47 protein-coding genes, 9 pseudogenes and 1 riboswitch (1 of these 57 running past the window's edge) are annotated in these 57671 nt (G+C 58.1%); of the genes and pseudogenes, 44 read left to right on the top strand and 12 right to left on the bottom strand.

Features of this window, described 5'->3' with window-relative positions; genetic code table 11:
• Positions 1–123: pseudogene (locus E1N52_RS34260) on the top strand (MFS transporter) (its annotated part extends 216 nt beyond the left edge of the window); the annotation flags it as partial.
• A 153-nt stretch (positions 124–276) separates the two neighbouring features.
• Here the strand turns inward: E1N52_RS34260 and E1N52_RS34255 are convergent.
• Positions 277–480: pseudogene (locus tag E1N52_RS34255) on the bottom strand (transposase domain-containing protein); the annotation flags it as partial.
• Positions 481–619: 139 nt separating this feature from the next.
• On the opposite strand from E1N52_RS34255, the pseudogene istA reads away from it, so the two are divergent.
• The 5 genes and pseudogenes from istA (at position 620) to E1N52_RS34230 (ending at position 6434) form a co-directional block, all read left to right on the top strand.
• Positions 620–2196 (top strand): annotated as a pseudogene (gene istA, locus E1N52_RS34250) (IS21 family transposase).
• A gap of 2 nt (positions 2197–2198) precedes the next feature.
• Complete coding sequence (gene istB, locus E1N52_RS34245; RefSeq protein ID WP_042293351.1) at positions 2199–2966, top strand: IS21-like element helper ATPase IstB; 768 nt, start codon at positions 2199–2201, stop codon at positions 2964–2966.
• Positions 2967–3232: 266 nt separating this feature from the next.
• Positions 3233–4492 (top strand): tyrosine-type recombinase/integrase, encoded by a 1260-nt coding sequence (locus tag E1N52_RS34240; RefSeq protein ID WP_133188206.1) that lies wholly within the window; start codon positions 3233–3235, stop codon positions 4490–4492.
• The gene (locus E1N52_RS34235; protein WP_133188204.1) at positions 4489–5433 is read left to right on the top strand and encodes a tyrosine-type recombinase/integrase; all 945 of its coding nucleotides are present in this window, start codon (positions 4489–4491) and stop codon (positions 5431–5433) included. The genes E1N52_RS34240 and E1N52_RS34235 overlap by 4 nt, the downstream gene beginning before the upstream one ends.
• Positions 5430–6434, top strand: coding sequence for a tyrosine-type recombinase/integrase (locus tag E1N52_RS34230; RefSeq protein ID WP_133188202.1), 1005 nt, complete (start codon positions 5430–5432; stop codon positions 6432–6434). The genes E1N52_RS34235 and E1N52_RS34230 overlap by 4 nt, the downstream gene beginning before the upstream one ends.
• A 97-nt stretch (positions 6435–6531) precedes the next feature.
• Here the strand turns inward: E1N52_RS34230 and tnpC are convergent.
• From tnpC to tnpA, 3 genes and pseudogenes are all read right to left on the bottom strand, one after another.
• Positions 6532–8013, bottom strand: a pseudogene (gene tnpC / locus E1N52_RS34225) (IS66 family transposase); the annotation flags it as partial.
• Between the two features lie 99 nt (positions 8014–8112).
• Positions 8113–8466 (bottom strand): IS66 family insertion sequence element accessory protein TnpB, encoded by a 354-nt coding sequence (gene tnpB, locus E1N52_RS34220; RefSeq protein ID WP_133188200.1) that lies wholly within the window; start codon positions 8464–8466, stop codon positions 8113–8115.
• The gene (gene tnpA, locus E1N52_RS34215; protein WP_133188198.1) at positions 8466–8945 is read right to left on the bottom strand and encodes an IS66-like element accessory protein TnpA; all 480 of its coding nucleotides are present in this window, start codon (positions 8943–8945) and stop codon (positions 8466–8468) included. The genes tnpB and tnpA overlap by 1 nt, the downstream gene beginning before the upstream one ends.
• 102 nt (positions 8946–9047) lie before the next feature.
• Here tnpA and E1N52_RS34210 point away from each other — a divergent pair, with 102 nt between their 5' ends.
• Positions 9048–10034: an MFS transporter gene (locus E1N52_RS34210; protein ID WP_246089328.1), complete on the top strand. Its 987-nt coding sequence runs from the start codon at positions 9048–9050 to the stop codon at positions 10032–10034.
• 269 nt (positions 10035–10303) lie between these two features.
• Here E1N52_RS34210 and E1N52_RS34205 read toward each other — a convergent pair.
• Positions 10304–10414: pseudogene (locus tag E1N52_RS34205) on the bottom strand (IS5/IS1182 family transposase); the annotation flags it as partial.
• Here E1N52_RS34205 and E1N52_RS34200 point away from each other — a divergent pair.
• The 4 genes and pseudogenes from E1N52_RS34200 to E1N52_RS34185 all read left to right on the top strand — a co-directional run.
• A pseudogene (locus E1N52_RS34200) lies at positions 10410–11219 on the top strand (IS630 family transposase); the annotation flags it as partial. The pseudogenes E1N52_RS34205 and E1N52_RS34200 overlap by 5 nt on opposite strands.
• 5 nt (positions 11220–11224) lie before the next feature.
• Positions 11225–11467, top strand: a complete 243-nt coding sequence (locus E1N52_RS34195) for a DUF6429 family protein (protein ID WP_133188196.1) — start codon at positions 11225–11227, stop codon at positions 11465–11467.
• Positions 11468–11550: 83 nt separating this feature from the next.
• Positions 11551–12633 (top strand): IS630 family transposase, encoded by a 1083-nt coding sequence (locus E1N52_RS34190; protein ID WP_133188194.1) that lies wholly within the window; start codon positions 11551–11553, stop codon positions 12631–12633.
• A 13-nt stretch (positions 12634–12646) separates the two neighbouring features.
• The gene (locus E1N52_RS34185; RefSeq protein ID WP_133188192.1) at positions 12647–12946 is read left to right on the top strand and encodes a hypothetical protein; all 300 of its coding nucleotides are present in this window, start codon (positions 12647–12649) and stop codon (positions 12944–12946) included.
• A gap of 49 nt (positions 12947–12995) precedes the next feature.
• Here E1N52_RS34185 and E1N52_RS34180 read toward each other — a convergent pair whose 3' ends face one another.
• The gene (locus E1N52_RS34180) at positions 12996–13574 is read right to left on the bottom strand and encodes a cupin domain-containing protein (protein ID WP_133188190.1); all 579 of its coding nucleotides are present in this window, start codon (positions 13572–13574) and stop codon (positions 12996–12998) included.
• Between the two features lie 688 nt (positions 13575–14262).
• Here E1N52_RS34180 and E1N52_RS34175 point away from each other — a divergent pair.
• From E1N52_RS34175 to E1N52_RS45365, 16 genes are all read left to right on the top strand, one after another.
• Positions 14263–15504, top strand: a complete 1242-nt coding sequence (locus E1N52_RS34175) for a cysteine desulfurase-like protein (RefSeq protein WP_133188188.1) — start codon at positions 14263–14265, stop codon at positions 15502–15504.
• Between the two features lie 74 nt (positions 15505–15578).
• Positions 15579–17087, top strand: a complete 1509-nt coding sequence (locus E1N52_RS34170) for an aldehyde dehydrogenase (protein ID WP_133188186.1) — start codon at positions 15579–15581, stop codon at positions 17085–17087.
• 72 nt (positions 17088–17159) lie between these two features.
• Positions 17160–18464, top strand: coding sequence for a M20 family metallo-hydrolase (locus E1N52_RS34165; RefSeq protein ID WP_133188184.1), 1305 nt, complete (start codon positions 17160–17162; stop codon positions 18462–18464).
• Between the two features lie 326 nt (positions 18465–18790).
• The gene (locus E1N52_RS34160; protein WP_165979505.1) at positions 18791–19936 is read left to right on the top strand and encodes a branched-chain amino acid ABC transporter substrate-binding protein; all 1146 of its coding nucleotides are present in this window, start codon (positions 18791–18793) and stop codon (positions 19934–19936) included.
• Positions 19937–20280: 344 nt separating this feature from the next.
• Positions 20281–21231 carry a branched-chain amino acid ABC transporter permease gene (locus E1N52_RS34155; RefSeq protein WP_133188232.1) on the top strand — a complete coding sequence of 317 codons (951 nt, stop codon included), beginning with the start codon at positions 20281–20283 and terminating at the stop codon, positions 21229–21231.
• 422 nt (positions 21232–21653) lie between these two features.
• Positions 21654–22814 carry an ABC transporter permease subunit gene (locus E1N52_RS34145; RefSeq protein ID WP_133188180.1) on the top strand — a complete coding sequence of 387 codons (1161 nt, stop codon included), beginning with the start codon at positions 21654–21656 and terminating at the stop codon, positions 22812–22814.
• Between the two features lie 19 nt (positions 22815–22833).
• Positions 22834–23610, top strand: coding sequence for an ABC transporter ATP-binding protein (locus E1N52_RS34140; RefSeq protein WP_133188178.1), 777 nt, complete (start codon positions 22834–22836; stop codon positions 23608–23610).
• Positions 23610–24326, top strand: a complete 717-nt coding sequence (locus tag E1N52_RS34135; protein ID WP_133188176.1) for an ABC transporter ATP-binding protein — start codon at positions 23610–23612, stop codon at positions 24324–24326. The genes E1N52_RS34140 and E1N52_RS34135 overlap by 1 nt, the downstream gene beginning before the upstream one ends.
• Before the next feature lie 156 nt (positions 24327–24482).
• A complete protein-coding gene (locus E1N52_RS34130) occupies positions 24483–25748 on the top strand; it encodes an IS256 family transposase (RefSeq protein WP_133188230.1) in 1266 nt (421 codons plus the stop codon).
• Between the two features lie 254 nt (positions 25749–26002).
• On the top strand, positions 26003–27163 hold the full coding sequence (locus tag E1N52_RS34125; RefSeq protein WP_133188174.1) for a porin: 1161 nt from the start codon (positions 26003–26005) through the stop codon (positions 27161–27163).
• Between the two features lie 332 nt (positions 27164–27495).
• The gene (locus E1N52_RS34120) at positions 27496–28047 is read left to right on the top strand and encodes a hypothetical protein (RefSeq protein ID WP_246089326.1); all 552 of its coding nucleotides are present in this window, start codon (positions 27496–27498) and stop codon (positions 28045–28047) included.
• A gap of 243 nt (positions 28048–28290) precedes the next feature.
• Positions 28291–28388: riboswitch (glycine riboswitch) on the top strand.
• Positions 28389–28530: 142 nt separating this feature from the next.
• On the top strand, positions 28531–29796 hold the full coding sequence (locus E1N52_RS34115) for a D-amino acid dehydrogenase (protein ID WP_133188172.1): 1266 nt from the start codon (positions 28531–28533) through the stop codon (positions 29794–29796).
• 623 nt (positions 29797–30419) lie between these two features.
• Entirely contained in the window at positions 30420–31814 is a 1395-nt protein-coding gene (locus E1N52_RS34110) for an amino acid permease (RefSeq protein ID WP_133188170.1), read from the top strand.
• Positions 31815–32038: 224 nt separating this feature from the next.
• Positions 32039–33235, top strand: coding sequence for a M20 aminoacylase family protein (locus E1N52_RS34105; protein WP_133188168.1), 1197 nt, complete (start codon positions 32039–32041; stop codon positions 33233–33235).
• 165 nt (positions 33236–33400) lie between these two features.
• Complete coding sequence (locus E1N52_RS45370; RefSeq protein ID WP_205965708.1) at positions 33401–33925, top strand: SDR family NAD(P)-dependent oxidoreductase; 525 nt, start codon at positions 33401–33403, stop codon at positions 33923–33925.
• Complete coding sequence (locus tag E1N52_RS45365) at positions 33825–34223, top strand: SDR family oxidoreductase (RefSeq protein ID WP_281282798.1); 399 nt, start codon at positions 33825–33827, stop codon at positions 34221–34223. Before E1N52_RS45370 ends, E1N52_RS45365 begins: the two co-directional genes overlap by 101 nt.
• A gap of 25 nt (positions 34224–34248) precedes the next feature.
• Here the strand turns inward: E1N52_RS45365 and E1N52_RS34095 are convergent.
• A pseudogene (locus tag E1N52_RS34095) lies at positions 34249–35032 on the bottom strand (IS6 family transposase).
• A 316-nt stretch (positions 35033–35348) separates the two neighbouring features.
• On the opposite strand from E1N52_RS34095, the gene E1N52_RS34090 reads away from it, so the two are divergent.
• Positions 35349–36797 carry a methyl-accepting chemotaxis protein gene (locus tag E1N52_RS34090; RefSeq protein ID WP_342777926.1) on the top strand — a complete coding sequence of 483 codons (1449 nt, stop codon included), beginning with the start codon at positions 35349–35351 and terminating at the stop codon, positions 36795–36797.
• 831 nt (positions 36798–37628) lie between these two features.
• Here the strand turns inward: E1N52_RS34090 and E1N52_RS34085 are convergent.
• From E1N52_RS34085 to E1N52_RS34075, 3 genes and pseudogenes are all read right to left on the bottom strand, one after another.
• Positions 37629–39428: a methyl-accepting chemotaxis protein gene (locus E1N52_RS34085; protein WP_133188166.1), complete on the bottom strand. Its 1800-nt coding sequence runs from the start codon at positions 39426–39428 to the stop codon at positions 37629–37631.
• Positions 39429–39878: 450 nt separating this feature from the next.
• Positions 39879–40943, bottom strand: a complete 1065-nt coding sequence (locus tag E1N52_RS34080) for an ornithine cyclodeaminase (RefSeq protein WP_133188164.1) — start codon at positions 40941–40943, stop codon at positions 39879–39881.
• A gap of 207 nt (positions 40944–41150) precedes the next feature.
• Positions 41151–42185, bottom strand: a pseudogene (locus tag E1N52_RS34075) (histone deacetylase family protein).
• Between the two features lie 560 nt (positions 42186–42745).
• On the opposite strand from E1N52_RS34075, the gene pruA reads away from it, so the two are divergent.
• The 15 genes and pseudogenes from pruA to E1N52_RS34000 all read left to right on the top strand — a co-directional run bounded on the left by pruA (position 42746) and on the right by E1N52_RS34000 (position 56706).
• Positions 42746–44356, top strand: a complete 1611-nt coding sequence (gene pruA, locus E1N52_RS34070; RefSeq protein WP_133188162.1) for an L-glutamate gamma-semialdehyde dehydrogenase — start codon at positions 42746–42748, stop codon at positions 44354–44356.
• Positions 44357–44645: 289 nt separating this feature from the next.
• A complete protein-coding gene (locus E1N52_RS34065) occupies positions 44646–45761 on the top strand; it encodes an aminotransferase class I/II-fold pyridoxal phosphate-dependent enzyme (protein ID WP_133188160.1) in 1116 nt (371 codons plus the stop codon).
• A 235-nt stretch (positions 45762–45996) separates the two neighbouring features.
• Positions 45997–46440, top strand: a complete 444-nt coding sequence (locus E1N52_RS45585) for a GNAT family N-acetyltransferase (protein ID WP_133188158.1) — start codon at positions 45997–45999, stop codon at positions 46438–46440.
• Between the two features lie 97 nt (positions 46441–46537).
• A complete protein-coding gene (locus E1N52_RS34055; RefSeq protein ID WP_133188156.1) occupies positions 46538–47323 on the top strand; it encodes an ABC transporter substrate-binding protein in 786 nt (261 codons plus the stop codon).
• A gap of 98 nt (positions 47324–47421) precedes the next feature.
• Positions 47422–48111, top strand: coding sequence for an ABC transporter permease (locus tag E1N52_RS34050; RefSeq protein ID WP_133188154.1), 690 nt, complete (start codon positions 47422–47424; stop codon positions 48109–48111).
• A complete protein-coding gene (locus E1N52_RS34045) occupies positions 48108–48884 on the top strand; it encodes an ABC transporter permease (protein ID WP_133188152.1) in 777 nt (258 codons plus the stop codon). The genes E1N52_RS34050 and E1N52_RS34045 overlap by 4 nt, the downstream gene beginning before the upstream one ends.
• A 20-nt stretch (positions 48885–48904) precedes the next feature.
• Positions 48905–49672: an ABC transporter ATP-binding protein gene (locus E1N52_RS34040; RefSeq protein WP_133188150.1), complete on the top strand. Its 768-nt coding sequence runs from the start codon at positions 48905–48907 to the stop codon at positions 49670–49672.
• 55 nt (positions 49673–49727) lie between these two features.
• A complete protein-coding gene (locus E1N52_RS34035; protein WP_133188148.1) occupies positions 49728–50081 on the top strand; it encodes a RidA family protein in 354 nt (117 codons plus the stop codon).
• A 111-nt stretch (positions 50082–50192) separates the two neighbouring features.
• A complete protein-coding gene (locus tag E1N52_RS34030) occupies positions 50193–51032 on the top strand; it encodes a response regulator transcription factor (RefSeq protein WP_133188146.1) in 840 nt (279 codons plus the stop codon).
• 339 nt (positions 51033–51371) lie between these two features.
• Positions 51372–52129 (top strand): annotated as a pseudogene (locus tag E1N52_RS34025) (inositol monophosphatase family protein).
• 234 nt (positions 52130–52363) lie between these two features.
• Positions 52364–52585 carry a 4-oxalocrotonate tautomerase gene (locus E1N52_RS34020; RefSeq protein ID WP_133188144.1) on the top strand — a complete coding sequence of 74 codons (222 nt, stop codon included), beginning with the start codon at positions 52364–52366 and terminating at the stop codon, positions 52583–52585.
• A gap of 34 nt (positions 52586–52619) precedes the next feature.
• Positions 52620–53417, top strand: a complete 798-nt coding sequence (locus E1N52_RS34015) for a phytanoyl-CoA dioxygenase family protein (RefSeq protein WP_133188142.1) — start codon at positions 52620–52622, stop codon at positions 53415–53417.
• Between the two features lie 658 nt (positions 53418–54075).
• Positions 54076–54999 carry an EamA family transporter gene (locus E1N52_RS34010; RefSeq protein WP_133188140.1) on the top strand — a complete coding sequence of 308 codons (924 nt, stop codon included), beginning with the start codon at positions 54076–54078 and terminating at the stop codon, positions 54997–54999.
• 97 nt (positions 55000–55096) lie between these two features.
• The gene (locus E1N52_RS34005) at positions 55097–55756 is read left to right on the top strand and encodes a GntR family transcriptional regulator (RefSeq protein WP_133188138.1); all 660 of its coding nucleotides are present in this window, start codon (positions 55097–55099) and stop codon (positions 55754–55756) included.
• Positions 55757–56214: 458 nt separating this feature from the next.
• Positions 56215–56706, top strand: coding sequence for an Lrp/AsnC family transcriptional regulator (locus E1N52_RS34000; RefSeq protein WP_133188136.1), 492 nt, complete (start codon positions 56215–56217; stop codon positions 56704–56706).
• 148 nt (positions 56707–56854) lie between these two features.
• Here the strand turns inward: E1N52_RS34000 and E1N52_RS33995 are convergent, their stop codons facing one another.
• Complete coding sequence (locus E1N52_RS33995; protein WP_133188134.1) at positions 56855–57133, bottom strand: thioredoxin domain-containing protein; 279 nt, start codon at positions 57131–57133, stop codon at positions 56855–56857.
• 26 nt (positions 57134–57159) lie between these two features.
• On the opposite strand from E1N52_RS33995, the gene E1N52_RS33990 reads away from it, so the two are divergent.
• Positions 57160–57420 carry a helix-turn-helix domain-containing protein gene (locus E1N52_RS33990; protein ID WP_133188132.1) on the top strand — a complete coding sequence of 87 codons (261 nt, stop codon included), beginning with the start codon at positions 57160–57162 and terminating at the stop codon, positions 57418–57420.
• A gap of 18 nt (positions 57421–57438) precedes the next feature.
• Here E1N52_RS33990 and E1N52_RS33985 read toward each other — a convergent pair.
• The coding region (locus E1N52_RS33985; RefSeq protein WP_133188130.1) for an integrase core domain-containing protein at positions 57439–57671 on the bottom strand (233 nt) is incomplete at its 5' end.

The raw sequence follows: 57671 nt of genomic DNA, 5'->3' as shown, positions 1-57671 counted from the left end.
CTTTTGTTCGGTCACCTTGGTGACCGCGTAGGCCGCAAGCAAACGCTGGTCATAACCTTGCTGCTCATGGGCATTGCGACTACCGCGATCGGTTTGATCCCAGGTTATCAGTCCATTGGTATTTCGTAAGCGGTGATTTCAGCACACCGAATAAAGAATCGTTTGCGACAGACGGGCAAGCGCAGCCGTACCGCGATGGTCGGGGTCAACCGGCGATATTCGCGTCGAGGTGATGAGCCTGCGCGTGGGCCAGCACGCCGACGCGCATTCAGTTCGTCAGCCGGTCTCTTCCTTTTCCTTTTGTTGCCGGGCGTAATTGAACGGCAGAAGGTCGGTTACATCTGCGTCCGGCGCACGCTGCGGCAACTCGGTGAGTATGTGTAGCAGGTAGTCGTATGGCTCGACGCCGCAGGCTCTGCACGTCAACATCAGGCTGTACACCGTGGCGCTCGCTTTTGCGCCATCAACTGTGTCGCTAAACCCCCGATGGGCGGGCAAATTCCCCCACCTGTGGGCACCTAAAATCCCCCACCTAGAGACACGCGGAGCATGACGCTGGCGCGGTCTGGCAGGACGTTACCTTACACCCCTCGAATGAAGAAAAAGAGGGGTTGTTGGAGTGAATGTCTTGAAGCCGCATCTGCAAACAACCATCGCCACGCTCRTCGCMGCGGGCAAACGTCAGCGGGAGATYGCSCGGATTACGGGMGTYGACCGKAAGACGATCCGYAAGTACCAGGAGCAATTCGCGGCGGCGCAGGCAAATTCCCCCACGGTGCCCACCGGCKCCGRGCTGCAAATTYCCCCACCCTGCCCACCGGCAAAGRGCARCCAGGTATCGGCCTGCGAGCCGCACCGGGAGTTCATAGAGGCCCAGTTGCGATTGCGGCGCAACGCCATGGCCATCTACCAGGATCTGGTGGACCGGTTTGGCTTYGCYGCCGGATACGACAGCGTCAAGCGGTTCGTGCGGACATTGCGCCAGCATGARCCGGCSCAGTTTGACCGGCTGGAYTTCCWGCCTGGCGARGAAGCSCAGGTTGAYTATGGCGARGGGGCCCTGACCAGGGTRCCGGGCACWAACCGYTACCGCAAGCCGCGGTTGTTCGTCATGACGCTTCGGTACTCGCGACGCAGCTTCCGCCGCGTTGTGTGGAAGTCCAGCAAACAGGTCTGGGCCGAGTTGCACGAGCAGGCCTGGCGCCAGCTGGGTGGTGTAACGCAATACGTCGTCCTCGACAATCTGAAGGAAGGCGTGATCAAACCGGACCTGTACGAGCCGGAGCTCAATCCGGTGTATGCAGCCATGCTCGCTCACTACGGCGTGGTGGCGGACCCAGCCCGCGTACGAGATCCGAATCGCAAGGGCACCGTCGAGAACGCTATCCAGCATACCCAAGGCACGGCCCTGAAGGGGCGCCGGTTCGAGTCGATCGAGGAGCAAAACGCCTTCCTTGATCAATGGGAATCGAACTGGCGGCCAGAAGGATCCACGGCAGTACCCGTCGCCAGGTTCAGGCGATGTTCGAGGAAGAGCGCCCCCATCTGCGTGCCTTGCCGGCGCGCAACTTCGAATACTTCACCGACAAGGTCTACACGGTCTGCGACGACACGTGCGTACGGGTCGACCACAGCAGTTACGCTGCCCAACCGGCTCCCATTGGCAGCAAGGTGCTGGTGCGTAAATTTGCCCGTCACCTGGAAATCCGCAACCTCCAGACACAGACATTGCTGCGCACCCACATTCTGGCCGACAGGCCGGGAACAGTGATCCTGCCGCACGACGAGCGACCGTTCAATCCCTCCCGGGAAACGCGCCGCATCCTCGCGCAGGCCAGGACGATCGGGCCATCGGCCGAACGCCTGTGCCAGCATCTGTTCGACACCGAAGGGCGAGTCGGTCAGCGCAAGCTCTGGGGCATCGTCGGCCTGGTCCGGCGCTATCCCCGCCGCCTGATCGAATCGGCCTGCGAGATCGCAATGAGAGAAGGCGTGCCCAGCTACAAACAGGTCAAGGCGCTGACCGAGCGTCTGCTGGAGCAGGCGCTGGCCGAACTGGACGCGCCCGTCCAGGGCGAACTGCCCTTGACTCAGGAACATCACCTCATCCGGGACGGCGACGACTACGCCGACCTGTTCACCCTCGGCGCCAAGCATAGCGCCGCCATGCCATCACCCAACGGAGATCTCTCTTGAGCATGAGCCTTGCCGAAATCGACCGCGCCCTGCGCGAACTGCGCCTGTCCGGCATCAGCGCGACACTGGAAACCCGGGTGCTGCAAGCCCAGGCCAGCCAGCAGCCATTCCTTGAAACCTTCTCCATGATTCTGCAGGACGAGCTCGATCGACGACAGTCCCGGCTTCTCGAACGACGCTTCCAGCAGTCCGGCCTGGACGAGCGCAAAACCCTGAGCGACTTCGACTGGTCCTTCAATCCGAAAGTCCCCCGGCAGGCCTGCTTCGAGCTACACACGCTGAAGTTCGTCGCCGACAGCGACAACGCGCTGCTGATCGGCAAACCCGGCACCGGCAAAAGTCATATCGCCAAGGCTATCGCCTACAACGCCACCCTGCAGGGAATGAAGGTGCGATACGTCGAGTCCGACACCGTGTTCGCCGGCTATGCCGTGGAAACACGTGCCGATCAGGACCGGCTGCTCAAGGCCCTGGTCGAGCCCGAACTCCTCGTGCTTGACGATCTGTTCCTCGCCAAACGCATTCCCGATGCCGCGGCCGAATTGCTGCAGACACTGGTCCATCAACGCTACAAGCAACGTCGCAGCATCCTCGTCACGTCCAACCGTGTCGTCCAGGACTGGGGGCGCTACCTTCGCGACAGCACCATGGCCTCGACGATCCTTGATCGTCTGCTGCATCGCTCCAAACTCCTCGAGTTTGAAGGCAAGAGCTATCGACTCCGGGAAGCTGCTGCCAGGCTTGCCGTCACTGAGGAATCCGACGCATAATCCGCTCGTCCTGCCTGGGGGAATTTAGCCGCCCACAAGTGGAGGAGTTTGAACTGCCCATCGGGGGCTAAACAGCCATGACTTTCTCTTAGGGAAACACTTCCCTAAGAGAAATTATCGACACCCGATAGTTATTGAAGGTTCGCCTCCGACGTGCAAGCAATAGTCCCTGTTTCCACGGTTAGAATCCGTGGAGCGCGTCCCGCAACCTTCCATAATTTGGAGTACTTTCCTCTTGCTGTTTTGTCGTTTTGAGGAGAGTCATCATGCCAACGCACTCACGCGTCAGACCCGGCCACATCCTTGCGCAACGGTGGTTTTCCAATGCAGGCTTGGGGGCGTATGCGGATTCATACTGCCGATATCTGACCGAACGTGGATATCGGCAGGTAACTGTCGAGAGCTATTTCCGGAGTGTCGCGCACTTCGTGCACTGGATATCGCGTCAGGGAATTGGCCTGCGTGAACTCAGCGGACCATTGATTGATCGATTTCTCTACGACCATCTTCCGCACTGCCATTGCGCGGGCAAATGCAAAAGAACGGGAGCCGACATGCATGCCGCATTGATGCGTTTCTTGGAGATGCCGGATGTCACCCATGCACAGCCAGTTTCGAATGCGTCGGTGTTCATCGCACAAGAGCTTGCCGATTTCGATCACCACTTGATGGAAGTTTGCGGGCTCGCCGATAGCACCCGAAGTGCACGGAAGCTACATGTCGGAGAATTTCTCGTTGATCGGTTTGGTACCCGCAAGGTCGACATTTCCAGGCTCAAGCCGGATGATGTCTCCCGCTTTGTCCTGCACCGCACACGTGGCCTCGCACCCGGTACTATCAGGGGCGTGAGCAATTCGCTGCGCCGCTATTTCCGATTCAAGGCCAGTCACGGCATCCCAACTACAGCGCTCATCGCCGCATTGCCGCGTGTACCTTCATGGCGGCTCGCAGGGTTGCCCGATGTGCTATCGGCTGTGGAGATCAGGCAACTGCTCAGTGCCTTTGACCACAACAATCCAACCGGCATGCGCGACTATGCCATTACACGTTGTTTGCTGGACCTCGGCTTGCGACGCACAGAAGTCGCTCACCTGTGCCTTGGTGACATCGACTGGCGTGCTGGGACCTTGAATTTGCACAGTAAGGGCGGTCGAATTGACATCGTGCCGTTGCCTCAACAAACCGGCGAAGCAATCGCCAGGTACCTGCGGGACGGTCGACCTCAAACGACGCGGCGCGAGGTTTTTGTACGCCATCGTCCACCGCTCAATACTGAAGCCAATCTGGACATCGTGAGAAATGCGGTGCGCTACGCTGCGGAACGTTGCGGACTTCAGCAACGCGTGCGCGGGACGCACATCTTCCGGTACACGATGGCATGTCGGATGACGCAAGTCGGCACCCCATTCAAAGAGATCGCCGACGTACTGCGTCACCGCTGCCTCGACACGACGTCCATTTATGCGAAGCTGGATGTTCCATCGCTTCGGCGGGTGGCGCTGCCCTGGCCGGGGAGGCTCTCATGAGCCGCCCAAATTCGTTCATGACGTGGGTCAACGACTACCTCGCGATTCGCCGTCAGGCGGGCTATGCGCTCAAGGCGGAAGGCGGAGTGCTTCGTGACTTCGCCCGATTTGCCGAGCGGATCGGCTATCAGGGGGCGCTGACCAGACAGCTTGCCGTTCGATGGGCCAGTAGTTCTCCCGGTGGTCGGCGGTTGACGGCAGCACGGAGAATCGAGGTGTTACGGCCGTTCGCCAGATACTGTCAGCAATTCGATCCCGCAACGGAGGTTCCTCCTCGATCGCTGTTGGGTCCGGCCCGTCGTCGATTGGCGCCGCATATCTTTAGTGTCACTGAAATCATTGAGCTAATGGCGGCCTGCGATGGTCTTTACCCGCCAGGTGGCTTGCGCGGCTCAAGCTGCGCGACCATATTCGGATTGATGGCGTCGACAGGCCTGCGAATCTCGGAAGCGACGGCGCTGACCCGCTCGGATGTCGATCTTACGCATCAGCTACTTTATATTCGGCACGCGAAGCTGGGTAAATCACGATGGGTCCCGGTGCACCACACTACGGCTCGCGCGCTGCAGCGCTATGCGAACACGCGTGACCTCGAACATCTCGCCGGGAACAGCGAGGCATTTTTCGTTTTTGACTATGGGCGTCCTGCCTCCACACGAAGCGTCGAGTATGCCTTTCATGTTCTCCGTGACACATTGAAGTGGCAACCTCGCGGCGACCATGGCCGGCTCCGCCTGCATGACCTAAGACATTCGTTCGTCTGCCACAGGCTAGAGGACTGGTACGCACGTGGACTGGACGTAGATCGAAGCATTCTTGCCTTGTCGACCTACCTTGGGCACGTCAAAGTCACCGACACCTACTGGTATGAGACAGCCACCCCGGAACTGCTAGCCATCGCAGCCCAACGCTTCGTGAGCTGCCAGCGAGGTACATCATGAGCAAGTCCTCCATACAACCGTTTCCAGTGCTACTGCAGAAATTCTTTACGCAGCGCCTGCAACAGCAGAGACACGTAAGCCCCCGGACTGTGACGGCCTACCGCGACAGCTTCCGCTTGCTGTTAGCCTTTGCATACCAACGTCTGCACAAGCGTCCCTCCGATCTTGCTATAGAAGATCTGACAGCTTCATTCATTCTCGAGTTTCTCCGCCATCTCGAACAGGATCGCCATAATTGCATTCGGAGCCGCAACGCGAGGTTTGCCGCCATACGGTCGTTTATGGAATATGTTTCGTTCGAGGAGCCGTCAGTGCTGGCAATCGCGCGATCCGTATTGGCAATTCCGATGAAGCGGTTCGAGAAACCTCTTGTCGGATTTCTGGTGCGTGAGCATATTGAAGCGATTGTCGCCGCTCCTGACACGGGAACGTGGACGGGTCAACGTGACCACATCATGCTCGTAACGCTGTACAACACCGGCGCGCGTGTTTCCGAGCTCCTTGAGATGCGTGTATCCGATCTCGTTTTCGGTCCGATCGCATGGGTACGCATTCATGGCAAGGGCCGAAAGGAGCGTTCTGTGCCGCTGTGGCCAGACACGGCCAGAGAACTGAAGCGCTGGTTGAAGCAATATCCGCGGAACCCACACGAACCGCTTTTCCCTGGTCGGTCCGGCGCTCCGCTAACGCGAGTCGGGTTTGCCGAACGGCTGAACCTCGCAGTCGAGGAGGCATCGAGGAAATTTCCTGAACTTGCGCTACGCCATGTCCATCCGCATCTTGTTCGGCACTCCGTAGCGATGCACATGCTGCAATCCGGCGTAGATATTACCGTCATCGCGCTATGGCTCGGTCACGAAAGCCCAGTCACAACCCATCGATATGTTGAAGCCGATCTTGGAATGAAGGAACGGGCGCTAAAATCCCTCCAGGCGCCTTCGCGAAAGCCGATACGATATCGCCCCGAAGACGATGTGCTTCGCTTCCTGCAGACCCTGTAGTTATGGAAACCAGATCGACTGGACACGCTTTTGACGTGCCGATCTGTCAATCGACGGTCCCGCGTTTGCGGGACCGTGCAGACGTCTGGTCTCCTTCGGTCGCGTAGCCGGACGAACCTTCGATAACTATCGAGTGTCGATAATTTCTCGAAGTGGCAAACGGTCTGATGTCACGTTCGCAAACATTATTATCGATGGGAGCGCAACCATCGGTGACGTAGCGGCTCAGATATTGCCACTGGTTGCGTGTATAGGCGATTGCCTTGCCGAGCAGACTCTGGGGCAGTACCTTGAGCGCCAGTTCGTCGAGCCACGCCTTGAAGGCCTCGAGCACCGGCACGCTATGCTTTTGCCGCAAGCCATATGTGTAATCAGCGCGCGTCTGGCCATCAGGCAGTTCGCCCTTGGCGAGCGCCTCGACACGGTACAGGGCCTGGAAGTATTCGAGCGCTTTCGCCACACGAGCGTTAGGTATCTTCTGTTTGCCGGAGTCCGTTTTTTTCTCGGCCGCCTTGTCCGCCTTGACGAACAGCCTCCGGGCGTGCGCGACGCATCCGAAGTGCGTGGCCTTTTTGAGCGTGCGCCAGGCGCTGTAGCCGTCGCTCATCAGCATGCCGCTGTAGTCGCCGAGAAACTTCTTCGGATGTTCCTGGCCGCGCCCCGGCTGGTAGTCGAACAGCACAACGGGTTCGGCGCAGCCTTCGGCGCTGCGGTACACCCATGCATAGCTTTTGCTCTGGGCGGACCTGCCGGGCTCCTTGAGCACCTGAACCGTCGTTTCGTCACCGTGGATCAACGGCTGCGACAGCAACGTCTTGTGCAGCGCGTCGTACAGGCGGCGGTAGTGCAGTTCGCTGGGGCGGATGATCCAGTGAGCGAGCGTGCCGCGACTCACCGGAATCTGCCAGCGTGCGAGCGCGTCCTGCATCCGGTACAACGGCATGCCGTCGACGTACTTTGCGGTCGTGACCGTCGCGATCACCGACGCGTCCGCATGGCTGCCCGGAATCGGCTGCACCGGCATCGGCGCAAGCACGATCCGTGTATGTTCGGCGTGACACTCACAGTGCCGGCAGGCCCACTTGGAGCGCACGTTCTGCCGGACCGTCCACTTGACCTCGACGTGCAGTTGCTCGCTGATGTCCTCGCCGATGCGATGCATCGGGTTGCCACAGTCCACGCATGCCCTCTGGTCTTCGGGCAGGTCGTATTCGACAGGTTCACGCTTCAGGTAGGCCGGCAGAGGCTTGCGGCCGCCCTTGCGCCGTTCGGGCTCGCTGTTTTGGGGCAGGCCGGTGTCGGGCAGCGCTGGCTGTGCACCCTCGTCGTCTTCATTGGAGGGGGCGGTCTGGGCGATCTGCTCGGCCTCGTCGAACACGCGATCCTTGCGTTTCTCGCTCTGCGGTGCGAAGCGCTCTGCCTGCAGCAGCCGGATCTGTTCCTCGAGCTGCTCGATGCGCTGGTTCAGCTCCTCGATCTGTGCGTCGCGCTGGGCAATATCCTGTGTCGCGCGCTCTTCGAGATCGCGGATATAGCCCTTGACGACCTTGGGTATGTGCTTGAGATCAGGAGGATTCATGCGCTCCAGGATAGCGGAGCGCGGCGCGCCGTAGGTTTACGTCAATTTGTAAAAGTCGCAGCCGCCGTTGTTTACGCGCGACGTGCCTTGCCGGGCGGGCTAGCTGGCGTGCTGGTAACGACGCACCGGGTGGCGGCGAAGCGCGTCGATGTCGATGCCGTCGAGCAACCAGTGAAGCTGCTGCGTTGTCAGCTCGATCACCTCCTGATGCCGCCTGGGCCACACGAAATGGTCTTCTTCAAGCCGGCGCAACATCAGCCAGAAACCGGTGCGCTCGTACAGCAGGAGCTTGACGCGATCGCGTTTGCGGTTGTGGAACGCATACACGGCACGGGCGAGCGGGTCCAGCTGCATTGACTCCGCGACCAGGGCAGCAAGGGTATTGATGCCGGCGCGGAAGTCAATCGGCTCGCGGTACAGGTAGACTTTCAGGTCGTCGTCGAAGCGGAACATCAGCTCCCCCTCAACGCGTCAATCATCGTCTTGAGCAGCGCGCAATCCTGCCCGGTGCACTCGAGTTCAAGGCTCACCCCGTTGGGCAGCTGCGCCACCAGGCGCGAGGGCAGCGGTGATCGCTGTGGCGCGTGGCTCCGCATCGGCGCCGCCGGTGCATCAGGTTCTGGCTGCGGCGGCATCTGCGAAGCCGCCCAGCTGTTATCGCTGATCGCCACCACCGGTACGAATGCCGTGGGCAGAGCCTTCGAGTCACATGGGGCGGCGGCGCCCTTCAGGAGCGCCTCGTAATTCTTGATCCAGCGGCGCAACTGGTTGGCGTTCACGCCCGCCTTCAGCGCCATACCCGCGATCGACACACCCGGCTTCAGGCAGGCTTCAATCAGCCTCTGTTTGTCACGCTTGTCGAAAGTCCGCTTGCCTTCGACACCAACGTTGGTCGCACGCAAGGGCAAAAAATCTGCGCAGTTCTCGTCCATGAAGGGTGTGTCCATTAAAAAACCGTGGACACATCCTGCGCTGTTTTCAGATCAGGATCTATGTGAGGAGAAACTGCCGCTTACGGTATTTCCGCGGCGATTGTGCTCGTTGTGCTGCGCCTGGCACAAGGGATGGCTGTGGGAGGAGAGTGGGGCGGTGCTGTGCTGATTGCGACTGAACACGCACCCCAGAAATGGAGAACGCTCCTTGCATCAGCGCCGCAATATGGCAGCCCTGTTGGGCTGATTCTCGCGACGGTCGCATTCAAGCTTGTTAATGCGCTTCCCAAAAGCGACTTCATGTCGTGGGGGTGGCGGATCCCATTTTTATTCAGTGGTGTGCTGGTGCTGGTCGCTTACCTCATCCGCCGCGGTGTTGGTGAAAGTCCAGAACTGGAAATCAGGAAGGCTGCTGGATCGATCAGTGACATCGCGCCCTTTCATCGTGTGCTTCAATCCTACAAGCGCGCTCTGGTTCTTGGCATCTGCTTTTGCATGCTGGGAATATCCGGGTTCTATTTTATAACTACCTTGATGATGTCCTTTGCGACGACGTATCTGCATGTAGAAAAGGGCGACATGCTGAACGTCATTACCTGGGTAGGTGTTGTGGAGCTCATTAGTTTCCCGATCGGTTCCTATCTGGCCAATAAATTCGGGGAGAGGAAATTTCTCCTGGTAGTAACCGCTGGCGCATTTGCGTGGTCGTTTCCGATGGTGCATCTGATCACCTCCGGCTCCATTCCGTTGATTGCGATCGGGATACTTTGTACCACGGGATTGATCGGCGGCTATTATGCGGTACTTTCTTCGTATCTACCTCGAGCATTTCCAGTCGAAGTCCGCTACACCGGCATATCACTAAGTTTTCAACTGTGTGGTGCGATATTTGGTGGCACCACGCCGTTAATCGGGCTGTGGGTTGCGAGTAGCTTTGGTGTCGCGTTCATTCCGCTCGGGACCATGTTCGCGATCATTTCCGGGGTGACCTTCATCGCTACCGTGGCGCTTCCGGTGTCTCCTGAGGAGTCCTTCGTCAAGGTTCCCGATAACTTCGAAGATTCTGCTGCTGTCGGTGTTCCTAGATGAGGTAGCGCGACATGTCAGCTTGCTGGATAGAGTTGAAGCTGTGGGTTGACAGTAAAGTTCGCTCCGTATATTTTTCTACTGTCCAATTTTCTCGACCGGTCCAGCGTAAGAGGTTGTCGGGCTTTTCATGCTTGACACCTCCGCATATTTGGAAGGGCTGTTTATCGGAGCAGGGCTTTTCACTTCGGTCGGTGCCCCAAGGATACACTCGTAATGGCGTTGTTGCGTAAATCAGGCGTAGAGACAACATGACCTCTGTGCTTTCAATCTCAGGCGATACGGACGGACTGCGGGCAAGCGAGGGCTACCATGCGGTTGAGGACACCTGCACGAATCGACACCTCGGTTGCCTGCGAGCCGGTCTGCCGCGCCCACCGTGTCGACGCAGTCATTGTGAAGACACTCGAGAGCGTGCCTGCAGGCGCGACTCACTGGAGTACGCGCACGATGGCGCGCGAGATGAATCTGTCGCAGACGGCGGTGACACGGATCTGGCGTGCCTTTGGCTTGCCGCCACATCGTCAGGAGACTTTCAAGCTCTCCGGTGATCCGCTGTTCGTCGAGAAGGTGCGTGATATCGTGGGACTGTACCTGGATCCTCCGCTCAAGGCGATGGTGTTGTGTGTGGACGAGAAGAGCCAGATCCAGGCTCTGGACCGTACGCAACCGATGCTGCCGCTGGCACCCGGTATCCCGGAGCGGCGCACCCACGACTACATGCGTCTCGGCACGACTACGTTATTCGCAGCACTGGACATCGTCACTGGCGAAGTGATCGGCGAGATGCACCGGCGCCATCGCAGTGGCGAATTCCTGGGCTTTCTGCGCACCATTGACGCGAGTGTGCCGGCCCAACTGGATGTGCATCTGGTGATGGACAACTATGGCACGCACAAGACACCCTCAATCAAGGCGTGGTTCGCCCGTCATCCCCGTTTCCAGGTCCATTTCACGCCGACCTCGGCGTCGTGGCTCAATCAGGTCGAACGCTGGTTCGCCACGCTTACCGAACGATACCTTCGTCGTGGCACGCATCGTTCAACGCGCCAGCTCGAGGATGCGATCCGGCATTACCTCGATGTGTACAACGCCAATCCCCAACCGTTCACCTGGAGCAAGTCAGCCGACGAGATCCTGGCCAGTCTCGAACGTTTCTGCGGTCGCGTTCAGCAGGCTGCCGGATGAGAGCTATGAAAATCAATACCGATGCCATCGACGAAGCCGCACTGGCACTCCTTTACCTGACGCTGCACGATCGCTTCCGCGCGTGGAAGGGCCTCGACTGGGACGTGCTGAACCGGCTCTACGAAAAAGGCTTTATCTGCGACCCAGTCAACAAGACGAAATCGGTGGTCTTTACCGACGACGGGCTACGCGAGTCTGAACGGCTTTTCAAGCAACATTTCACCGTCCCGGATCAAGATTGTCAATAAAGCAACGAACTTCTAACTCACCACACTAGTACGACATCCCGTAAATAGCTTGATTAAATAATTGTCTTGGCTATCATTTCGAGATGAGCCAAGGTCGTCATGCAACGCCAGTGAAGTTGGCGAAGAAAGAACGAGAAGAACTGCTGTCGCTGATCGAGCGGAAGACCGCGACTCAGCGAGATGTGATGCGGGCGCGCATCGCGCTGTGGGCGCACGAAGGACATGCGAATACGGTGATTGCTCGAGAACTGCGTGTGTCGGTGCAGACGGTCTGCGCGTGGCGCAAGCGCATCGCACAGCATGGTGCGCAGGGCCTGCGCGAGGGTGAGCGTAGCGGTCGTCCGCCACGCATCACGCAAGAAACGCGACTGCAGTTGATTGCGTTGGCATGTGAAGCACACGAACCCGAAGGACGGGTTACGCCGACACTGGACGAGATAGTGGAGCGCGCGATCGAGCGTGGCATTGTCGAACAGATCAGCCGCAGCCATGTGCAGCGCATTCTGCAGGCTGGCGACGTTCGACCGCACCGGGTCCAGCAATGGCTACACAGTCCCGACCCGGCCTTTCGCGAGAAGGTCAATGTGATTTGCAAGCTGTACCGCAAGGCGCCCAAAAACGCGGTGGTGCTCAGCATCGACGAGAAGACGGGCATTCAAGCCATCGAGCGCAAGCACCCGGGTCGCGCGCCGGCACCGGGACGGCTGCGTCGTCGGGAGTTTGAATATATCCGGCACGGCACTCAGGCGCTGATTGCCGCGCTTGATGTGCATACCGGTCAGGTGCTGGCAGACTGCCGCGAGCGGCGCACCCAGGGCGACCTGGTCGCCTTCATGGAGCGCGTGGCGGCTGCGCACGCGGGCAAACAGGTGCACGTGATTTGGGACAACCTCAATACGCATCGCGCTCAGGCCGTCTGGCAGGCGTTCAACGAGCGGCATGATCAGCGGTTTCACTTCCACTTCACCCCGCTGCACGCGAGCTGGGTCAATCAGATCGAACTGTGGTTTGCCCGCTATACGCGTCGGGTGCTACGCCATGCCAGTCATACCAGCACCGCGCACCTGCGCGAGCGCACCGAGCAGTTTATGCACGAGCATAATCAGGCAGCACGCCCCTTCAAATGGACTTTCCGGACCTATCCGTTGCAAACGGGCACATCGTAATCGAGAGACAGACATGCCAGCCATCTCCACTAAGCATTACGCGACTGAACTTCAGCGTCAACTGCGCAGCTTGCTCGGCCATGAGCAGATCGTCACACAAGCCTACGGGCGGCACCTGCTGATCAAACGTCTCGATGGTGAGGAACCAACTGTTGTGGCGCGCCTTACCGAGCTCGGCCGCAGTCGCTATAGTGCCGCCTTTCGCAGCCACACCGGCCGGTGGGAACCGCTGCCGGGCACAGGCTCACTCGACGAGATGGCCGAGGTCGTCGTCACGCTCCTACAGCCTTATTTGCAGCCCGATAATTATTAAAGCTATTTGAGGGATGTTGTACTAGCGTCTCGCGGGCACTGGTGAAACTTCAGAAGGTCGGCGGTGTGTTGACCCACAATACTCGCGTTGTCACATCTGTGTCATTGACGTAACGATGACCGAGTTCGGAATCGAAATAGAACGAATCTCCGGTCTCGACCACATGGGTGGAATCCTCGACGAGCAACTTGAGTCTGCCTTCAAGAACGAAGCCAAACTCCTGGCCCTTGTGCGAGATCTTTTCGTCGCTGCCGCCTTTAGGCGCAATGACATGAATGCTGGCTTGAAGCAGAAATTCCGGCCCCGATGGAACGAGCATTTCGAGCGTTACCCGGTTGCCGGTGCGCCGGTGGCCAGTCGGTAGGATACCGCGCTGATGCTTCCGGACAATGTAGACGTTGGAGTCCCCCTTCTCGGCCGAAGCAAACAGGGCGCTTATGTTGATTCCCAATACCTGAACGATTCGGTGCAAGGTCGCGAACGAGGGCTGAGATACGTCATTTTCGACTTTCGACAGATAGCCTTCGGTCACGCCGGCTTTGCTGGCGACTTCCTTCAGGCTCATGCCCATGAGCATGCGGGTGTGTTTCAACCGGACGCCAACCTTGACCGGCATCTCGTCACTCATGGCGCTCTCCTGAAGTTCGCTCTCATCTCGGGTTCGTCTCACGCGGTCAGTCGTTCCGACTCTGTGTTGGAGGTAAGGGGGGCGGATCGCAGATCCTGTCCCTTGGGCGCTCAAAAACGTTCCTCCGCGACAGACGTATTCCCCATATGAAAGATTCTGTCCCAAGAGAAACGGAAAGTCTAGACTACTTGCAGGGCGCGACACAGTTTAGGGCAAGTGATCTTCCTAGTGGGAATTTATATTTCCTTCGCATAGTATCCCAAAAACGGATAGCAGAAACATCGAGTCGATTTCCTACGGGCTGACTATGCAAGAAACCTCTGATGAATTGCGAAACTGGCGCGTCCGGATACTGGCGCTTGCCGCCAAGGCTGAAGCCGTGGTCTTCATCGCTGTCGGGGTCCTTTTCGCATACCGGAGTGCGAAAGCGTGGATCGTGGCCGAATTTCTTTCGGCACATCTCCGGTGACATTTGTACGCGCAAGGCCATGGTCCGGTTTGGATTACTCCGACGCATCCGACATATGCGGTGCACGGGAGCGGGTAAACACTCATGTTTTTTTCCCTTCAGGAAAGTATCTTTCCTGAAAAGAAGTACAATTTCCCGTTTACTCACTGCTCCAGGTGAGCCAACGGCGCAGTGCGTGGAAGCGCGCCTCGAGCCAATTTTTCCCGTGAGATCAGCCATATGAACCACAGTCAGATTCGCCAACAGTTTCCCATCTTTGCTCGAGACACCCTCGGAACGATCTTTTTCGACGGCGCGGCCGGGACCCAGGTGACGCAGCGGGTCATCGACAAAATGGCGGACGCCATGATCGATGGCAACGCAAATCTCGGAGGGTACTTCCCGACTTCGGTGAAGGCGATGCGAAAGGTCGCGAACGCGCGCGAGGCCTTCAAGGACTTCTTCAACGCTCGCGACGCGCGCGAGGTGGTTTTCGGGCAGAACATGACAACGCTCACGTTCGCATTCTCGCGAGCGATTACGCGCACGCTCCAGGCTGGCGATGAGATCGTTCTGACGCGGATGGATCACGATGCCAACGTTTCTCCGTGGCTGCTTTCCGCCAGGGACCACGGGCTGGTCATTCGGTGGATCGACTTCGATCCGAAGACGTGCGAGTACGACCTTTCGAATCTGGACGAGATCATTACGCCGCGCACCAAGGTGCTGGCGATCAACTACGCCAGCAACATCACCGGCACGATCAACGATATCGCGGCACCTATCCGTCGGGCCAAGGAGGTTGGTGCGCTCGTATACGTTGATGCTGTCCAGTACGCGCCCCACGGTGTGATCGATGTTCAGGAACTCGGATGCGATTTCCTCGTGTGCTCGGCTTACAAGTTCTATGGACCGCACATCGGAATCCTCTGGGGTCGCCAGGAGCTACTTGAGCAACTGGAGTTTTACAAGGTGCGGCCGGCAAGCAATGCCGCTCCTGACAAGTTCGAAACGGGCACAAAGTCGCGAGAAACAATCGCTGGCGCACTCGCCGCGATCGAACACTTCGAATGGCTCGGAGAGACGTTTGGAGACGCGGCGGCGTCGTCGTCGCGTCGCGACAAGATCGTCGCGGGTATGGCGTTCACCAAACATTACGAAGATGAACTTGTGGCGCGCGCGATCGAAGGGTTGAGCGCTTTTAGGGGCTTGACCATTCACGGCATCACCGCCAAGGACCGTCTGGACCGCCGCGTTCCGACGATTTCGTTCAGTGTGGCGGGCGCCGATCCCGCGAAGGTCGCACAGAGCCTCGCCGAGGTGAACGTCAACGTTTGGCCTGGACACAGTTACGGGTTCGAGCCGGTCGAGCGTCTCGGCCTCACCAACAAGGGTGGCGTCGTGCGAGTGAGCTTTGCCCAATACAACACCAGCGACGAAGTCGAGGTGTTCCTCGATCACATGCGCAGGATCCTTGCGTAATCGTGTGTGCCAGCCGTTGCACACGCGATGGCTGGCGAAAGTTCCACGCAGATATCTAACGGACACCTGTCAAAATGCAGAGCCCCCAATTCTCTCAATCGGCCGAGGACTGGAAAGCACTCGCCGGTCGCATCAAGTTCCCGACGCAGGCATTCATTGACGGCAAGTTCGTCAACGCGATTTCCGGCGAAACGTTCGACTCGGTCAATCCGGCAACAGGAGCCGTTCTGGCCTCGATTGCTTCGTGCGACACGCACGATGTTGACCGCGCCGTCGAAGCCGCTCGCGAGGCCTTCAATCGTGGAGTATGGTCCCGAGTTGCGCCGGCAGAACGCAAGCGGGTTCTCTTGCGCTTGAGTCAACTGATTCTGGAGCATCGCGATGAACTCGCGGTGCTGGAATCTCTTGACATGGGCAAACTGGTCGTCGACGCCGCGACTCTTGATGTACCCGGGTCGGCAGAAGTTTTCCAGTGGTTCGCCGAGGCTCTTGACAAGGTCTATGACGAGGTCGCTCCGACCGGCGACGGCACGCTCGTCACTATCCGTCGCGAGGCGGTCGGCGTGGTTGGCGCCGTGGTGCCCTGGAATTTTCCGCTAAAGATGGCGGCATGGAAATGTGCACCCGCGCTGGCTGCCGGGAACAGCGTCATTCTCAAGCCAGCAGAGCAGTCACCCCTGACGGCGCTGAAGCTCGCCGAGCTGGCCGCCCAGGCTGGCGTGCCTGCGGGCGTGTTCAACGTCCTGCCGGGGTTTGGTCAGACCGCTGGCCGGGCAATCGGATTGCATCCAGACATCGATTGCGTTGCTTTTACGGGTTCGACCGAAGTTGGAAAGCTGTTCCTGGGCTATTCTGGAAGCTCGAACATGAAGCAGGTCTGGCTCGAGTGCGGTGGCAAGAGTCCTCTGCTTGTTTTTGAAGATTGCGCCGACGTGAAAGCGGCCGCCCGGGCAGCTGCGCAGGGAATCTTCTTCAATCAGGGAGAGGTGTGTTCCGCAACTTCGCGCGTGCTGGTTCAGCGTAGCGTCAAGGCGCAGTTTGTTGCCGCTCTGCTGGAGGCGGCTGATAGTTACCGTCCCGGTGATCCGCTGGATCCGGCATCGACGATGGGGGCGATGGTCGACGAAGAGCAGACTCAAAGGGTCTTGCGCTATATCGGCATCGGGAAAAATCAAAACCGCCTGTTGACGGGTGGGGAACGCTGCACGGAATCGAACAATGGGTGCTTCCTGTTCCCGACGATCTTTGACGATGTGAAGCCGTCAGATACGCTCGCCCAGGAGGAAGTATTCGGCCCCGTTCTCGGTCTGATCGAATTCGAGACGGAAGAGGAGGCTATCCGTATTGCGAACGATTCGATCTATGGGCTCGGTGCATCTGTATGGACTGACAATCTGAAGCGGGCCCACCGTGTCGCGGCGCTTCTGCGCGCTGGCACCGTATCCGTGAATGCAGTCGATCAGGTTAGTGTCATGACGCCCTTCGGCGGGTTCAAGCAGTCGGGGATCGGTCGAGATCTGTCGTTGCATGCCTTCGACAAGTACACGGCTCTGAAGACGACGTGGTTCGACCTGAAATCCTGACGAACTGATGTTGCCTCATCTGGGCTTCCATTGTGCCAGATGAGGTAACGACTTGAATCGGACGATTTACGCATGAATTCCCTTCCGAAAATCAATCTGGAGCGGCTCCAGGCAACCATCGACACGATGGCGGGAATCGGCGCCAAGGACAACGGTGGATGCTGCCGCATCTCCTTGACGGATGAAGACAAGCTCGGTCGGGACCAGTTTGTCACATGGTGCCGCGAGGCGGGCTGCAGCGTGCATGTGGATGCCTTCGGAAACATTTTCGCGATTCGGGCAGGCAGTCGCCTCGATAGTTCGGTGGTGCTGACGGGCAGTCATCTGGATACACAGCCCAATGGAGGCCGCCTGGATGGAATCTACGGCGTACTTGCCGGACTTGAGGTGATTCGTACGCTCAATGACCACAACATTTGCACTGAGCGGGCAATCGCGGTGGTGAACTGGACGAACGAGGAGGGCGCACGATTCTCCCCTGGCCTGACCGGTTCGAGCGGGTATGCGGGCGACCTCGATCTTTCGTTTGCCCGAGCCATCGTCGCTCCGGATGGCGCACGGTTTGGTGATGAACTGGCCCGAATTGGCTACGCGGGAACGTTTTCGCGTCGTGCACTCGACCCGATCGCGTATGTCGAATTGCATATAGAGCAAGGGCCGGTTCTGGAGCAATACGAACGCACTATCGGCGTCGTAGAGGGAGTGCAGGGAGTTCGGTGGTATGACGTTGAATTGCAAGGTAGTGATCGGCACGCGGGGACCACGCCGATGGCAGCCCGACAGGATAGCTTCATGGCACTCGCGCGAATCACGCAGAGTATGCGTCAAGAAGTGCTGTCGATCGACCCAGAAATCCGATTTACCGTCGGGCGTGTTTCTGTAAAGCCGGGTTCGCCGAACACTGTCCCAGGGTTCTCGTCCTTCTCGATAGACCTGCGTCACCAGAGTGCAGGCCTGCTGGATCGAATCGAAAACGTGCTGGCTGCAAAGGCACACGTCATCGGCGTCGAAGAGGGCGTAGAGACGACTATGCGCAGGACGATGGTCGTACCTCCTATTGAATTTGATACCTGCATCGTTGAGACGGTTGCGGCTATAACCCAAAGCGTAGGTTATCCGGCGATGCGAATGACCAGCGGGGCGATGCACGACGCTTGTCGATTGTCAAAGGTAGCGCCGACAGGAATGATCTTTGTGCCTTCCCGATTGGGAATAAGTCATCACGAAGATGAGTGGACCGCACCAGATGACCTCGCGGCGGGCGCAAATGTGCTGCTCCGGACGCTTGTCTCCCTGGCCGATCAAAGTGTGAATCAGCGAGGCGCCACGGCGCCGGAAGACGACCGCAACGTGCCTTCGCAGTCTCTGGGGCACTGAGTCGCACGAAACGGACTATGATTTCGTGGAGTATTTAATTCGTATTCCTATTTGATATGAAAGAGGGCTGGTTTTGAGAGTCATGTGAAAAGTGATTTGTCTTAAAAGAAAGGGTAAGTCCGAGTAGGAAAGTGTCTTGACATCAACAAATTGACCACCGACACTTGCGTTGCCTGAATTACAGCGTCTGTCGACTGAGTAGGGGTCGACGCGTTGCCGGACCCTGTTGAGGCACAGCTTTTATGGACGCTGATGCTTTCCTGATCTACGTAGTTGCAGATATTTATCATTAAATTGATTCGCATAACGAAGTAACTGAAGAGGAAATCGTGATGGAGATGCGTCGTTCCAATACCATAATCGCTGTCGCGACTATCGTCGCCTGCGCGGCAGTGACCGCCAATGCAGACGAGGTAGTCAAGATTGGCCACGTTGCGCCGTTGACAGGAGGCATCGCTCATCTGGGCAAGGACACCGAGAATGGAGCGCGCCTCGCCATTGAGGAAATCAATGCCTCGCATCTGGTTGTGGGCGGGAAGAATGTGGTTCTACAACTGGAGGCCGAAGACGACGCGGGTGATCCCAGAACCGCCACGCAGGTTGCGCAGAAGCTTGTTGACGACAAGGTTGTTGCGGTCATCGGTCACCTGACTTCGGGCACTACAATTCCCGCTTCCAAGATTTATAGCGACGCGGGGATTGTGCAGATTTCACCCTCTGCAACCAATCCGACGTATACCCAGCAGGGTTTCAAAACCGCTTACCGAATGGTGGCAACGGATGCACAGCAGGGACCAGCGCTCGCGACCTATGCATTGAAAAACCTTCACATCAAGACGATAGCTATTGTCGATGACGCAACCGCGTATGGACAAGGTCTTGCCGATCAGTTCGCTGATGCTGCTCGATCGCAAGGTATCAAGCTGATCTCGCGAGATGCCAGTACGGACAAGACGATCGATTTCAGGGCAATCCTGACGAAGATCAAGGGCGAGAAACCGGACGCAATCATGTATGGCGGTCAGGATGCGACGGGTGGCCCGTTCGTCAGACAGGCGCAACAGCTGGGCATCACGGTTCCCGTGCTGGCTGGTGACGGTGTCTGTACGGGCAAGCTTGTCGATTTGGCCGGCAAGGGTATCAGCCAGGTGATCTGCTCGGAAGCCGGGATGGCACTCGAAAAGATGCCGCGCGGCACCGCGTTCGAGAAGAAATATACCGAACGCTTCCATGTACCTATTCAGACATATTCGCCGTTCGCCTACGACGCCGTCTATATCATCGTCGACGCGATGAAGCGCGCCAACTCTACCGACCCTCAGAAACTCTCCGCCGAAATGCAGGGTACGAACTACGTGGGTGTACTTGGCCGTACGCAGTTCGATCAACACGGCGATATCAAGAATCCAGTGATCTCCCTCTATCACTACGTCGACGGGAATCGCACGCTTCTGGATTCGGTTCGGATGTGAACGACCTCTTGAAAAGGGCGTAAGAGGGGGCGTTACGCGCCCCCCCGTTCGGGGGGGGCGCGATCCGACCGGCGCAAAAGATGAGATACCAGCAGGGTGTGCGGCACATCGCGTTCACTGCATGATCTCACGGCAAACGACAAGAGATATCTCTCAGTTCAGGTCACCGATTCATCCACGCCCCGCTACAGCTGTCGCCCCAGGCATCAGACGCCGTTTCGGCGCAGATCCGGCGACTTAGCGCTAGGGACACCTGAAAACTCATGCAGTGCTCGTCATTGGGTCGCCTGGCGATGACGAGCGTCATTCCTGCGTGTGCGTTATTCGTTAAAACTCTGCGCAAAATGGATATTTTTGTTCAACAAATCCTCAACGGACTTGTGCTTGGCAGCGTCTACGCCATCATCGCACTAGGCTATACGATGGTGTACGGCATTCTCGGCATCATCAACTTCGCGCATGGCGATGTACTGATGGTGGGCGCGATGGTCGCACTGTCGGCGATCAGTGTGCTGGAGAACCATTTCCCAGGTCTCGGCAATGTGCCGACGCTGTGTATCGCCCTGGCAATTGCGGCAGTCGTATGTGCGGGAGTCGGTTACACGATAGAGCGAGTGGCTTATCGGCCATTGCGCAAGGCGCCGCGCCTTGCCCCCTTGATCACCGCGATCGGGGTGTCGATCTTGCTGCAGACCCTAGCGATGATGATCTGGTCGCGTAACCCGTTGCCGTTTCCGCAGCTTCTCCCGACCGATCCGCTCAACGTGATCAAGGCGACCGACACGACAACGGGCGCCGTGATATCGATGACGGAAATCGTCATCATCGCTGTCGCGTTTGTCGTGATGTCCGGCCTTCTGCTTCTTGTGCACAAGACCAAGCTCGGCCGCGCGATGCGCGCGATCGCCGAAAACCCGGGTGTCGCCTCGCTAATGGGAGTGAATCCGAACTTCGTGATCTCGGCAACCTTCATGATCGGTTCGGCTCTGGCTGCCTTGGCGGGCGTGATGATCGCGTCGGAGTACGGCAATGCTCACTTCTACATGGGCTTCATCCCTGGCATGAAGGCGTTCACCGCAGCAGTGCTGGGCGGTATCGGCAACCTCGGTGGCGCAATGGTGGGGGGCGTGATTCTCGGCTTGATAGAACAGCTGGGTGCTGGATACATCGGGAACCTGACCGGCGGAATATTCGGCAGTAACTATCAGGATGTGTTTGCATTCATCGTGCTGATCATCGTGCTGGTGTTCCGTCCGTCGGGTCTCCTCGGCGAACGCGTGGCTGATCGTGCATGAGCCAGGGACCCCACGTCGTGAGTGAGGCGTATTCGACTCGCCAGCAGTTCGCGCGCGCCTTAAAGAATCGACTGACGTGCGCGGCCCGCGGAAAACGTTGATTTGCGAGCCTGCAACGGGACCTCAGCATCAAACGACTGTACGGAGACGTTAGTGACGCGTGCAGAGAGGTCGCTAAGGATGATGGTCGAGTACTGGCTCGCGCCGCTGCCGGGTCGACCCGTCCGGGTTGTGGAATTCAGAAACCGACCATTTCGGGGCGAATGTTATGTCTGCGTTGAGGCACTGACGTCCGTAGGGCTTGTCGCAATGTTCTTCTTCCGTCACCGAGACGGTACGTGGCGCATATTTCCGCCCAATCAAGACAGGCCGGCTATGAGCATTCGCCGGTTCAACGACTTTATAAATGGACCATTTGACAAATGACTTACATTCAGCCATCGACGCCTCGCCTTGATGCGCGCCATCTTGCGAAATCTGCTTTGACAGTAGTGGTGACAGCTGCGCTCGTGATCGCCGCGCCGATGATCGTCGGCTCAGCAGGCGGCAACTACTGGGTCAGGGTGCTCGATTTCGCGATGCTGTATGTGATGTTAGGGCTCGGGCTGAACGTCGTGGTCGGCTTTGCAGGCTTGCTTGATCTCGGCTACATTGCCTTCTACGCGGTCGGCGCCTATACGGCGGCGCTGCTGTCGTCGCCGCAGCTGTCGACGCAGTTCGAATGGATTGCGCATATCGCGCCGAATGGTCTGCACGTACCGTTCCTCATCATCGTCCCGATCGCCATGGCGCTCGCTGCGTGCTTCGGCGTGCTGCTCGGCGCGCCGACGCTGCGTCTGCGCGGCGACTACCTCGCGATCGTGACTCTCGGCTTCGGCGAAATCGTTCGTATCTTCATGAACAACCTCGACCGGCCGGTCAACATCACAAACGGCCCAAAGGGTATCACGGCCATCGATCCGATCCACATCGGCGACTTTAGCCTTGCGCAGACGCACTCGATATTTGGATTCCAGTTCCCTTCGGTGTACTCGTACTACTACGTTTTCGTACTGTGCGCGCTGTTCGTGATCTGGGTCTGCACGCGCCTGCAGCACTCACGTATCGGTCGTGCGTGGGCCGCGATCCGGGAGGACGAAATTGCAGCCAAGGCGATGGGCATCAACACCCGTAACGTCAAGCTGCTCGCCTTCGCGATGGGCGCTTCGTTCGGTGGTCTTTCGGGTGCGATGTTCGGCGCGTTTCAGGGTTTCGTTTCGCCGGAATCGTTCACGTTGTCGGAGTCGATTGTCGTGCTGGCGTGCGTTGTTCTGGGCGGGATGGGTCATATTCCGGGCGTGATCCTCGGTGCCGTGCTGCTTGCTGTACTCCCCGAGTTCCTGCGTACGACGACGGGCCCGCTGCAGAACCTCGTCTTCGGTCATCAGATCGTCGACACGGAAGTGGTCCGTCAACTCGTGTATGCACTCGCGATGGTTCTGATCATGCTGTATCGCCAGGAAGGGCTGTGGCCCGCGCCGAAGCACGAAGACAAAATTGCGAAGATTGGCAAACGCACGGGCAAGACGCCGGTGCGCGCATAACGGATTGGAGCGAGACGAGATGAGCAACAAACCCATTCGCCTGTCCGTGAAAGCCGTGAACAAGCGCTTCGGCGGCCTGCAGGCGCTGTCCGACGTCGGCCTGCAGATCGAGGAAGGCACGATCTACGGCCTGATCGGCCCGAACGGCGCCGGCAAGACGACGTTCTTCAACGTGATTACCGGTCTCTACACGCCTGATTCGGGCGAATTCAAGCTCGATGGCACGGCCTATACGCCGACCGCCGTTTATCAGGTGGCGAAGGCCGGCATCGCGCGTACCTTCCAGAACATTCGTCTGTTCGGCGGCATGACGGCGCTCGAAAACGTAATGGTCGGCCGCCACGTGCGCACGAAGCACGGCCTGATCGGTGCGGTGCTGCAAACTCCGGCGGAGCGCAAGGAAGAGCGCGAGATCAAGGAACGCGCGATCGAGCTGCTCGAATACGTGGGCATCGCGCAATACGCGGACTACACCTCGCGCAATCTCTCGTACGGCCACCAGCGCCGTCTGGAAATCGCGCGCGCGCTCGCGACCGACCCGAAGCTGCTCGCGCTCGACGAGCCGGCGGCCGGCATGAACGCGACCGAGAAGGTCGAACTCACGCGCCTGCTCGACAAGATCCGCGCCGATGGCAAGACCATCCTGCTGATCGAGCACGACGTGAAACTGGTGATGGGCCTGTGCAACCGGATGACAGTGCTCGACTATGGCAAGGTGATCTCCGAAGGGCTGCCGCATGACGTGCAGAAGGACCCGAAGGTGATCGAGGCATATCTGGGTGCGGGGGTTCACTAATGTCGACATCGGTTCTGAAAATCAAGGGTCTGCAGGTCAACTACGGCGGGATCCAGGCGGTCAAGGGCGTGGACATGGACGTTCGCGCGGGCGAACTCGTCACGCTGATCGGCGCGAACGGCGCGGGCAAGACCACGACGATGAAGGCGATCACGGGTCTGAAGCCGTACTCGGCTGGCGACATCGAGTACATGGGCCAGTCGATCAAGGGCGTGCCCGCGCATGAGCTGCTCAAGCGGGGCCTCGCGATGGTGCCGGAAGGCCGGGGCATCTTTGCGCGCATGTCGATTCTCGAAAACATGCAGATGGGCGCGTACCTGCGCAGCGACAACGACGGCATCCAGAAGGACGTCGAGCGCATGTTCGGCTTCTTCCCGCGCCTGAAGGAACGCGCGACGCAGCTCGCAGGCACGCTCTCGGGCGGCGAGCAGCAGATGCTGGCCATGGCGCGCGCGATCATCAGCAAGCCGAAGCTTCTGCTGCTCGACGAGCCTTCGATGGGTCTCTCGCCGATCATGGTCGAGAAGATCTTCGAAGTGGTGCGCACGATCTCGTCGGAAGGGATCACGGTGCTGCTCGTGGAGCAGAACGCACGTCTCGCACTGCAGGCAGCCAATCGCGGCTACGTGATGGACTCGGGTCTCGTGACGATGGAAGGCGAAGCCAGGCAGATGCTCGACGATCCGAAGGTGCGGGCTGCGTATCTGGGTGAATAGCGTCCATCGGCGTCACACGTCCATGCTGCGATGAACAGAGCTAAAGTCGGAAGTGGTGTACGGGGGAGTTGAGGCGGGAAATTGAAGGCGGTGGAGGTTTCAGCTGAGAATCTGATTGTCGAAGTCGGAAACCAGCGAACAACAAAACCATCCACCATGAGCAAGTTTACGGAAAAAGCGGTCGTCGGTCTATCGGGAGCCGGCCTCGGGCTGGACGAATTGGTCCGTCAAGCGGCGCGGCAAGTGATTCAGCAAGCGATCGAAGCGGAGCTGGCAGAGCTGCTTGAACGGTTCACGAACGTGAAGACGCTGCACGGGCAACGCGCCGTGGTACGCAACGGCTACTTGCCTGAACGCGAGGTGTTGACGGCGGCCGGGCCGATCCCGGTGAGGGTTCCGAAGGTGCGCGATCGATCAGGATCGGGGGTGAAGTTCAATTCATCGATTGTCCCGCCGTACGTGAGGAAGTCGCCCCGTGTAAGCGCGGCGCTGCCGTGGCTGTATCTGAAGGGCGTCTCGACGGGCGATATCGGCGAAGCGTTGCGTGTCCTGCTGGGCGAAGACGCCAAGGGCTTGTCGGCGAATGTCGTGAGCCGGTTGAAGGCGCAGTGGGCCGAAGAGCATGCGGCGTGGAGCCGGCGTGACCTGTCGAAGTCGTGCTACGTCTATTGGTGGGTTGACGGCATTCACACCGGCCTGCGCAGCGAGAACTCAGACGGCCAATGCCTGCTGGTGATCATCGGCGTGAAGCCGGACGGGAGCAAAGAGCGCGTGGCGATCGGCGACGGGTATCGGGAGACGAAGGCCTCGTGGCTGGAGCTGCTGCTCGACCTGAAGGTGCGGGGCCTGCAGGCTGGTCCGCTGATGGCAGTCGGCGACGGCGCGATGGGCTTCTGGGCGGCGCTGGAGGAAGTGTTTCCGGCCACGCGCGGCCAGCGCTGCTGGTTCCACAAGATGGGCAATGTGCTCAATGCATTACCCAAGTCGCAACAGGCACGCGCGAAGGCCGACATGCAGGCGATCTGGATGGCCGCCACGCGCGCCGACGCATACGCCGCTTTCGATCGTTTCGTGTCGATCCATGCAGCGAAATATCCGAAGGCAACCGAGACGCTGAAAAAGGATCGCGAGAGCCTGTTGGCGTTTTACGACTTCCCCGCCGAGCACTGGCAGCATTTGCGCACGACCAACGCGATCGAGTCGACGTTCGCGACGGTACGTCATCGCACGACGCGTACGCGTAATTGCGTGTCGCGGCCGACCTTCCTTGGTCTGGCATTCAAGCTGATCGAGGAGGCGGAGAAGACCTGGCGCCGTATCAACGGTCCGGAAAAGATCAAGCTGTTGCTCGAAGGCATCCCCTTCAAGGACGGCGAACCGGTGCAAGACGATCGACCGGTTCAGCAGAAACTCGCCGCTTGAAATCGACCGTCGCGATGCAGCCCGTACACCACTCTTGACGTTAGCTCCGATGAACATTGCGTACGTCGTCCGATGAGAATTTGTGAGTTTCTACTGTCATAGAAAAATTGTCTATCAAGATACGAGTAGAGATTGGCCGACATTACATACGGTCTAGCTAAAAAATAGTAGTGCAGAGAAGATGTCAAGCACACGCGGTTAGTTGTGGCAGGTCCGTTTGAAAGAGTGAAGCATCCAAAATAATCAGCACAGGTATGGAGATCCAATTGAAAAAGAAATTGATTGCCGTGGCATCGGTTTTTGCATTCGCCGGAGTCGCGCATGCTCAGAGCACCGTTACTTTGTATGGCGTGATCGACGAGGGCTTCAACTACACGAACAACGTTGGCGGTAGTCACGTATACGAACTCCAGAGTGGCTACGTGCAAGGTAGTCGCTGGGGTCTGAAAGGCGCTGAGGATCTCGGTGGCGGACTCTCGGCAATTTTCACACTCGAAAACGGTTTCAACGTAAACAACGGCAAGCTCGGCCAGGGCGGTCTTATGTTTGGCCGGCAGGCGTTCGTCGGCCTTTCCAGTGATCGATACGGTGCGTTGACGTTTGGCCGCCAGTACGACTCCGTCGTAGACTACCTGGCACAAACGACTGCCAACGGTAACTGGGCCGGCTACCTTTTCGCCCATCCGTATGACAATGACAATACCGATAATTCGTTCCGGGTCAACAACACCATCAAATATACGAGCACGAACCTGGCCGGGTTCCAGTTCGGCGGCACCTACAGCTTCAGCAACAGTACCGAGTTCGCAAATAACCGTCAGTATAGTTTTGGCGGTCAGTACGTAAATGGCGGGGTACTGTTGGCGGCTGCATACCTCCAGGCCGACAACCCTTCGGCGACGTCCGGCGGCGCAATCAACAACGGCGGCGACGAGAATTTCCTCGCGACGCGCCTGCGCATTTTTGGTGCCGGTATCAACTATACGTTCGGTTCGGCAACGGCTGGTTTCGCATACACGAACACGAACATCACCCAGCCTTTGTCGACGACATACATTTCCGGTTCGATCCTGCCGACAAATGGCACGCTCAATGCGTTGAAGTTTCAGAATTTCGAGGCAAACTTCAAGTACCAGTTTACGCCAGCCTTTTTCGCGGGTATCCAGTACGTTTTCACGCTGGAAAAAGCCGAGGCATCGACCGGCAATTCCACCCCGAAAATCCATTCTGTTGGCTTGATGGCAGATTACAACCTGTCTAAGCGCACTGACGTATATCTGCAAGGCGCTTATCAGCACGTGGGAGGCGACAAAACGGGTACCGCACTGGATCTCGCTTATGTCCCAGGCGCAGCTGATGCCTCATCGACGGCGAACCAGTTCGTGATTCGCGCGGCGATCCGCCACAAGTTCTGAGTCCGCCCCGGCAATGGTAAAGGCCGTGCGGTGCCAGCGCGTCGCACGGCGAACTGACTTGCCAGAAGCGGTGGACAACAAGACGTTTTGAGATCACGCATACGGTGGTGCTAGTGACCGTTAGCGGGCCGTGGGTGGTGTGAACCTTAGCGCCGCGGTGCCGGTCCGTATACCGGCTTCCGCAACCACTGTGAATCGCACTGGAACCACGACTGGTACGGTGGGCGGAACGCGAAAGAAAGTTAGCTAGAGTGCCGATCTCCAGGATTGTGGTATTCGGCTCCGGCGCTGCGAAATCGAAGATGCTAGATGTGCCGGATGGAACGCGTGGAATGCAGCGTCCGAACAGTTCTAATGTAAATCAGGTGTTTGAAATGCAAGGTGTTTCATTCGTGCACGCTGGGGAAAGGCGTATTCCGCCCAGCACTGCGCGCGCTCAGGTACCGCTTGCCGCGTTCATTCAGATTTCTTTGCGCAACCATCTCTGCGTGGTCGCGCTGCGAAGTCCGCATGGCAAGGCTTTTCATCTTGGCACGCTTGTCCGAACCATGTTCGAAAGCTTTTACCTCTACGAAGCGGGGTTTGGCATTCGGGACGTGGCAGTCTTCGCAGCGGTCGACCGCCACCTATGCGCGCTTAGTCTGCAGGTTGCCGGAGGTGCTAGCTACTTTCTCGACGACGACGCGTTCAGCGCGGCGACAGAACTGCTCTCACTTTACGATCAGCAGATAAAAGATGCACCATTAGGCGCTATTGTTGACGCGCACACGAAATCGAAATTGAACTTCGAAGCAGACGAAGCGAAGAGGATGTCGATCCCCCAACTTGTGCGGAGACTACAGGCGCGCCGTGCGATGGGTATACGTAAGCGGGTGAACGTCTAGACAGCCGACTCCGGTGCGCGAACAGAGTCACGTACTTGTACGAATCCGGCGCGGATCCACTCATCCGTAGTGCCACGCCGAAAGCCGTCGTCGGGACTGCAGATCCACTCGGAAAGCAAACGAAGTGTCCCAGGCGGTTATCGGTGGCTGTGTGTCGCAGCAAGTCGTTTGTAGATGATTTGGAAAACGAAGTATGTGCCGTTGCCGGTTGTGGTTCAATCGTGTAGTCTTGCTTAGTTCGCAATAGATATCGCGGGAGAGATCGTGATCCGGCAATGGAGAACGACGCCGACGGAGCAACCGCCCCGGAAACTCTCAGGCAAAAGGACCGTGACGTTGGAACATCTGGAGAGAGGCGCACTTGCGCGCACACCGAAGGAGACCTTTCTGCGTAGTCAGTCAGGGGATAAGCTCTCAGGTACACGGACAGATGGGGCACTAGCGCCGATTGCGGCAAGCTCTTAATCTCATCTGGATCGTCACATGAATCGAATCGCCATTATTGGCGCCGGCGTAACCGGCGTAACCACAGCCTATGCTCTCGCCCAGCGGGGGTTTGACGTAACCGTCTTCGAACGCCATCGCTATGCCGCAATGGAAACATCCTTTGCGAACGGAGGGCAGCTATCTGTCAGCAACGCAGAAGTCTGGAACAGCGCTGCAACCGTAATCAAGGGTTTGCGATGGATGCTGACGCGCGATGCGCCGCTGTTGCTAAATCCCGCGCCAAACTGGCACAAGTACTCGTGGATCTTCGAGTTTCTTCGCCAGATACCGAACTACAAGGCGAATACGGTCGAGACTGTCCGCCTGGCGCTTCAGGCGCGGGAGAACCTCCTTGCGATTGCGGAAAAAGAGAATATCCAGTTTGACCTCGAGCGCCGTGGCATCCTGCACATTTATAAAGACAAGGCAAGCTTCGACACCGCGGAAAAAGTGAACGAGTTGCTAAGAAAGGGGGGGCTTGACCGTGACCCAGTGACAAACAACGAGATCCATGCGATTGAGCCGACAATGGCGGGCGACTTCTACGGCGGCTTTTTCACTCCCTCCGACTCGACAGGCGACATTCATAAATTCACGCGTGGTCTTGCCGATGCGTGCGCCAGAATGGGGGTGGACTTTTGTTTTGATGCCTCGATTTCTTCCATTACGCGGGATTCTTCGGGCCTGTTCACACTGATCGTGGACCACACGAACCCTGACAATTCCGATGTCGCTGATACTCGGAGGCACGAGTTTGACAGCGTTGTAGTCTGCGCTGGCGTCAACAGCCGGCAATTTGCCGCGAAGCTGGGTGATCACGTCAACGTCTATCCGGTGAAGGGTTACTCGATCACGGTGTGCCTCGAAGACGAAGGGAGCCGAAGTGGCGCCCCTTGGGTCAGCCTCCTTGACGACAGTGCGAAAATTGTAACGAGCCGACTTGGCGTTGACCGTTTCCGCGTTGCAGGAACTGCTGAAATCAACGGGTTCAACAGGGATATCCGCGCGGACCGTATCGCTCCTCTAACCTCGTGGACACGTCAGTATTTTCCGCAGGTTGCTACGTCCCGGGTAATTCCATGGGCGGGTCTTCGCCCGATGTTGCCATCAATGCTTCCAAAGGTGGGGACGGGCAGGCTTCCAGGCGTTTTCTACAACACTGGACACGGGCACCTGGGCTGGACGTTATCCGCTGCCACAGCTGAAGCGGTAGCAGAGGTCATTTCCCGCGCGCGTGCAAGCGCCGGATTTGCCCCGGCGTAAGCTTCCTCCACAAGCTGGCCCTTGGCGCGCGATTTTGCGCGTCCCACACCGCGGGCCGATCGAGCTACCACCCAGCAATGCATGATTCGACGCCCCGCAATTCGAGGGGCGTTGCCCTGACTTGCTCGCCGTCGAACATTAATGACTTCGAGTCCTTGTCGTTGAACTCGCATTTTGCCCAGGCGCACCCGCCAGGACATAACGCGGTGACAACCGGCCGTACGGCGGGTTAACACGGATATTCCGTTTCTCTTAAGGCAAGTACCTTTCATACAAGGACAGTTTATTTCATGGAGGCGCTTCGTGGCTGATGTGCCCGGCGGCCCGGTATCCGACCAGCGGTGCGCCGAATATCAACGACGTGCATCGTGCGAGTGCGGCTGGTGCCGATTGTGTAGGCGTTCCTGATTCTGCTTGCGAAATGCTGCAGCAGGGCACACAGGCGGTTCAGGCGAGCGGGTCGAGACCATATGTGGTCGGTGTATGTCGTCACGACACTTGTACAAGTCCGGCGTGCCACGAAGGATTGCATGACTGTCTACATCGATTCCTACGTGACGCGAGTCTGCCGCGGCAGTCGATTTAACAAGCAAAGATTTCGGTAGAAACATGGAGTTGGATTCATGAGGCAAGACAAATCGTTACATCGAGGTCTGGAGGAGAGACACCTAAGGTTGATGGCGCTGGGAACGGCAATTGGGGTAGGTCTGTTTCTCGGATCTGCAAACGCCATCCACACGGCAGGCCCGGCGATTCTGGTCAGCTATCTGATTGCGGGGGCTGCGATTTTTGTCATCATGCGCGCCTTGGGGGAGATGGCAGTAGCCAAACCGGTCGCAGGTTCGTTTAGCCGCTACGCGCAGGACGAAATCGGACCTCTTGCTGGGTATCTGGTCGGGTGGACCTATTGGCTTACTGCACTTGCGGCCGCGATGTGTGAAACAGCAGCAGTCGGGATTTATATGTCGCTCTGGTTCCCGAACGTCGCCCCGTGGATATGGGCGCTGGCCGCGCTTCTCTCGGTGGGAGTCGTCAACTTTCTTGCGGTCAAGGCATTCGGAGAGCTGGAATTCTGGTTCGCGCTTGTCAAGGTTGTGACCATCATTCTGGTCATTGTCACCGGCATAGGAATGATCTTCATCGGCATTGGAAACGGCGGAGTACCAACTGGAATTTCCAATCTTTGGCGTCACAACGGATTCATGCCCAACGGGATCAAGGGTGTCCTGATGGCGTTGCCGATGGTCATGTTTGCGTACCAGGGCATTGAGATGCTTGGCGTAACCGCAGGCGAGGCGAAGAATCCCGAAAAGACACTCTCGCGTGCAGTGAACGCTGTTTTCCTGCGCGTACTGGTGTTTTATGTGGGCGCATTGTTTGTCATCATGGCGATCTTTCCATGGGATCAGCTTGGGACGCACGGGAGCCCGTTCGTAATGACGTTTGACAAGCTTGGTATCCGATCCGCTGCCGGGATTGTCAATTTTGTCGTATTGACGGCCGCTTTGTCATCGTGCAACAGCAATCTATACGGTATGGGGCGCCTGGCATATAACCTGGCGCAGCAAGGTCAGGCACCGAGAATTTGCGGCAAGGTCCTTCAGAATGGCGTACCTGGACCGGCGATCTGGCTATCGGTTATATGCCTGTTCGCAGGGATACTTCTGAACTACCTGGCGCCAAAGCAGGTATTTGTTTGGCTGACGTCTATTTCGACTTTCGGAGCGATCTGGACGTGGGGCACGATTCTGGTCTCGCATGACCGGTTCCGGCGAAGAACAGCTGCTGCCCGAACGGCGGCGCAGAAAAGCAGCGCAATCATATTCCCCTTTGGGTCCTATGCAACTGGATTGTTCTTGACGGCAGTGTTTGGATTCATCGGATATTTTCCCGAGACGCGCATTGCCGCGATTGTTGGGCCTATCTGGATTGCAGTGCTGGTAGCGGCTTACTACGGCTTCGGTCACCACCGCCAGGTCGGGAGGCTATCGGTCGGCGCGGGTGGACAACTTCAGTAGTCGCCTGACAGCAAAGGCGTCCGAAACCTTGCCTCGATCGCGTGGCAGGGTTTCGTGGCGTGCGGGACAGTTGTGCCGATGCAGGTCATGTGTATCCACACGTAACGGAAGGGCGACAAATGTCACCTCCACTTCGGACGGCGCCAGATAGGGAAATGGGTCTTAAATGCATCGGATCGGATGTCGTATCTCGTGAGGCGGCCCCCAACTAAAAGCATCGAGCGATGAATCTTAATTCTGATATTGTAAATTTCTCCCCCGAGATCGAGGCCATTCGTCGCGACATCCATGCGCATCCGGAACTCGGGTACGAAGTGCATCGCACCGCTGAAATTGTCGCAACGAGACTTGAAGAGTGGGGCGTGTCAGTCACACGTGGAGTTGGGAAAACGGGCATTGTTGGGACGTTGACACGGGGCGCCAGCAAGCGCGCGATCGGATTGCGGGCCGACATGGACGCGTTGCCGATGCAGGAACTGAATGACTTCCCGCATCGATCAACCCATCAAGGCGTAATGCATGCATGCGGACACGACGGGCACACGGCAATGCTTCTTGGTGCCGCTCGCTATCTTGCCAGGTCCGCTGATTTTGATGGAACGGTACGGTTCATCTTTCAGCCTGCCGAAGAAGAAGGAGCTGGCGCACGGGCAATGATCGAAGATGGGCTATTCGAACGTTTCCCGGTCGACGCGGTGTTCGGACTTCATAATTGGCCAGGAATTCCGGCTGGGCATTTCGGTGTGAGGCCTGGACCGTTAATGGCATCGGCCAGCCTGTTCCGGATCGAATTGCAGGGGGCGGGCTGCCATGGTGCCATGCCGCATCTCGGTCATGACCCGGTGTTTGCTGCAGCGCAGATCATCACCTCGCTTCAGAGCATCATATCGCGCAACAAGAACCCGATCCATGCGGCGGCGCTCTCGGTCACGCAAGTGCATTCCGGTGACGCGCAGAATGTGGTTCCCAACGAGGCGTGGTTAGGTGGGACTGTCCGGACTTTTTCTGACGAAATGCTCGATCTCATCGAAAATCGGGTGAGAGAGATTGCGTCCGCGACCGCTTCGGCACTTGGGTGCGTCAGTAGCGTGAAGTTTGTCCGCAACTATCCGGCCACAGTCAACGACCACGAATATACGACGCTTGCTATGGGCGTAATGAGGGAGCTTGTCGGCGAGGATGCTGTTGACGGCGCCATTCCGCCGACCATGGCCTCGGAAGACTTCTCATTCATGCTACGCGCGAAGCCCGGTTGCTACGCGTTTATCGGCAACGGGACGGGTGACCATCGTAGCCTTGGTCATGGAGCGGGCCCGTGTCTGCTGCACAACGGCAGCTATGATTTTAATGACGCGTTGTTGCCGATTGGCTCCAGCTACTTTGTTCGATTGGTGGAGCGACTCCTCGCGCGGGGATCCTAGTTAGCGCGGGTCCTGGGAGACCAAGGTTGGAAATGGCGTACCCGGGTGCAACGTGGGCGACCATCGGTTGATGGTCGTGTCTCGTCACCGGCTCAGCCGAACAGGTCCAGGCTGAGTCGGGGGGGGCGACGCGTGCACTTCGCAGCTCCCACCTTGGGAGAAAGGATGGAGCGAGTATCTACGCCGATAATAGGCTGCACGCCTCGCACCAGCGCCTTTGGGCGGCCTGATGCATTGTCTATCTGCAATTTCAACGTACTTGGAGAAATTTATGACCCAACCTATCCACGTCCTCGTTACCGGCTCCGCCGAGGCATTGGCGCGGCGGCGCTGGACGCATTGGCGGCGCGCGGGGCGCGCGTGGTAGGCCACGGGCGCACTGACGGGCCAGACCAGCTGGGCGCCGACCTCTCCGACCCCGGTGCCGCTGACTCGTTGTGGGAGCGGGCACTGGAACGGCTGGACGGCCGGATCGACGTCCTGGTCAACAACGCCGGCGTGCTCGAAGCCGCGCCAATTACGGTCGATACCGGTACCTGGCGGAAGGTCTGGGCGCGAGGCCTGCAGGTCAACCTGCAGGCAAGCGCCGATCTTTGCCGACAGGCCGTTCTGCATTGGCAATGCACAGCAGCGGAGCGGGCGCATCGTCAACGTCGCCAGCCGCGCCGCATATCGCGGCGATCCTCCTGACCAATGGCATTACGCCGCGGCCAAGGCCGGCATGGTGGGCATAACCAAGACCATTGCCCGCGGCTATGCAGCCGAGGAGATTCTCGCCTTTGCCGTTTGCCCTGGGTTTGTAGCCACCGATATGGCCACTGACTGGCTGGCTGAACGCGGCCCTGCAGGGGTCGCCGCAGACATTCCACTCGGCCGTGCCGCAAGTCCGGAAGAGGTGGCGTCGGCCATCGCTTATCTGGCGTTGGACGCCGGTCCGTCGATGACCGGCGCCGTGCTGGACATCAACGGTGCAAGTTACGTGCGCTGATATTTGAGGGCAACGAACGGACGCTTCAGTCGGAGCCGCAGAGCGCACATACTCTAGGCTCCAACTGGGCACTGTCAACTTGGCTGACTTCGTGGGTGACATTGGCAAACGCGCGCCACGCAACGAACCGGGCCGCGAGGCGTTTGCGATAGAGAGAAGCACGCAGCAAATGTCGCTTCAGTGCGAAGTGCTGCCGGATCGGTCCGAAGCTCAACAGGAAGGCCTGCGTACGCTTCGGGCCGCGAAAGCCTCGCATGCGCCTCTCGCGCTCCCGTGTGGGCTGATGGCTATTCTCCGCTCGGTTGTTGACACGGGTCGCAGTCTTGACGAACACATGCTTCACGTTGAGCAGCTCTGGGATGTTCGCTTTCGCCGCCGGATAGCTGCGCAATTGATCGGTGACGATCTTGCTTGGCACCGGGTTCGAGCGCAGCACACGCTTGAAGAAACGGTTGGCTGCAGTTTTGTCGTGCTGCTTTTGCCCGCACGATGTCGAGTTCGGCGCCGTGCTCGTGAACTGCTCGCCACAGCAGGAACGGTTCGCGACGCAGTGTGACGAACATCTCATCGAGGTGCCACGTGCTACCCGGCTTGCGGCGCGCCGCTTTGACCCGGTGGGCAAAGCCCGCGCCGAACTTCTCGCACCAGCGGCGAATCGTCTCGTAGCTGAGCGTCACTCCGCGCTCGAACAGCAACTCTTCGATATTGCGCAGGCTGAGCTGGAACCGGAAGTACTAGCGCACCGCGTGGCTGATGACCGCCGCCGGAAACTGGTGGCCGTGATAAAGCGATTTCGTTCTCGTCGTCATCACATCCTGTTACGCGAACACCCCGGCAACATGACAGCGCCCCTGCGCAAGCTTGGTTGCGATGCGATACGGGGCTGCCCGATCAGCCGCGCGATGCCGGCACACGAAGTGACGCAATGGCTGTCCCGAGCGGAGGCCGCATGTCCGCAATAGCCCGCGTTCCGCGCGACTTCGTCAGCGATGAGTGGTGGACACTCTGGCGTCACGACATTCACCGATCATCCTCGGGATGTGGGTTTCGGGTGTCGCTGGAGGCGCTGCGCACAGGTCATAATTGGCAGCTGAATCGCTTCAATTTAATTAAGATATCAAAATAATGTTGGCGAATTTTAAAAATATAAAGATCGGCATGCGTTTGGGCGCGAGCTTCGGGCTCGTCTTGACGCTCATGGTGATGTTGATTGTGGTCGGACTGAATCGATTGACCAGCATCGGCGATATCAACGACGACATCAACCACAAGCGGTGGGCGAAAGCGGACGCAGCGCAGACCGTCAATGCGATGACGCGCGCCAATGCGCGCCGGACGATGGAGCTATTCATCGCGAGCGACAAGGACAAAGTAGCGTCGATTAATCAAGAGATCGCGGTCAACAGGAAGACCACCGAGGAGGCGCTCGAAACGCTCGACCAGCTGGTTAAAAGTCCGGAAGGGAGAGCCATGCTGGCACAGATCAAGGAATCCCACGCCGCGTACCGGGCTTCATTTAGCAAGGTCGCGCAGTTGTTGGGGCAGGATAAGCGCGACGAGGCAGCCAGCACAATGCGCAGCGAAACGCTTCCTTTGTTGGACGTCCTCCAGGAACACATCACAGCGCTGGTGGATTTCCAGAAAAAACTGGTGGAAGAAGGCGGGGCGCAAGCCAGACAAGACGTCGACTCTGCTCGTAACGTGATGGTCGGATTGGGTATTGCGGCTTTGCTGATCGGGATCGGCCTGGCTTATGCCGTCACGCGCTCGATAACAGAGCCCTTACGTGATGCGGTGCGAATTGCCCAGACAGTTGCCGCCGGCGATCTGACGAGCCGCATCCTGGTGCAATCCAATGACGAGGCCGGACAACTGCTGCAATCCCTCAAGGACATGAACGAACGCCTGAAGCAAATCGTTGGAGAAGTGCGCCTCGGCACCGACACCATCGCTACCGCATCGAGCCAGATTGCAGGCGGCAACCTGGATCTGTCGTTTCGAACCGAAGAGCAGGCCGCATCGCTCGAGGAGACCGCCGCGAGCATGGAAGAGCTGACGAGCACAGTGCGTCAGAACGCGGACAACGCGAAACGGGCAACCGTGCTGGCCAGCACGGCGTCAGAATTCGCGCGGCGCGGCGGCGAAGTGGTCGGACGCGTGGTCGACACGATGCACGGGATCTCCGAAAGTTCGGCCAAGGTCGCCGAGATCATCAGCGTGATCGAAGGAATCGCGTTTCAGACCAACATCCTTGCGCTGAATGCCGCGGTCGAGGCGGCCCGGGCCGGTGAACAGGGACGCGGGTTTGCGGTCGTGGCTGGCGAAGTTCGCACGCTCGCGCAGCGCAGCGCTGCGGCGGCCAATGAGATCAAGGAGCTGATCGGCGAGTCGGTCACGCGGGTCGACAGCGGCTCGAAACTCGTCGAGGAAGCGGGGAGCACGATCGGCGAAGTCGTCCAGTCGGTGAAGCGCGTGACAGACATCATGGGCGAAATCGCATCGGCATCGGAAGCGCAGAGCGCCGGCATCGAGCAGGTCAATACCGCGGTCACCCAGATGGATGAGGTGACCTAGCAGAATGCGGCGCTGGTCGAAGAAGCGTCCGCTGCGGCGCAGGCAATGGACCAGCAGGCGCAGGCACTGCGCCAAGCCGTAGCGGTCTTCAAGGTTGGCGACACGGGATCAGCAGGCGCATCCCCTATCGTGACAGCCGGCCGAGCGCCGGCCGTGGCCGCTGTGACGAAGCTGGCGAAGCCGCTATCAGCCCGTCGCACACCGCGTCTCCCAATGGAGACCGCAGCCGCCGGATCATCTGGCGTCGCAACAGAGCGTGACTGGCAGACGTTCTGATGGCTGCCGGGGAGGCCGACCATGGGCGCACGATAAGACTCAGCGGACCCAAAGCGCGAGTGTCTTTTCTCGAGGATCAGTGCCGCGGTGCCTCGTAGCCGAGTTGGCGCAGCAACGCTGCGATCGCCGTGTGATCCGATGGTTGCGCTTCGCGGGTTATGAGGTTCGATGGCTGCTTCTGGTGCAGTGCTCCAAGTAAAAGATCTTCGTGGTCACCGAGAGACCCGCGCGTCGGATATCGCTCGGAACGGGCTGGTTCGACAGCACTACAGATCGACGTCGTTCGCCTTGCTGGTGCCAAGGGTGTAGATTGCGGCGCCACGCTTGTCACCAATGTTGGAACCGAAGTGCAGTAGCTTTTTGATCCTAGGGCAACTGCAGGCAATGCGCGTGCGGCTGCGGTGCGTAGACCGCGTTATCGCACGCAAATTTTTCGACCAGCAGCGTTTCCGCTGAAGTCGTTCAGATGGGCTTCGGGATATTCACCCGCTGTTGTGGGATCGCGCGCGAACGAGGCGGCTTCCGGTGCCAAGAGGGAAGCCACCGCCGTTTGCATCACACCTTAAACTGCCCTACCGTTGACGCGAGGGTGTCCGCCTGGGTCTTCAATGCGGCCGCAGCAGCGGTTGATTGCTCAACAAGTGCGGCGTTCTGTTGTACCATTTCGTCAAGTTGGGTAACTGCCCGATCGACTTCCACGATGCCGCGGGCTTGCTCATTTGTGGCCTGCGTGATTTCAGAAATGATCGCCGTCACGTTTGCTACGTTGGTCACGATCTCGCGCATCGTTTCTCCCGCGTGCCGTACCTGACCGGAACCCGCTTCAACACTCGCGACTGTCGATTCCACCAGGACTTTCACTTCACGTGCAGCTTGCGCGCTGCGCTGTGCTAGGCTACGCACCTCCTGCGCGACAACCGCGAACCCGCGCCCTTGTTCGCCGGCTCGCGCAGCTTCAACCGCTGCGTTCAACGCAAGAATGTTGGTCTGGAACGCAATGCCGTCGATCACGCCGATGATGTCTCCTATGCGTGCCGATGCCTCCTCGATCCGCCCCATTGTTGTGACCATATCTGAAACAACCGCGCCGCCGTGAGACGCAATCTTCGACGCGTCTGTTGCTCGCAGCTCGGCCTGGCCGGCAGCGGCGGCGGATTGCGCGACCGAGGCGGTAATCTCCTCCATCGACGCAGCGGTTTCCTCGAGGCTTGCCGCTGCGGATTCGGTTCGTGACGACAGATCCTGATTGCCGGCCGCAATCTCACCGCTGGCCATGCTTACTGATTCGCTAGCGTCGCGGATCTGTCGTATGACATCGCTCAGCTTGTCGACGAAACTATTGAACGAGCGTGCGATGTCTCCAACTTCATCGCTCCCCCCGTCTGGCAAGCGTTGTGTGAGATCGCCGGTGCCCGAACCGATGGATGCCATTGCTCTGTGCACTTCCTTCAGGCGGCGAAACGCCTTCGCAGTAGTCGCCCCAACGACCACCGACGCAATGCCAACGATCACGATGAGTGTCACCAAGGAGGCAGTGAGTAGCGAGCGTGTTCCCGCCGTCGCCTCGCCTTTATCAAGCGCCACTAGCACATACCAATCGGTGCCCAGTATAGGCTGCACGCGGACAAGTTTCGGGAGGCCGTCGACGCGTATTTCAAATGGTGCGCGAGCGCTCGCGATTGAAGCCGGCGCGATGCCGGCGAGGTCCGGCGACACCTCAGCTACCGATTTCTGCGTCAGCTTCGGATCGGGGTGCGCGACGATATGGTCTCCGCTGTCGATCAACATGCCGAAGCTCGCCGGTGTCGGATGGATCAACTTCGCGTTCGCGATGACACTTTCCATTGAGACATCCGCAGCCACTACGCCCTTGAGTACACCATCACGCACGATCGGTACGGCGAACGTCACTACGAGAAGCCCGGAGCTTGCGTCGACATATGGCAGCGTGACTACCGGTTTGCCGACTTTTGCAGCCTTCTCATACCATGGTCGCGCGGTTGGATCATATCCGGCGGGAACAGACTTTATGTCACCGGTCGTCTTGAATCCCTTGTCGGCATAGCCGACATAAACTTCTCCGAAGCCGCCTGCAGCGGCAACCTGTCGGAATGCTGGCAACGGGTCCGTCGCGAGTGCAGCCTCTTGCAACGATGAAACCATGCGGCTCCGAATCGCTACCCAATCACTGATGCCAACTGCGTGTGCGCTGGCGATCGCCTCAAGGTTGCGATCAATCGCATCGTCATTGTACGACTTGGCGATGATGCAAGTGACCAACGTGCTTACGGCAAGCGCAAGCGCGACGATTAAAACCGATGCGCCTAGAATCCGAGCGCGAATTGTGGAAAACATGACAGCGACTCCCGATTGAAAGAGCGAAAGTGGTTGCCGAACGGACGCAACTCACGTGGTAAACGGCAGGACTGCCGATTACTTGAATAAATTCAAATTCACTCACACTTACGGAGTAGCCGACATGCGTTACTTTGAATTCATTCGCGTCCCTATCTTGATGGAGATCCGATCCCGATACTCGGAGGAGTTCACGAACTCAGGCACCTTGCCCAATATGATCTCCGGTAAACGTTCACATGTATTCATTGATTACTCACCGTAAGCATGTGTTGACTGTCTCTCCGATTCGTTGCGTATTCTCTAATGGTGTCTGTTTCGCCCCTTTGGCAGCACACCGTTTGATTGCAATATTCAGCTTTTTCATATTCTTGCCAATCCGTTGCCGGATGATGCGACGCGTCCTTGGTGAGCGTCGCACAGCTCAGGCGCTCTCGATCCACGCACGCATCACGCGATCCGGCGAACAGCCTTTCGGGACTTCGCGCCACGCATGTAGCGGAACAGATCCTTTGGATTTCGATCGTCGTCGTGCTCATTCCACGGCACGAGTTCCACGCCGGTCCCAAAGTTGAGCTCTTCGGCCTGCGCATGAACGTAACGCAGCGTGGAGTAGTCCTCGAGCGCGAAGCCAACTGAGTCGAAGATGGTGACCTGGGCTGTGTTCTCTCGACCCGGTTTGCTACCGGCAAGGACACGCCAGAGATCGGTGACTGGAAAGTCCGCGGGCATCTGCTGGATGTCGCCTTCAATACGTGTCTGCGGCTCGTACTCGACGAACACGCTGCCTGCGCGAAGCACTTCGGCGTGCAACTCCGTTTTCCCCGAGCAGTCGCCGCCTACGGCGTTGATGTGCATACCGGGCTCGATCATCTCGGGCGTCAGGATAGTCGCGTACGCCTTGTCGGCCGTCACGGTCGTCACGATGTCGGCACCGCGAACTGCCTCCGAGGTTGAGTTCGCACGCGTGATCTTCAGCGACGGAAAGTTAGCGAGGTTGCGAATTAACTTTTCGGTCGCGAGCGTATCGACGTCGTAGGCGACGATCTCCTCGATGCCGAGATGACTATGAAAGGCAAGCGCCTGGAATTCACTCTGGGCACCGTTGCCGATCAGAGCCATCCGCCTCGCGTCTGGCCGCGCAAGCGCGCGCGCAGCGATGAGCGACGTTGCGCAGGTTCTCAGTGCCGTGGCCACGGTGAGTTCGGACAGCAGAATTGGATAGCCCGTGTCAACATCAGCCAGTACGCCGAAGGCCATGACCGTGTACATCCCGCGTTGCGTGTTTTTCGGGTGCCCGTTGACGTATTTAAAGGCGTAGCGCTGCGCGTTGGACACCGGCATCAACTCGATTACTCCGATCTCGGAGTGACTGGTGACACGCGCCGACTTTTCGAATTCAGGCCAGTTTACGAAATCATGGCGGATGGTATCGGCGAGTTCCCCGATGAATTCCTGTAGACCTACAGTCGCGATGAGTCGGGACATGGTAGGGACGTCTATGAAGCGAGTCATTGGGACTTCCTATGTAAAGGTGCAAACAAGATGGACCTGATTTGGTGGCCTGCAAGGCAACTTCGGTCGCAGGGACGGGGCATAGTCACCAGTCCCCCTTGGATAATCTGGAGCTGTTGACATGAGCTTGGTCGTGTTGGACTGCTGCTGCCGTGAGGATTCAATGCCGTGAACGTGGCGGCATCGAGCAGGTTCGCACTGGCTCGATCAAGATATGCCCTCGAAACCGAGCAGTACGTTGACGGCATTGACGCCGATTTCATCGACCATATACCCGCCCTCCATCACAAACAGCGTCGGGACGCCCAAACGGCCGAGCGCTTCGCCGATGCGCGGATAGTCTTGTGTGCGCAACAGAAAGTGGCTAATCGGATCGCCCTCGAAGGTGTCGACACCAAGTGAGACGACGAGCACATCGGCCGAGTGGGTCGCGATCGCCGAGCACGCATGGCGCAAGGCTTCCTCGTAACCGTTCCAGACCGTGCCTTTCGGCAGGGGCAAGTTCAGATTGAACCCTTCGCCTGCGCCGGTGCCCCGTTCCTCGGCATACCCTGAGAATTAGGGGTAAGACACAGACGGTTCTCCGTGGATCGACGTGAACAGCACGTCCGGGCGATCATAGAAGACGTCCTGCGTACCGTTTCCGTGATGGAAGTCGACGTCGATGATCGCTACACGTCGTGCGCCGCACTCGATAGCATGCTGCGCGGCAATGGCCGCGTTGTTTAAATAACAATAACCGCCCATGTATTCGCGGCCAGCGTGGTGGCCCGGTGGCCGGCATAAGGCAAAGGCAGCACGCGCCCCGTTTGCCAACACTTCCGCGCCGGTCAGCGCCGAATTCGCGCTTCCGCGCACCGCGGTCCACGTGCCGGCGTTGATCGGCGCGCCAGCATCCATCGCAAAGAAGCCGAGCTTGCCATCAATGTAGGAGGGCATCATTGCGGCCGAAGGCATCGCGGGCGTTGGCCAGACGAGCGGCAGAGCCTGACATGTCCGTCCGGTTTCCAACCACTCGCTCCATGCGTGTTCCTGAAACGCGACATAGCGTGGAGTATGCACTTTGCAGTATTGGCTCGTGGCGAACGACCGGGGCGAAATGACGTCGCCGAGGTGGGATGACTCGACACGGGCGAGCACGGTTTCCGCACGCAGCGGTTGTTCGAACGAGCTTGTGACGGCCCCGTCCTTCAGCTCCACGCCGTGATGCAGGAGATGATCGGTACTGTAGATGGTGAGCATGGTTGACGCATTGCGTTGAGCATGCGTAACAGTCTATCGGCAGGAGGTAGCGAAAGCTTTGCTTTGTGTGCACGCGGAAGTCGGAAATCTGCAAAAACTGTCCACGAAATCGCTCAAGTGAGGACAAAAAATCCAGCCTCCAATCGGTATGCCGTAAGCCACTCGATGGTATGTCTGCAGCGAGACCGCTGACCGACCCCGCTCTCGGCAAAAGCGTTCATCCGGGCGTGCCGCGATGTTGGCGGCGCCGCAAGCGCCCGGAAAACGCGGACGGGATTACCGGGTAGCAGGCGAACACCGCGCGACGTTGGTCGGGAGAGGCCGGAAGGGCGCACTTCAACGCGTGGTGCAGGAAAACGAACGTCCATTCGCATCAAAAGTCGGACTGGAAATGGAGGCGCCTTCTGCTCGCTGCAGCTGAATCGCACTCCTGTACTGTCGGGTGCTGTCGTGGAAGCGCCAGCGGCAACGTGCTCATCCCTTGGAAGGATGGCTGGAGACGCTGGTATTGGATACGTTTTCAATTCCTTTGAACTTCCAGAGAATTGGAGACGAGCCTTATGGTATCGCACGTACAGAATGAACCTATCCTCACCTATGCTCCGGGTTCACCGGAGCGCGCCGCGCTCGAAAGTGAACTCGTGCGTCAGGCCGCAGAGGTCGTAAATATTCCGGTTATCGTCAATGGCAAGCGAATTGGGGGGGGAGAACGGCTGCCTGTAACATGTCCCCACGATCATCATCACCTGCTCGCAAACGTGCAGCAGGCATCGACAGACAACGTGCAGGCGGCCATCCAGTCGCATCGGGAAAGTCAACTGGAGTGGTCCAACTGGTCGCTGGAGGAGCGCGCAGCGGTGTTTCTGCGGGCCGCTGATCTGCTCTCGGGGCCGTGGCGTCACAAACTGAACGCCGCGACAATGCTGGGTCAGAGCAAGACCGTGCATCAGGCCGAGATCGACTCGGCGTGTGAACTGATCGATTTCCTGCGGTGGAATGTCCATTTTGCGCGAGAGCTGCAGGAGGTGCAACCAATCTCCGCTGCTGGTGCGCGAAACGCTCTGGAGTACCGGCCGCTCGAGGGCTTCGTTTACGCGGTTACCCCCTTCAACTTCACGGCCATCGGCGGCAACCTGGCCTGTGCCCCTGCGCTGATGGGGAACTCCGTGCTATGGAAGCCGGCAGCCACCGCCGCGCTCAGCAACTACTATGTTCTGCAACTGCTCGAGGCGGCGGGGCTCCCGCCTGGGGTCATCAATTTTGTCCCAGGGGACGCGAAGACGGTGTCGTCTGTCGCGCTTGGCTCACCTTCATTTGCGGGCCTCCATTTCACTGGCTCGACTGCGGTGTTCGACAACCTCTGGCGTTCCGTCTCGGAGCACCTTCCGAAATATCGAAGCTATCCCCGGCTGGTTGGTGAAACGGGCGGAAAGGACTTCGTTCTTGCTCATGCGTCGGCAGACGCGAACGCCCTGAGCACCGCCTTGCTCCGAGGCGCATTCGAATACCAGGGGCAAAAGTGCAGCGCAGCGTCGCGTGCATATGTCCCGGCATCGCTCTGGCCGCAGGTCAAGGCGCGACTCCTCGACGATCTTTCGACTTTGAAGATGGGGGATGTGCGGGATCTCTCGAACTTCATGGGCGCTGTAATCGATCAGCGTGCATACGAGCGAATCAATGGCTATATCGACACGGCCAGGCGTTCCGGTGAGGCGTCCATCCTCGCCGGCGGGCAGTGCGACGCCCGAAAGGGCTACTTTGTGTCACCTACGGTCATTGAGGTTCGTGATCCTCGATTTGTCACGATGCAGGAGGAGATTTTCGGGCCGGTCCTGTCTGTGTATGCGTACCGCGATGAAGAGTGGCCTGAAATTCTCAAGCTCGTCGACGAAACCACCCCGTACGGGCTCACCGGTGCGGTGTTCGCGACCGACAGGGCAGCGATCAATGAAGCGAGCGCTGGTCTTAGATTTGCCGCGGGTAACTTCTACGTGAACGACAAACCGACGGGCGCGGTCGTTGGACAGCAACCCTTCGGCGGCGCCCGCCGCAGTGGGACTAACGACAAGGCTGGCTCGATTCTCAACCTCTTGCGTTGGGTATCGCCTCGCACAGTCAAGGAGACCTACGTCCCGGCAACGGACTATCGGTATCCGCACATGAAGGGCTAACACGTTTGCGTTCTGCCGGTCTCATCGCTGGACACCAGGCGAAGAGTTGCGTTTACACGGCGTACCGCTGAAGCCTGCATTAGGTTTACGTCCGTTGAATTGGTGTGCCATGGATGCAGGCCACGCAACGGTGCTTTTACTCGTCCTGCTCGACCCTGTACCTGAGATCTCGGCTCCTCCTTTGGGGGGATGGAGCTAAGAATTCTGTCCGGTAAAGATTATTCGAACGCCATGCAGTTGGCTCGAAGAGCGGGCATCGGTCTGATTCACAAACTAACGGGAAGATTTTATGAAATACGTGCGCATGATCCTCGAAGAGGAGTCGCCGGAAGAACTGGGTTACGAGAAGATCAAGTACAACTTGTCGGAGAGCTCGATCTCGGACCGGAAGTTCCGCGATTTCAACGTCGAGAACCTTGATGATCTCGTTCTGCTGTACGGCGAGCATCGCGGCGACAAGCAGCTTCGAGAGCTTATCGCGAAACAAAGCGGCGCCCAATCTGTCACGGCTGATGACGTCCTGATCTGCAACGGCGCTGCGGGTGCCCTGTTCATCATCGCCACGTCCCTGCTGGACAAGGATTCGCACCTCGTCGTCGTGCGCCCGAACTACGCGACGAATATCGAGACGCCGCGCGCGATCGGTTGCGAAACGACGTACATCGACCTGAAGTTCGAGGAAGGCTTCAAGGTGGACCTCGAAGCAATCGAACGTGCAGTACGCCCGAACACGGCATACATCAGCGTGACGTGCCCGCACAATCCGACTGGCACGATGATGACGTGGGACGAAATCGTTGGCCTCAAGGCGATCGCCGACAAGCACGACTGCCTTGTGCTTGTTGATGAGACGTATCGAGATCTCACCTACGGTACGCCGTATCCAGCCGCAGCAACCATCAGCGATCGTTTCATTTCGGTCTCGTCCTTGTCAAAAGCGTACGGCACTCCGGGTATCCGCCTCGGCTGGCTCACGACGCGCAGCCCGGCACTCTACCGACTATTTCTCGCGGCCAAGGAACAAATCGGTATTTGCGGGTCGGTGGTCGATGAAGCGATCGGTCTCGCGGTTCTCAAGGAGCGCGATAGCTGGCTGGCCGAGAGCAACAAGAGGAACCTCCGTCATTTGGGAATCACCCGCGACTGGGTCAACTCGGATCCCTACGTCGAGTGGGTGGAGCCCCAAGGCGGAGTCGTTTGCTTCCCGCGCCTGAAAGTGCCGTCAACTTTTGACGCTGACGAATTCTATCGGTCGTTGCTGCAGAACCACCATACGTATGTCGGCGCCGGAAACTGGTTCGAAATGTCAAAGCTGCACATGCGCATCGGCTTTGCATGGCCGACGGAGGATGAACTCCGAAAGGGTCTGGCGGGTATCTCGGCCGCCATACGCGAGCAACTGTAATTCAATCGCCGCTCGCTCCGTACGCGAATGAGCGGCCTGAAACACATTCGCGAGGTGCTTTCCTGCGCCGATGCTACGGCAAGTCAGGAACTTTACTGAGAAGCCATGCCTTTTGCTGTTCGGAGGCATTGGTTTCTCTGCTCATTTCCCGGGAATAGGTGGTGAGCCTGAGAGCGTCGCTGCAAGACGTCAGTAACGACCGGACTGAAAACCTCGTTAGCACGAAGGCAAAGGTATGCAAAAGGTAACTGTACGAGCAGCCGTTAGTTCGGACTATGAGCAATGGCTGCCACTCTGGAACTCCTATCTACAGTTTTATCAGACGGATGTTCCGACGCGAGTCACGGAGGCGACGTGGGATCGGATCACGACGCAGGGTGGAGATCATCAGTGCGCCGTCAGCGAGGACGGGGCAGGTCAGATAACAGGGTTTGTGATCTATCTCTTCCATCGTTCAAGCTGGGCAGCGACGTGGAATTGCCTGATCGAGGACGTCTTTGTATCGGAGGGCGCAAGAGGGCAGCGTGTGGCGCGTCAGCTTCTTGAAAAGGCCTTCCAGGAAGCAGATGTCCGCGAATGTTATCGCACGTACTGGCAGACGGACGAAACGAACAAGAGGGCGCAGAGGCTGTACGAGACTGTAGCCACTCGTGCTGCCGTAGTTCAGTACCGGAGATAGAAGGATCGCGAGAAGGTCTGAAAACCAGTGCTTTGAGCGTAGTTTGTAGGCGAATTTTGGTTGTATGTCCATATTGAGGCAAGCTAGGAGACAAGAGATGAAAAGGTCCGCAACGATGCTGGCACTTGTTGCATCCGTATTGATGACAACGGCCCACGCTCAGGGAACCGGTGTGATCCGTATGGGAGTCGAAGGTGCATTTCCTCCGTTTAACGAAATGGGCACGGACGGAAAGCCTAGAGGCTTTGACGTCGATATCGGTAATGCACTTTGCGCTCAGCTCAAGGCGAAGTGTGAGTGGGTCGTCCAGAATTGGGATGGCATGATTCCGGCACTCATGAGCAACAAATTCGACGCAATCATGTCGTCGATGACCGACACAGCGGAGCGCCGAGAGAAGATTTCGTTCACCGAGAAGTACTACAGCGTTGCGTCTCGCATGGTCGCCCGTTCAGGCTCTTCATTTGATCCCACCCGACCGGAGACGCTGAAGGGCAAGAAAGTCGGGATGCAGCGTTCGAGTCCTCACGAATCGTTTGCGAAGGCGGTCCTCGCACCAGCGGGCGCAAAGGTCGTTACCTATCCGTCAGATGAGGATGCCTTGACAGATCTCGCTTCCGGTCGCCTCGACGCCGTGATGGCGGATAGCACGATGCTCGCTACCGGCTTCCTCAACCAGCCGCAAGGTACTGGCTTCGCCTTCACCGGAAAGCCGGTCACAAACTCACAGTACTTCGGCGCCGGCATCGCGATCGGCGTACGCAAGGACGATTCTCAGCTCCGCGATCGTCTCAACGGTGCCATCAACGCAATCCGCGCGAGCGGAGAATATGATCGCATAGCCAAGCGCTACTTCAATTTCGATATCTATTCGGGCACCTGACGCGCCGAGTCCTTGACTCCAGTGTGAAAGCTGGAGAGGGAGGGAGAGTTGCCGCATTCTGCGGCGACTCCCTTCCCCATTGTTTGTGGAGATGTCTGATGCTTTATGGATACGCTCACGCGATTGCTGTTGGTGCCATGACAACGATCAACGTCGCATTGGTTTCGTTGCTTGTTGCAGTTGTTCTGGGGCTCGTGGCAGCCATGTGTAAGTCCGCGCCAAATCGCGTCCTGAATACAATCGCGTCGCTGTACACGTCGCTCGCCCGAAGTGCGCCCGACTTTGTGTGGCTGTTGTTCTTGTATTATGGTGGCCAAGCCGCACTCAACTATGCAGTAAACAAAGTATCTCCAGGACGTTCGATCGACATCGACTCCTATATGGCGAGCGTGATAATTCTCGGGGCGGTCTACGGTGGATATGTCGCGGAGACTTTTCGAGGCGCGATGCTGTCAGTACCGGCTGGCCAACTCGAAGCCGGTTACGCATTTGGGTTGCGCAAGCGAACGGTGCTTTTTCGCATCCTCTACCCGCAGATGATGCGATTCGCCATCCCCGGTTTGAGCAACAATTGGCTCGCGCTCGTAAAGGCCTCCGCAATCACTTCCATGGTGAGTTTGAACGAGTTGGTTTTCCTCTCGACCGCGGCCGGACGCGCCACACACCACATCCTCCTGTTCTTCTGTATCGCCGGTGCGGTCTATCTCGCTCTCACGACTGTCTCGCTCTGGATCCTGCGACGACTCAACATGAAATTCTCGCTCGGAGTTCGAGAGGTGATTCTGTGAACTTCAATATTGTTCTGGACAATCTTCGCCTGTTTTTGTGGACAGACGGCGAAGTCACCGCGGGTTTGTGGTTGACCGTACAGCTTCTCTTGATCTCGCTGGCGTTCGCGCTTGTGCTGGCACTGCCGCTCGCGGTAATGCGCATATCGAACTCGCGTTGGCTGTCAACACCCGTTTGGTTTTTCACATATATCTTTCGAGGAAGTCCACTCCTCGTCCAGATGTATGTCATCTACTACGGACTTGCTGAAGTCGAATTCATCCGCGAGAGCTGGCTTTGGAGCTACCTCCAGGAGGCGTACGTCTGCGCATGGCTTGCATTCGGACTGAACACTGCAGCATACACCTGCGAAATTTTCGCTGGCGCGCTCAAGGCTACGCCGCCCGGGGAGGTGGAGGCGGCTGTGGCGATCGGGATGAGCAAGTGGGCTCGTCTTCGATATGTCATTTACCCGAGTGCGCTGCGTCGTGCGATGCAGGCGTACTGCAACGAGGTTGTTTTTACCCTGCACGGAACAGCGTTGGCCTCCGGCATTACGCTGCTCGACCTGGGGGGCGTTGCACGCGCAATCAGCATGCAGTATGCGGCGCCATTCGAGCCCTACCTGTTCGCGCTCGTGCTCTATAGCTTGTGCACATTTGCGATTCTGAGAATCTTCCGCACTTTGGAGAAACGATACATGGCTCACGTCCGGCCGCGCGGCTCGCAGGGCGTTGCGGTCAAGTCTGCAAGCTCGTCCGCGGCCAAATTCCAGGATGCGCGACAGTATTAATCAGAACACGAGTAACGATCATGAATGCACTTTCGGTTGAAAACGTACACAAGCGATATGGCCCACACGAGGTTCTCAAAGGCGTTTCGCTAGATGCCAAGAAGGGCGATGTCATCAGCATCATCGGCTCGAGCGGATCAGGGAAGAGTACATTCCTGCGCTGCATCAACATGCTTGAGCGGCCAAATGCCGGCGTGATCCGGCTGAACGGTGAGGAACTGCAGACGAAAGAAACACGCGACGGTATCGTGCCGGTCAACCACGGCCAGCTAGAAAAGATGCGTACGCGGCTGGCGATGGTCTTTCAGCACTTCAACCTTTGGTCACATCTGACAGTAATCGAGAACCTGATGCTGGCACCGATCAGGGTGCAGAAGCGTTCGCGCAAGGAGGCGCATGAACGTGCACTCGACGTGCTCCGGAAGGTGAAGCTGGATCCGGACAAGGTTGCTGATATGTACCCGTCACACATGTCCGGTGGGCAGCAACAGCGCGTCGCGATCGCCAGGGCACTTGCCGTCGACCCGGAGGTACTGTTGTTTGACGAGCCCACATCTGCACTCGATCCCGAACTCGTTGGCGAAGTGCTTTCGGTCATGAAGGAACTCGCCAAGGAAGGGCGAACGATGGTGGTAGTGACACACGAGATGGCGTTCGCGAAGGAAGTCTCGAGCGAAGTGATGTTCCTTCATCAGGGGCTTGTGGAAGAGCGCGGCCGGCCAACCGAGATATTCGGAAGTCCAAAAAGTGAGAGGCTGGCAAAGTTCCTCACTGGGGCATTGAAGTAGTCCGAGATCCACCACCTGGACTTGCTAGAGTCATTTAGACATTGAGGTTATCATCATGGTTGTAAAACGTCTCCATCCCGGCCCGAGGATGTCTGCTGCCAGCGTTCATCAGGGAGTGGTCCGGCTCGCGGGGCAAGTCGCAGAAGAACCCAATCTGGATGTCACAGCGCAGACCGCGAGCATCCTGGAGACCATCGAGTCCCTGCTTGAAGAGGCGGGTAGCAACAAGCATCAGATTCTTTTTGCGCAGATATTTGTCGCGGACATTGCGGATTTTCCCGCGATGAACATCGCGTGGGATGCATGGGTTAGTCGAAGCGATCCTCCTCCACGTGCTACGGTCGAGGGTAAATTGGCTGTTCCAGGTTGTACGGTCGAGGTGGTCATCACCGCGGCAGTGCTGGATTAAAGCTGGCCGAGAACGCGGGCGCGGGTTGTCGGGCGGGTGTCCATCGTCGGGCGGACACTGCCGTAAGATTGGGGCCACGCGTCATGTCCCACAGGAACTTGAAGGCGGTTTATGTCGATCAACCTTTCCGAGCCCGGACCCGAATTTTCGTGGATTGGCGAGGCAATCGATTTTGTCGGTAGCGAGAGATCATATGCTGCGGCATTCCAGCTGCTGAATATGAATCTGGCGTTCGAGATGGTTTCGATTGTCGCCTATCGTGGAAAGACGCGTCCTGTGCTGCTATTCGATACATTCGGCGATACACCCTATCGGGAAGGCCTGACCAACTTTGTCGAGTTGTCGTACGTGCTGAGTCCATGCTATCAGGCATATCTGGACGGCATCGAGCCGGGCGCGTACCGGATGAAGGATCTGGTGCCTAAGGAATATCCGATTTCCCAGTCGTTCAAGAGTGTCCCCGCGGCGTGGTCTGAAAAAGAGGAAATGCGTTACATCACCCGTGGGTGGCCCGAGCAGCGAGAGGAGCTATTGCTTCTCGTCCAGCTCCCAGACGGGGCCATGGCCGAGGTGAGCTTTCTCCGACCCAGTTCGTTATCGGGTTTTGGTGCGCAGGAGGTTTCCAGTCTCGAAGCGATGGAGCCGTTCGTCTCTGCGGTTGTTCGCGCGAACTGGGCATGTTTCGTCCGTGATGCCACGCTCCCTCACGACAACGCTGTCAATGTGGCATTTGAATCGTTCGGAAAGGACTTATTGTCTGCGCGTGAGATAGAGGTGATTCGGCTGATTCTTCAGGGGCACTCGTCCGTATCAATCAGCCTGAGACTGAACATCGCGATAACGACGGTGAAAAGCCACCGCAAGAATGCTTACGCGAAGCTACATATCGCCACTCAATCTGAGCTGATGGCATTGTACGTGCGCTGGTTGGAAAGCGCCTCAAACGGATGATTCCAGAGCGTCACGTCGGGTTTTTCCTGCTTCCCGGCAGCGTGCGGCCCGCGTTCCTGGCGACAAACGAACGAACCGTCATGCCGTGGGTAATGTGGGTTTTGTGTAGGTGACCCGCGCTCCGGCATCATCTCGCTGCCATCATTCCAGACTGCGCCGTGTTCCCGCAGGAGGGATGCCTTCGTGGAATTGTCGTACGGGTCGGCAATCCGGTAGGGTGGAGGGCCACGCGCGAAATAGAGTTTGTAGGCTGACACGGCACCTCGAGATTCAAGGGGCTGCCGCGCTGCGAATTTTGACCCGTTCCTGTCTTAGACCGTTTGTACGCGAAACCCCTTCATGGACTTTGAATTTTACGAAGAAGCCCTGACGCTCGCGGAGAAACTTGCGAATGTCGCGAGAGCCGTTTCACTGAGCTATTTTCGTACCGCGTTGCCATTCGACTCAAAGGAAGACAAGTCTCCCGTCACCCTTGCTGACAGGGAAGTGGAAAGGGTAATGCGCGAAATGATCGATGCCAGTTTTCCAGAACATGCTATCTGCGGTGAGGAATTTGGCTCTGAAGGTACCGCGCGGTACACGTGGCTGCTTGATCCTATTGACGGGACAAAGCCGTTTCTGATGGGATTTCCGCTATTCGGTTCATTGATTGCACTTCTCGATCAACAGGTACCGAAGATCGGGATTATCGAGACGCCAGCCACGGGAGAGCGCTGGAACGGCACGTCAAGCGGCACAAGCATGAACGGAAGGCCGGCCAGCGTAAGTGCGCGGCCCGGCTTGCCGCAACCTCGCCCTACGACTTCAGCGACGACGACTATCCGAAATTTGCTGAGATCGTGCGCCGCGCTGCAATGCATCGACTTGGAGGAGGTTGCTACTCATTCGGACTCCTGGCCAATGGATGCCTTGACGTTGTCATAGAGGCGGGGCTGGGCCCGTGGGACTACATGGCGCTCGTTCCGGTTGTCGAGGGAGCGGGAGGAGTCATCTCCGACTGGCAGGGGAGGGCTCTCAGCATGCGGTCTGACGGGAGGGTCGTCGCTAGCTGTAGTACGGCGCTTCATGACGAAGTATTGCTTGCGCTCGGCGCCTAGGAGGCTGATTGCATACCGGTGCGATGAAGACGGCTGGCCAGTTCAAAACATTACATACCATCGTTTGTTTTCACGTACCGACATGCGACGCGCGAGCGCCGAATCGGTTCGTCGGCGGATTTCGGCTCCCAGTAGTCGCTTATGCGAAGGCGGGCGTAAGCGGGAGCCGCGGCATCGTCGTCGGAGGCACTGCCGCGTCACTCAGTCAAAGTTGAATAGTCAAAGGATCCTGACATGCCAATCATTAGAGTGGAACTCTCAGCCGGGCGCACACATGACCAGAAGGCGCGGTTCATGAAGGAAGTTACGAAGCTCGCTACTGAGATTTTGAAGTGCCCGCGTGACACGGTCGACCTTGTATTCGTTGAGGTCGAGCTGCGAAACTGGGCACATGGGGGTGAGTTTTACAAGCCATCACAGTTTCACTTCGATGGCACCCAGGGCATTTGCCCATAACGGTTAGAAGCGAAGTTGATCGAGTTGAAACGAGATGTCCCAAAATTACCTGAAATCGAAGGAAGCGCAGATAAGTGAGCTGCACGAGCACGGATTCGTTGTATCAAAGGGTTTTGTAGATGAATCATGCCTGCAAGCACTGCGCATTGTGTCTCTGCGGGAACTCGTCGATGCACGCTGTCCGCTTGAACTCGAGGCAGACTTGCGCTATCCCGGCGCGCCAGATTCTAGGGGCGCGCCCGGTGGCGGTACCGTGCGTCGCTTGATTGACGCGTACGCACGCGATCCACACTATGCCAATTTGGCGACGTCGCCGAGAATTCGGGAATGGATGGAGGCGTACTTCGGTGAGACGCCATACCTATCTCGCGCACATCACAATTGCGTGATGACGAAGCATCCATCGTACGGAAGTCTTACTGGCTGGCATCGGGACGCGCGATACTGGTCTTTTGAGCGCGACGACCTCGTCTCCGTCTGGGTCGCATTGGGAAAGGAGACGGCGGAGAACGGCGCACTCTGGTTTGTACCGGGATCGCACAGGCTGGCGCTGGCGCCTGAACGATTCGACGATGCGAAATTCTTCCGTTCCGACCTGCCGGAGAACGACGCGGCAATTCGAAAGGCAGTGTCGCCTGAGTTGGGACCGGGTGATGTGGTGTTCTTCCATTGCAACACCTTGCACTCGGCGGGCAGGAATCATTCTGATCAAGTGAAGCTTTCTCTGGTCTACACATATAGAGGCGAAAGTAACGCGGCGCTGGTTGGGACACGATCCGCGTCGAAGCCGGAGATGGCGCTGGGTCGAGCCCTGTGTGAAAACGCAGGCTAGTCTCCATGTTCGAGAACCCTTCAGATCGCGCTGTATTAGCTTCGGAGCAACTCGGGAAGGGTAAAGCGACACCCGAAAGCCTGGTGGTCTTTCGTTCTCAGGCAGCCTCGGCCGAAAGTCGGCTATTCGATCGAATACCGAACGATCGATATGAGTTCGGCGTTTGCGACGCGGCGCTCGGCTTCGTGCCGACGCAGCGTGTTTCGGGTCGCCGGCGAGCGATCGGTCTGAGGCCAATGATCCTCCTTTGGGAGGATGGCGCGCCTGGTACACACGGAATAAGGTGCGTCTGGACCGAATCGCGCATGTGCGCACGTGTCATTATGCGTAACGCGCCCTAGTACAACGGTGTGCGGCGTATACCGATACTGAACCTCCGCGGGTTCGCAACTCCTGAGCGGTTCCCATGGCGTTCGCCCAGGACCATTCGCATAGCTCTCCCGTGTCGAGCCTTCCTTTTTCGCCTTCGGTTCTTTCATTGCGCTGGCTTCGGTTGCGGGCTATGCCATGCAATTGACTTTCGGGTGTCGGTGTACGGCCGATAGAACGTCTCGTGAGGGTGTAGCGCCAGGAATAGTTCGACAGCGATCGATGTTAGAGAGAGTTTTAATATGCCGGTTGCTCATCTGGCTGCAGACAACTTAGCCGGCTCGAAAAAATGATAACGCAGCAAAAGCCTTTCGTCAGTGAGGATTCCGCTGCAGGTTTGAGTGGGCACGTGCGGCGGCGGGAATGCACTCCGGCTAGGGGTGTGCTTTTCACGCTGCTATCGATGTCGTCCGTCCAGTTTAGCGCTGCGCTAGCCGCACCGGCGATGTCGGTCTACGGCGTTTTCAATGTCACCGAATTGCGGCTAGCGTGGGCGGCACTGGTCCTGGCTTTGGTGATTCGCCCAAGATTTCGTGAATATGGCGGCGCACACTGGTTGGCAGCCGGTAGTCTGGGCATATCGATGGCGGGGATGACAATTGGTTTTTTCTGTGCGATCGAGCGCGTCCCGCTCGGGCTCGCAGTCGCAATTGAGTTCTTGGGGCCATTAGCTGTGGCGGTTTGGGGAGCGCGTCGTCGCAGCGCGCTAGTTTGGCCGGTTGTAGCAATCGCGGGAGTTCTCCTGCTTGCGCGGGACGATACCGGATGGGTTGGAGAGCCGCTCGGAGTTCTGTTTGCGATCTGCGCTGCGATCGGCTGGGCCAGTTACATCGTACTTATGAAGAGGACCGGGACGATGTTCGACGGCCTTGAAGGGCTGTCGGTTTCGCTAATTGCGGCGACACTGGCTGCGTTGCCGTTTACAGCATTGAACGTCGACATGCCGATTGACCTGCATGCATTTGTCACAACTGCGGGGCTAGCCATACTCGCTCCCTTGATCCCCTATGCCCTTGAGATGACTGCACTTCGTCAGATGTCGGCATCGTCGTTTGGTGTCTTCATGAGCATAGAGCCGGCAGTTGCTGCACTTGCCGGCTTCGTTGTGCTGCACGAGCGATTGGGAACGCTACAACTTGCGGGTGTGTTGCTTGTCGTGTCAGCCAGTATCGGCGAGGTGGTGACTGGGCGGTCGCAGGCCGCTACCCGCTGACGATATGCCAGGGATTGCCAGCGCCTACCCGTCCGCAAAATTGAGCGTTGTCCTGCTTTGCTTTCAGTAGCTGAACTCATTGAATAGGCCATGAGATATGACGTTTCAGGCAAGCATCGTGCGAACGATCCGGCAAGTCATCGGGGAGGAAATTGTCGCGGGTGCTCTATCTGGCGGAGCGAGGCTCCGTCAGAGCGAACTCGCTTCTCGCTTTAAGACAAGCCCGCAGCCAGTGCGCGAGGCGCTACGTTTGCTAGAGGGAGATGGACTCGTCGTGCTTCAGCCGAACAGAGGTGTCACAGTGTGTTCGTACACGACGAAGGATTTTACTGAAATGCAACAGGTCCGCGCAGCGCTTGAGATCGGTGCAGCAAGACTGGCTTTACGCTTCTGGACAGGTCGCGATTGTGAAGCGTTAGATGGCGCGCTCAAAAGTTTCCCGCATGACGGAGATTTGCCCCAACTCGTCACGTACTACGCAAGTTTTCACGAATTGCTTTCTCGGCCAAGTTGCAACTCGCGGCTGCAGTCGCAGATCATGAATCTGGCGAAAGCATCTGCCCTGGCAGTGTTAAGCCGCTCGCGTGACAGAAGCGCTCTTTGCGCCTCGTTTCATCGCGACCACCAGGCCATCTACAGGTTCTGGCTCGACCGAGACTCGAAAGCGGTCGTCGCGGAAATCGACTCTCACATGTTGAGTTTTGCCGATCGATTCAGGGCAGCATCACGCGAGTTAGAGCGGTGGCAGCAGTCTTGAAGTTCTTGTCGATTCAGAGCGCCGCATCTTTGAAGCAACCTACCCCTCAGGGTTGAGGCTCGGTCGGCCAGGTTGCCGATGATATGCCACACGGTTGCGGGACCCGTCGCGGCATTTGCCCGCGCAGAACGCGATGACATATTTTCTTTCCCGTGGACTGCGCGCGTCGTGGAGGCCAAGATTTTGTTCTGCGGATAGGACAGAGTCGAAGAGTACTCCGCCCAGTACACCATCGAATGCGTCGCCCGGCGTCCGTCACACTGCGCTGCGGTCGCTCAAACAAACTCGGGGTGGCCCCCTCCGTCAGTTCGACGCCGTCGTGCGGGTGATGATCGGTGTTATAGATGGTGAAGATGTTGGACTGTTGAAGTTGACTGTACGGACCAAGAGGCGAACAAATTGCTTTGTGTCCCGCAGATCGGCTACAGTTTGTAGAAACTGTCTACGAAGGCCGTAACATGAGCAAAAAACGCCCAACGGTTGAACTTGATGCCGTCGACAAGGCGATGGTTAGTCTGTTGCAGGAAGACGGGGCGCTGTCCAACGCTGCTCTCGGCGACAAGCTTTCGCTGAGCGTAACGCCGTGCTGGCGTCGCCGGAAGCGGCTGGAAGACGAGGGCGTGATCACAGGGTACCAGGCGAACGTCGATCGGCACTCACTCGGTATGGACGTTTTTGCGTACGTGCTCGTGACGTTCAACATGCACTCCGACAAGGCGGCAGACAATTTCGAGGCCGTCATCAACAACCGGGCAGAGGTACTGGCCTGCCACAAGATCACGGGAAGCGCGGACTACATGCTTCAGGTGGTCGCGACCGATCTGGACGCGTACGGCGATTTTGTCGAGCGGGTGCTAAGGCGGCAGACTGGTATTGCATCGATCCATTCGAGCCTCGCGTTACGCGAGGTGAAGTTTTCCTCGCGTATCCCGTTACCCGGCGATAAGTGAGCCCCCAGCCTTTTAAGCACCACGAGGCTTTTGATTCGATGACTTGACGTGCATTCGTCGCCTCGACGTCGTCGCGTGGCATCGACGAGAGCGTCTCCATAGGCCGGGACTGGCAGGCGATCAGGTGGTTCGTGTGGCTTTGTGACGCCTACGCTTGCTCACGGTTACCGATGCCGCAAATTGCCTCACTGATTGCGGAGGCGATCTCGCTCTCACTGCGACAGCCGGCTATCTGGATACGTTCACCAAAGATGAAGTGTGGAACCGATCGCACGCCGGCGGCCGTCGAACTCGCCGCCTGCCGCTCGACCCATACACGCCAGTCCGGATTTCCCGCGATCGCGAGGGCTTCGTCGCGCGTGAAGCCGTAAGCACCCGGCAAAGGCACCTTGAAGCCCAAGTGTTCTAACGCGAGCATCGTGTCCATTAACTTTTAATGGACACGTGTACACGATGGAAGAACTCGCAACGAATCCCGAAGTCGCGGTGCAGCCGGTTCGGCGCCGCCGGCATAGCAAAGAATTCAAGGCGGAAGTGATGCGTGCGGCGATGCAGCCGCACGTGTCGATCGCAGCGGTAGCGCTGCACTACCGTCTCAATGCCAATTTGGTCCGCAGTTGGATTACCCGGCAAGCCAAGCGCCAAGGCGGTACGCAAGCAAGCCATTCAACAGAGGTGGTGCCGCTTGTTCGGACAGGGTCCCGCGATTTTTAAGTGGAACGTCCGGGGCGATCATGCTGCCGATTTGATCGCTGGCAGCGTCGCGAAGTATGCCTCATCGGGCGTCTGATCCGCCAGACTCGAATGAGGACGTTTGCGGTTGTACAGCTCAATGTATTGGCCAATGGAGCGCCGGGCGTGGCTGACCGACTCGTAGGCTCTCAAATAAATCTCTTCGTACTTGATGCTGCGCCACACGCGCTCGACAAACACGTTGTCGCGCCAGGCGCCTTTGCCGTCCATCG

The sequence above is a fragment of the Paraburkholderia guartelaensis genome (assembly GCF_004353905.1).
GTDB classification, from domain to species: domain Bacteria; phylum Pseudomonadota; class Gammaproteobacteria; order Burkholderiales; family Burkholderiaceae; genus Paraburkholderia; species Paraburkholderia guartelaensis.
The sequence above is the reverse complement of the archived record's forward strand: the minus strand, read 5'-3'. Positions and strand labels throughout refer to the sequence as shown.

Excerpts from the sequence above, each read along its gene's own strand:
- istB (WP_042293351.1), top strand. The coding sequence starts at position 2,199 with ATGAGCCTTGCCGAAATCGACCGCGCCCTGCGCGAACTGCGCCTGTCC.
- E1N52_RS34240 (WP_133188206.1), top strand. The coding sequence starts at position 3,233 with ATGCCAACGCACTCACGCGTCAGACCCGGCCACATCCTTGCGCAACGG.
- E1N52_RS34235 (WP_133188204.1), top strand. The coding sequence starts at position 4,489 with ATGAGCCGCCCAAATTCGTTCATGACGTGGGTCAACGACTACCTCGCG.
- E1N52_RS34230 (WP_133188202.1), top strand. The coding sequence starts at position 5,430 with ATGAGCAAGTCCTCCATACAACCGTTTCCAGTGCTACTGCAGAAATTC.
- tnpB (WP_133188200.1), bottom strand. The coding sequence starts at position 8,466 with ATGTTCCGCTTCGACGACGACCTGAAAGTCTACCTGTACCGCGAGCCG.
- tnpA (WP_133188198.1), bottom strand. The coding sequence starts at position 8,945 with ATGGACGAGAACTGCGCAGATTTTTTGCCCTTGCGTGCGACCAACGTT.
- E1N52_RS34195 (WP_133188196.1), top strand. The coding sequence starts at position 11,225 with ATGAAAATCAATACCGATGCCATCGACGAAGCCGCACTGGCACTCCTT.
- E1N52_RS34190 (WP_133188194.1), top strand. The coding sequence starts at position 11,551 with ATGAGCCAAGGTCGTCATGCAACGCCAGTGAAGTTGGCGAAGAAAGAA.
- E1N52_RS34185 (WP_133188192.1), top strand. The coding sequence starts at position 12,647 with ATGCCAGCCATCTCCACTAAGCATTACGCGACTGAACTTCAGCGTCAA.
- E1N52_RS34180 (WP_133188190.1), bottom strand. The coding sequence starts at position 13,574 with ATGAGTGACGAGATGCCGGTCAAGGTTGGCGTCCGGTTGAAACACACC.
- E1N52_RS34175 (WP_133188188.1), top strand. The coding sequence starts at position 14,263 with ATGAACCACAGTCAGATTCGCCAACAGTTTCCCATCTTTGCTCGAGAC.
- E1N52_RS34170 (WP_133188186.1), top strand. The coding sequence starts at position 15,579 with ATGCAGAGCCCCCAATTCTCTCAATCGGCCGAGGACTGGAAAGCACTC.
- E1N52_RS34165 (WP_133188184.1), top strand. The coding sequence starts at position 17,160 with ATGAATTCCCTTCCGAAAATCAATCTGGAGCGGCTCCAGGCAACCATC.
- E1N52_RS34155 (WP_133188232.1), top strand. The coding sequence starts at position 20,281 with ATGGATATTTTTGTTCAACAAATCCTCAACGGACTTGTGCTTGGCAGC.
- E1N52_RS34145 (WP_133188180.1), top strand. The coding sequence starts at position 21,654 with ATGACTTACATTCAGCCATCGACGCCTCGCCTTGATGCGCGCCATCTT.
- E1N52_RS34140 (WP_133188178.1), top strand. The coding sequence starts at position 22,834 with ATGAGCAACAAACCCATTCGCCTGTCCGTGAAAGCCGTGAACAAGCGC.
- E1N52_RS34135 (WP_133188176.1), top strand. The coding sequence starts at position 23,610 with ATGTCGACATCGGTTCTGAAAATCAAGGGTCTGCAGGTCAACTACGGC.
- E1N52_RS34130 (WP_133188230.1), top strand. The coding sequence starts at position 24,483 with ATGAGCAAGTTTACGGAAAAAGCGGTCGTCGGTCTATCGGGAGCCGGC.
- E1N52_RS34125 (WP_133188174.1), top strand. The coding sequence starts at position 26,003 with ATGGAGATCCAATTGAAAAAGAAATTGATTGCCGTGGCATCGGTTTTT.
- E1N52_RS34120 (WP_246089326.1), top strand. The coding sequence starts at position 27,496 with ATGCAGCGTCCGAACAGTTCTAATGTAAATCAGGTGTTTGAAATGCAA.
- E1N52_RS34115 (WP_133188172.1), top strand. The coding sequence starts at position 28,531 with ATGAATCGAATCGCCATTATTGGCGCCGGCGTAACCGGCGTAACCACA.
- E1N52_RS34110 (WP_133188170.1), top strand. The coding sequence starts at position 30,420 with ATGAGGCAAGACAAATCGTTACATCGAGGTCTGGAGGAGAGACACCTA.
- E1N52_RS34105 (WP_133188168.1), top strand. The coding sequence starts at position 32,039 with ATGAATCTTAATTCTGATATTGTAAATTTCTCCCCCGAGATCGAGGCC.
- E1N52_RS45370 (WP_205965708.1), top strand. The coding sequence starts at position 33,401 with ATGGAGCGAGTATCTACGCCGATAATAGGCTGCACGCCTCGCACCAGC.
- E1N52_RS34090 (WP_342777926.1), top strand. The coding sequence starts at position 35,349 with ATGTTGGCGAATTTTAAAAATATAAAGATCGGCATGCGTTTGGGCGCG.
- E1N52_RS34085 (WP_133188166.1), bottom strand. The coding sequence starts at position 39,428 with ATGTTTTCCACAATTCGCGCTCGGATTCTAGGCGCATCGGTTTTAATC.
- E1N52_RS34080 (WP_133188164.1), bottom strand. The coding sequence starts at position 40,943 with ATGACTCGCTTCATAGACGTCCCTACCATGTCCCGACTCATCGCGACT.
- pruA (WP_133188162.1), top strand. The coding sequence starts at position 42,746 with ATGGTATCGCACGTACAGAATGAACCTATCCTCACCTATGCTCCGGGT.
- E1N52_RS34065 (WP_133188160.1), top strand. The coding sequence starts at position 44,646 with ATGAAATACGTGCGCATGATCCTCGAAGAGGAGTCGCCGGAAGAACTG.
- E1N52_RS45585 (WP_133188158.1), top strand. The coding sequence starts at position 45,997 with ATGCAAAAGGTAACTGTACGAGCAGCCGTTAGTTCGGACTATGAGCAA.
- E1N52_RS34055 (WP_133188156.1), top strand. The coding sequence starts at position 46,538 with ATGAAAAGGTCCGCAACGATGCTGGCACTTGTTGCATCCGTATTGATG.
- E1N52_RS34050 (WP_133188154.1), top strand. The coding sequence starts at position 47,422 with ATGCTTTATGGATACGCTCACGCGATTGCTGTTGGTGCCATGACAACG.
- E1N52_RS34040 (WP_133188150.1), top strand. The coding sequence starts at position 48,905 with ATGAATGCACTTTCGGTTGAAAACGTACACAAGCGATATGGCCCACAC.
- E1N52_RS34035 (WP_133188148.1), top strand. The coding sequence starts at position 49,728 with ATGGTTGTAAAACGTCTCCATCCCGGCCCGAGGATGTCTGCTGCCAGC.
- E1N52_RS34030 (WP_133188146.1), top strand. The coding sequence starts at position 50,193 with ATGTCGATCAACCTTTCCGAGCCCGGACCCGAATTTTCGTGGATTGGC.
- E1N52_RS34020 (WP_133188144.1), top strand. The coding sequence starts at position 52,364 with ATGCCAATCATTAGAGTGGAACTCTCAGCCGGGCGCACACATGACCAG.
- E1N52_RS34015 (WP_133188142.1), top strand. The coding sequence starts at position 52,620 with ATGTCCCAAAATTACCTGAAATCGAAGGAAGCGCAGATAAGTGAGCTG.
- E1N52_RS34010 (WP_133188140.1), top strand. The coding sequence starts at position 54,076 with ATGATAACGCAGCAAAAGCCTTTCGTCAGTGAGGATTCCGCTGCAGGT.
- E1N52_RS34005 (WP_133188138.1), top strand. The coding sequence starts at position 55,097 with ATGACGTTTCAGGCAAGCATCGTGCGAACGATCCGGCAAGTCATCGGG.
- E1N52_RS34000 (WP_133188136.1), top strand. The coding sequence starts at position 56,215 with ATGAGCAAAAAACGCCCAACGGTTGAACTTGATGCCGTCGACAAGGCG.
- E1N52_RS33995 (WP_133188134.1), bottom strand. The coding sequence starts at position 57,133 with ATGGACACGATGCTCGCGTTAGAACACTTGGGCTTCAAGGTGCCTTTG.
- E1N52_RS33990 (WP_133188132.1), top strand. The coding sequence starts at position 57,160 with ATGGAAGAACTCGCAACGAATCCCGAAGTCGCGGTGCAGCCGGTTCGG.